At 68.5% G+C, this 56897-nt stretch carries 44 protein-coding genes, 1 tRNA gene, 2 pseudogenes and 2 riboswitches (1 of these 49 running past the window's edge); of the genes and pseudogenes, 24 read left to right on the forward strand and 23 right to left on the reverse strand.

Annotation, left to right across the window (positions count from 1 at the left end):
• The first annotated feature begins 423 nt into the window (after positions 1–423).
• Positions 424–4356 (forward strand): trifunctional transcriptional regulator/proline dehydrogenase/L-glutamate gamma-semialdehyde dehydrogenase, encoded by a 3933-nt coding sequence (gene putA / locus DIE16_RS25725; RefSeq protein ID WP_044849064.1) that lies wholly within the window; start codon positions 424–426, stop codon positions 4354–4356.
• 84 nt (positions 4357–4440) lie between these two features.
• Entirely contained in the window at positions 4441–5580 is a 1140-nt protein-coding gene (locus tag DIE16_RS25730) for a branched-chain amino acid ABC transporter substrate-binding protein (protein ID WP_124486827.1), read from the forward strand.
• A 105-nt stretch (positions 5581–5685) separates the two neighbouring features.
• Here DIE16_RS25730 and DIE16_RS25735 read toward each other — a convergent pair whose 3' ends face one another.
• On the reverse strand, positions 5686–7200 hold the full coding sequence (locus DIE16_RS25735; protein WP_124893684.1) for a class I adenylate-forming enzyme family protein: 1515 nt from the start codon (positions 7198–7200) through the stop codon (positions 5686–5688).
• Between the two features lie 33 nt (positions 7201–7233).
• Positions 7234–8886 (reverse strand): acyl-CoA dehydrogenase family protein, encoded by a 1653-nt coding sequence (locus DIE16_RS25740; protein WP_124893661.1) that lies wholly within the window; start codon positions 8884–8886, stop codon positions 7234–7236.
• A gap of 73 nt (positions 8887–8959) precedes the next feature.
• Here DIE16_RS25740 and DIE16_RS25745 point away from each other — a divergent pair, with 73 nt between their 5' ends.
• From DIE16_RS25745 to DIE16_RS25760, 4 genes are all read left to right on the forward strand, one after another.
• On the forward strand, positions 8960–9628 hold the full coding sequence (locus DIE16_RS25745) for a TetR/AcrR family transcriptional regulator (protein ID WP_124893662.1): 669 nt from the start codon (positions 8960–8962) through the stop codon (positions 9626–9628).
• 226 nt (positions 9629–9854) lie between these two features.
• A complete protein-coding gene (locus DIE16_RS25750) occupies positions 9855–11003 on the forward strand; it encodes a pyridoxal phosphate-dependent aminotransferase (protein WP_124893663.1) in 1149 nt (382 codons plus the stop codon).
• A gap of 119 nt (positions 11004–11122) precedes the next feature.
• Positions 11123–11911 (forward strand): ABC transporter substrate-binding protein, encoded by a 789-nt coding sequence (locus tag DIE16_RS25755; protein WP_124571364.1) that lies wholly within the window; start codon positions 11123–11125, stop codon positions 11909–11911.
• Between the two features lie 13 nt (positions 11912–11924).
• Positions 11925–13355, forward strand: coding sequence for an FAD-binding oxidoreductase (locus DIE16_RS25760; RefSeq protein WP_124893664.1), 1431 nt, complete (start codon positions 11925–11927; stop codon positions 13353–13355).
• A gap of 24 nt (positions 13356–13379) precedes the next feature.
• Here DIE16_RS25760 and DIE16_RS25765 read toward each other — a convergent pair whose 3' ends face one another.
• The 3 genes from DIE16_RS25765 to DIE16_RS37270 all read right to left on the reverse strand — a co-directional run bounded on the left by DIE16_RS25765 (position 13380) and on the right by DIE16_RS37270 (position 14920).
• Positions 13380–13952 (reverse strand): PadR family transcriptional regulator, encoded by a 573-nt coding sequence (locus DIE16_RS25765; protein WP_124520454.1) that lies wholly within the window; start codon positions 13950–13952, stop codon positions 13380–13382.
• Between the two features lie 68 nt (positions 13953–14020).
• Positions 14021–14452 carry a Cd(II)/Pb(II)-responsive transcriptional regulator gene (gene cadR / locus DIE16_RS25770; protein ID WP_014895515.1) on the reverse strand — a complete coding sequence of 144 codons (432 nt, stop codon included), beginning with the start codon at positions 14450–14452 and terminating at the stop codon, positions 14021–14023.
• 45 nt (positions 14453–14497) lie between these two features.
• Positions 14498–14920 (reverse strand): hypothetical protein, encoded by a 423-nt coding sequence (locus tag DIE16_RS37270; RefSeq protein ID WP_260434450.1) that lies wholly within the window; start codon positions 14918–14920, stop codon positions 14498–14500.
• A gap of 105 nt (positions 14921–15025) precedes the next feature.
• Here DIE16_RS37270 and DIE16_RS25775 point away from each other — a divergent pair, with 105 nt between their 5' ends.
• Positions 15026–17131 (forward strand): heavy metal translocating P-type ATPase, encoded by a 2106-nt coding sequence (locus DIE16_RS25775; protein ID WP_260434451.1) that lies wholly within the window; start codon positions 15026–15028, stop codon positions 17129–17131.
• A gap of 13 nt (positions 17132–17144) precedes the next feature.
• Positions 17145–17522: a zinc ribbon domain-containing protein gene (locus tag DIE16_RS25780; RefSeq protein ID WP_124893666.1), complete on the forward strand. Its 378-nt coding sequence runs from the start codon at positions 17145–17147 to the stop codon at positions 17520–17522.
• 154 nt (positions 17523–17676) lie between these two features.
• Here the strand turns inward: DIE16_RS25780 and DIE16_RS25785 are convergent, their stop codons facing one another.
• Complete coding sequence (locus DIE16_RS25785) at positions 17677–18555, reverse strand: GyrI-like domain-containing protein (protein WP_124893667.1); 879 nt, start codon at positions 18553–18555, stop codon at positions 17677–17679.
• Between the two features lie 278 nt (positions 18556–18833).
• On the opposite strand from DIE16_RS25785, the gene DIE16_RS25790 reads away from it, so the two are divergent.
• From DIE16_RS25790 to eutC, 4 genes are all read left to right on the forward strand, one after another.
• Positions 18834–20297, forward strand: coding sequence for a mechanosensitive ion channel (locus DIE16_RS25790; RefSeq protein WP_124893668.1), 1464 nt, complete (start codon positions 18834–18836; stop codon positions 20295–20297).
• Between the two features lie 259 nt (positions 20298–20556).
• A complete protein-coding gene (gene eat, locus DIE16_RS25795) occupies positions 20557–21969 on the forward strand; it encodes an ethanolamine permease (RefSeq protein ID WP_124893669.1) in 1413 nt (470 codons plus the stop codon).
• Between the two features lie 106 nt (positions 21970–22075).
• Positions 22076–23473 carry an ethanolamine ammonia-lyase subunit EutB gene (locus DIE16_RS25800; RefSeq protein WP_044848390.1) on the forward strand — a complete coding sequence of 466 codons (1398 nt, stop codon included), beginning with the start codon at positions 22076–22078 and terminating at the stop codon, positions 23471–23473.
• Positions 23470–24261, forward strand: coding sequence for an ethanolamine ammonia-lyase subunit EutC (eutC, locus tag DIE16_RS25805; RefSeq protein ID WP_124893670.1), 792 nt, complete (start codon positions 23470–23472; stop codon positions 24259–24261). Before DIE16_RS25800 ends, eutC begins: the two co-directional genes overlap by 4 nt.
• 31 nt (positions 24262–24292) lie before the next feature.
• Here the strand turns inward: eutC and DIE16_RS25810 are convergent, their stop codons facing one another.
• A complete protein-coding gene (locus tag DIE16_RS25810; protein WP_044848388.1) occupies positions 24293–25177 on the reverse strand; it encodes a LysR family transcriptional regulator in 885 nt (294 codons plus the stop codon).
• A 150-nt stretch (positions 25178–25327) separates the two neighbouring features.
• Between DIE16_RS25810 and DIE16_RS25815 the strand changes: the two genes are divergently transcribed.
• Positions 25328–26935 (forward strand): MFS transporter, encoded by a 1608-nt coding sequence (locus tag DIE16_RS25815; RefSeq protein WP_124893671.1) that lies wholly within the window; start codon positions 25328–25330, stop codon positions 26933–26935.
• A 359-nt stretch (positions 26936–27294) separates the two neighbouring features.
• Here DIE16_RS25815 and DIE16_RS25820 read toward each other — a convergent pair whose 3' ends face one another.
• Positions 27295–27723: a pyridoxamine 5'-phosphate oxidase family protein gene (locus DIE16_RS25820; protein WP_124486842.1), complete on the reverse strand. Its 429-nt coding sequence runs from the start codon at positions 27721–27723 to the stop codon at positions 27295–27297.
• Positions 27724–28040: 317 nt separating this feature from the next.
• Here DIE16_RS25820 and DIE16_RS25825 point away from each other — a divergent pair, with 317 nt between their 5' ends.
• The 3 genes from DIE16_RS25825 to DIE16_RS25835 all read left to right on the forward strand — a co-directional run bounded on the left by DIE16_RS25825 (position 28041) and on the right by DIE16_RS25835 (position 31657).
• Positions 28041–29567, forward strand: coding sequence for an aldehyde dehydrogenase family protein (locus DIE16_RS25825; RefSeq protein WP_124486843.1), 1527 nt, complete (start codon positions 28041–28043; stop codon positions 29565–29567).
• 323 nt (positions 29568–29890) lie between these two features.
• On the forward strand, positions 29891–30436 hold the full coding sequence (locus DIE16_RS25830; RefSeq protein ID WP_124893672.1) for a hypothetical protein: 546 nt from the start codon (positions 29891–29893) through the stop codon (positions 30434–30436).
• Positions 30437–30622: 186 nt separating this feature from the next.
• Positions 30623–31657 (forward strand): helix-turn-helix domain-containing protein, encoded by a 1035-nt coding sequence (locus DIE16_RS25835; protein ID WP_124571372.1) that lies wholly within the window; start codon positions 30623–30625, stop codon positions 31655–31657.
• 66 nt (positions 31658–31723) lie between these two features.
• Here the strand turns inward: DIE16_RS25835 and DIE16_RS25840 are convergent, their stop codons facing one another.
• Both DIE16_RS25840 and DIE16_RS25845 read right to left on the reverse strand, forming a co-directional pair.
• Positions 31724–32812, reverse strand: coding sequence for an ADP-heptose--LPS heptosyltransferase (locus DIE16_RS25840; RefSeq protein ID WP_124893673.1), 1089 nt, complete (start codon positions 32810–32812; stop codon positions 31724–31726).
• A gap of 2 nt (positions 32813–32814) precedes the next feature.
• Positions 32815–34518: a thiamine pyrophosphate-binding protein gene (locus DIE16_RS25845; RefSeq protein WP_124893674.1), complete on the reverse strand. Its 1704-nt coding sequence runs from the start codon at positions 34516–34518 to the stop codon at positions 32815–32817.
• A gap of 119 nt (positions 34519–34637) precedes the next feature.
• On the opposite strand from DIE16_RS25845, the pseudogene DIE16_RS25850 reads away from it, so the two are divergent.
• The 3 genes and pseudogenes from DIE16_RS25850 to DIE16_RS25860 all read left to right on the forward strand — a co-directional run.
• Positions 34638–34949: pseudogene (locus DIE16_RS25850) on the forward strand (hypothetical protein); the annotation flags it as partial.
• Positions 34946–35230, forward strand: a complete 285-nt coding sequence (locus tag DIE16_RS25855) for a type II toxin-antitoxin system RelE/ParE family toxin (RefSeq protein WP_124486847.1) — start codon at positions 34946–34948, stop codon at positions 35228–35230. The pseudogene DIE16_RS25850 and the gene DIE16_RS25855, both read left to right, overlap by 4 nt.
• Before the next feature lie 31 nt (positions 35231–35261).
• A pseudogene (locus DIE16_RS25860) lies at positions 35262–35393 on the forward strand (VapC toxin family PIN domain ribonuclease); the annotation flags it as partial.
• A 66-nt stretch (positions 35394–35459) separates the two neighbouring features.
• Here the strand turns inward: DIE16_RS25860 and DIE16_RS25865 are convergent.
• The 7 genes from DIE16_RS25865 to DIE16_RS25895 form a co-directional block, all read right to left on the reverse strand.
• Positions 35460–36848, reverse strand: a complete 1389-nt coding sequence (locus DIE16_RS25865; protein WP_124486848.1) for an L-serine ammonia-lyase — start codon at positions 36846–36848, stop codon at positions 35460–35462.
• 30 nt (positions 36849–36878) lie between these two features.
• Positions 36879–38012, reverse strand: a complete 1134-nt coding sequence (locus DIE16_RS25870) for an alginate lyase family protein (RefSeq protein WP_124571375.1) — start codon at positions 38010–38012, stop codon at positions 36879–36881.
• A 152-nt stretch (positions 38013–38164) separates the two neighbouring features.
• Positions 38165–41092: an aminomethyl-transferring glycine dehydrogenase gene (gene gcvP, locus DIE16_RS25875; RefSeq protein ID WP_124486850.1), complete on the reverse strand. Its 2928-nt coding sequence runs from the start codon at positions 41090–41092 to the stop codon at positions 38165–38167.
• A 59-nt stretch (positions 41093–41151) separates the two neighbouring features.
• The gene (gene gcvH, locus DIE16_RS25880) at positions 41152–41532 is read right to left on the reverse strand and encodes a glycine cleavage system protein GcvH (protein ID WP_044848374.1); all 381 of its coding nucleotides are present in this window, start codon (positions 41530–41532) and stop codon (positions 41152–41154) included.
• A 126-nt stretch (positions 41533–41658) separates the two neighbouring features.
• A complete protein-coding gene (gene gcvT / locus DIE16_RS25885) occupies positions 41659–42777 on the reverse strand; it encodes a glycine cleavage system aminomethyltransferase GcvT (protein WP_124520466.1) in 1119 nt (372 codons plus the stop codon).
• An 86-nt stretch (positions 42778–42863) separates the two neighbouring features.
• Positions 42864–42997: riboswitch (glycine riboswitch) on the reverse strand.
• 31 nt (positions 42998–43028) lie between these two features.
• Positions 43029–43132, reverse strand: a riboswitch (glycine riboswitch).
• A gap of 121 nt (positions 43133–43253) precedes the next feature.
• Positions 43254–43622 (reverse strand): hypothetical protein, encoded by a 369-nt coding sequence (locus DIE16_RS25890; protein WP_044848372.1) that lies wholly within the window; start codon positions 43620–43622, stop codon positions 43254–43256.
• A 201-nt stretch (positions 43623–43823) separates the two neighbouring features.
• Entirely contained in the window at positions 43824–44876 is a 1053-nt protein-coding gene (locus DIE16_RS25895) for an oxidoreductase (protein ID WP_044848371.1), read from the reverse strand.
• 494 nt (positions 44877–45370) lie between these two features.
• Here DIE16_RS25895 and DIE16_RS25900 point away from each other — a divergent pair, with 494 nt between their 5' ends.
• Positions 45371–47458 (forward strand): UvrD-helicase domain-containing protein, encoded by a 2088-nt coding sequence (locus DIE16_RS25900; RefSeq protein WP_124486852.1) that lies wholly within the window; start codon positions 45371–45373, stop codon positions 47456–47458.
• A gap of 96 nt (positions 47459–47554) precedes the next feature.
• Here DIE16_RS25900 and DIE16_RS25905 read toward each other — a convergent pair whose 3' ends face one another.
• A complete protein-coding gene (locus DIE16_RS25905) occupies positions 47555–48454 on the reverse strand; it encodes a cytochrome c5 family protein (RefSeq protein ID WP_124571376.1) in 900 nt (299 codons plus the stop codon).
• A gap of 265 nt (positions 48455–48719) precedes the next feature.
• Between DIE16_RS25905 and DIE16_RS25910 the strand changes: the two genes are divergently transcribed.
• Positions 48720–48795 (forward strand) — tRNA-Arg (locus tag DIE16_RS25910).
• 373 nt (positions 48796–49168) lie between these two features.
• Here the strand turns inward: DIE16_RS25910 and DIE16_RS25915 are convergent.
• The 3 genes from DIE16_RS25915 to DIE16_RS25925 all read right to left on the reverse strand — a co-directional run bounded on the left by DIE16_RS25915 (position 49169) and on the right by DIE16_RS25925 (position 52006).
• Positions 49169–49468, reverse strand: a complete 300-nt coding sequence (locus tag DIE16_RS25915; RefSeq protein WP_124520513.1) for a flagellar protein FliT — start codon at positions 49466–49468, stop codon at positions 49169–49171.
• A gap of 61 nt (positions 49469–49529) precedes the next feature.
• Positions 49530–50996 (reverse strand): flagellar filament capping protein FliD, encoded by a 1467-nt coding sequence (fliD, locus tag DIE16_RS25920; protein ID WP_124893675.1) that lies wholly within the window; start codon positions 50994–50996, stop codon positions 49530–49532.
• A gap of 185 nt (positions 50997–51181) precedes the next feature.
• Positions 51182–52006 carry a flagellin gene (locus DIE16_RS25925; protein WP_124893676.1) on the reverse strand — a complete coding sequence of 275 codons (825 nt, stop codon included), beginning with the start codon at positions 52004–52006 and terminating at the stop codon, positions 51182–51184.
• A 1054-nt stretch (positions 52007–53060) separates the two neighbouring features.
• Between DIE16_RS25925 and rpsU the strand changes: the two genes are divergently transcribed.
• Positions 53061–53273, forward strand: coding sequence for a 30S ribosomal protein S21 (rpsU, locus tag DIE16_RS25930; protein ID WP_006401410.1), 213 nt, complete (start codon positions 53061–53063; stop codon positions 53271–53273).
• A gap of 301 nt (positions 53274–53574) precedes the next feature.
• Here rpsU and DIE16_RS25935 read toward each other — a convergent pair whose 3' ends face one another.
• Entirely contained in the window at positions 53575–54180 is a 606-nt protein-coding gene (locus DIE16_RS25935; RefSeq protein ID WP_124893677.1) for a DNA-3-methyladenine glycosylase I, read from the reverse strand.
• A gap of 141 nt (positions 54181–54321) precedes the next feature.
• Here DIE16_RS25935 and DIE16_RS25940 point away from each other — a divergent pair, with 141 nt between their 5' ends.
• Together DIE16_RS25940 and DIE16_RS25945 are read left to right on the forward strand one after the other, a co-directional pair.
• On the forward strand, positions 54322–55203 hold the full coding sequence (locus DIE16_RS25940; protein ID WP_124893678.1) for a BadF/BadG/BcrA/BcrD ATPase family protein: 882 nt from the start codon (positions 54322–54324) through the stop codon (positions 55201–55203).
• A 348-nt stretch (positions 55204–55551) separates the two neighbouring features.
• Positions 55552–56385 (forward strand): Cof-type HAD-IIB family hydrolase, encoded by an 834-nt coding sequence (locus tag DIE16_RS25945; protein ID WP_124486858.1) that lies wholly within the window; start codon positions 55552–55554, stop codon positions 56383–56385.
• A gap of 105 nt (positions 56386–56490) precedes the next feature.
• On the opposite strand, the gene aqpZ is transcribed toward DIE16_RS25945, so the two are convergent.
• Positions 56491–56897, reverse strand: partial view of an aquaporin Z gene (gene aqpZ / locus DIE16_RS25950; protein WP_044849180.1) — the 3' portion only. Its footprint extends 334 nt past the window's final position; only the last 407 of its 741 coding nucleotides appear in the window; its start codon lies beyond the right edge, outside the window — the gene reads right to left on this strand; its stop codon occupies positions 56491–56493.

Consider the following 56897-nt stretch of genomic DNA (forward strand, 5'->3'; position numbering starts at 1 on the left):
ACACATCCGCCCATTCGTCTAGCCGTCGAGGCTCAACCCCTCAAACGCTCCAACCCGCCAACCCGCCAACCCGCCAACCCGCCAACCCCGCCGCCCGCACCGAGCGGCATGCGATCCCCGCCGGGCGCGTTCCATACCTGCCTGCGGTACCCGCCGACCCGGCCAGTGCAACCCGTCTTTCCCCTCCGCCGCGTACACCGAAGGTTGCCCACGCGCACCAACTCGCCCTCGATCAGGGAAAACACCGATCCGCCGACCACGGGCAACCCCTAGGTTGCGACCTTATAAGTGGCTGATTATATTGAGTAACTTGGAGGTGCAACCAATCTCTTAATTCGGTTGCACCTTTTTATTGCGTGCCGTAGGATTTCGCGCATCCTCTCACACCACATTGCCGGGCTCGCACCGGCGCACGAACCCACCATGGCAAGCACGACTCTTGGCGTCAAAGTCGACGACCTTCTCCGCTCGCGCCTGAAAGACGCGGCAGCGCGTCTCGAGCGCACTCCCCACTGGCTGATCAAGCAGGCGATCTTCGCGTACCTCGAGCGGATCGAGCACGGCCAGCTGCCGCCCGAACTGTCGGGCAGCAGCGGCGTGACGGAGCTCGCCGACGGCCAGACGCCGGACGGTGACGACGACAACTCGCCGCATCCGTTCCTCGAGTTCGCCCAGAACGTGCAGCCGCAATCGGTGCTGCGCGCGGCGATCACGGCCGCGTATCGCCGCCCCGAACCGGAATGCGTGCCGTTCCTGCTCGGCCAGGCGCGCCTGCCGGCGAACCTGCAGGCCGACGTGCAGACGCTCGCGACGCAGCTCGTCGAGGCGCTGCGCGAGAAGAGCTCGGGCGGCGGCGTCGAAGGGCTGATCCACGAGTTTTCGCTGTCGAGCCAGGAAGGCGTCGCGCTGATGTGTCTGGCCGAAGCGCTGTTGCGGATCCCCGATCGCGCGACCCGCGATGCGCTGATTCGCGACAAGATCAGCAAGGGCGACTGGCGTTCGCACGTCGGCCACGCGCCGTCGCTGTTCGTGAACGCGGCGACCTGGGGGCTGATGATCACCGGCAAGCTCGTGACGACCAACAGCGAGGCGGGCCTCTCGTCGGCGCTCACGCGCCTGATCGGCCGCGGCGGCGAGCCGCTGATCCGCAAGGGCGTGGACATGGCGATGCGCCTGATGGGCGAGCAGTTCGTCACCGGCGAGACGATTTCCGAGGCGCTGGCCAACAGCCGCAAGTACGAAGCGCGCGGCTTCCGCTACTCGTACGACATGCTCGGCGAAGCGGCGACGACGGAAGAGGACGCGCAGCGCTACTACGCGTCGTACGAACAGGCGATCCACGCGATCGGCAAGGCGGCCGGCGGCCGCGGCATCTACGAAGGCCCGGGCATCTCGATCAAGCTGTCGGCGCTGCACGCGCGTTACTCGCGCTCGCAGCAGGACCGCACGATGAGCGAGCTGCTGCCGCGCGTGCGTGCGCTCGCGCTGCTCGCGCGCCGCTACGACATCGGCCTGAACATCGACGCGGAAGAAGCCGACCGTCTCGAGCTGTCGCTCGACCTGCTGGAAGCGCTGTGCTTCGATCCGGAACTCGCGGGCTGGAACGGCATCGGCTTCGTCGTGCAGGGTTACCAGAAGCGTTGCCCGTTCGTGATCGACTACCTGATCGACCTCGCGCGCCGCAGCCGTCACCGCCTGATGATCCGCCTCGTCAAGGGTGCGTACTGGGACACCGAAATCAAGCGCGCGCAGGTCGACGGCCTCGAAGGCTATCCGGTCTACACGCGCAAGATCTATACGGACGTGTCGTATCTCGCGTGCGCGAAGAAACTGCTCGCGGCACCCGACGCCGTCTACCCGCAGTTCGCGACGCACAACGCATACACGCTGGCCGCGATCTATCACCTGGCCGGCCAGAACTACTACCCGGGCCAGTACGAATTCCAGTGCCTGCACGGGATGGGCGAACCGCTGTACGAGGAAGTCACGGGCCGCGACAAGCTGAACCGTCCGTGCCGCGTGTACGCGCCGGTCGGCACGCACGAAACGCTGCTCGCGTACCTGGTGCGCCGCCTGCTGGAAAACGGCGCGAACACGTCGTTCGTGAACCGCATCGCGGATAAAACCGTGTCGGTGAAGGAACTGGTCGCCGATCCGGTCGACGAGGCGTCGAAGGTCGTGCCGCTCGGCGCGCCGCACGCGAAGATTCCGCTGCCGCGCCACCTGTATGGCGACGAGCGTCCCAACTCGATGGGCCTCGACCTGTCGAACGAACACCGTCTCGCGTCGCTGTCGTCCGCGCTGCTCGCGAGCGCGCATCATCCGTGGCGCGCGGCGCCGATGCTCGCCGACGACGCGCTCGCCGACGCCCCGGCGCGCGACGTGCGCAACCCGGCCGACCAGCGCGACATCGTCGGCACGGTCAGCGAGGCGACGGCCGAACACGTGAGCGCGGCGCTCGCGCACGCAGTCGCCGCCGCACCGATCTGGCAGGCGACGCCGGTCGATGCGCGTGCCGACTGCCTGGTGCGCGCGGCCGACCTGCTCGAAGCGCAGATGCACACGCTGATGGGCCTGATCGTGCGCGAAGCCGGCAAGTCGCTGCCGAACGCGATCGCCGAAATCCGCGAAGCGGTCGACTTCCTGCGCTATTACGCGGCGCAGATCCGCGATGAATTCTCGAACGACACGCACCGTCCGCTCGGCCCCGTGGTCTGCATCAGCCCGTGGAATTTCCCGCTCGCGATCTTCATGGGGCAGGTCGCCGCCGCGCTCGCGGCCGGCAACACGGTGCTCGCGAAGCCGGCCGAGCAGACGCCGCTGATCGCGGCCCAGGCCGTGCGCCTGCTGCGCGAGGCCGGCGTGCCGGCCGGCGCGGTGCAGCTGCTGCCGGGCACCGGCGAGACCGTCGGTGCGGCGCTGGTCGCCGATCCGCGCACGCGCGCGGTGATGTTCACCGGCTCGACCGAAGTCGCGCGCCTGATCAACAAGACGCTGTCCGCGCGCCTCGACCCGGACGGCAAGCCGATTCCGCTGATCGCGGAAACGGGCGGCCAGAACGCGATGATCGTCGATTCGTCGGCGCTCGCGGAGCAGGTCGTCGCGGACGTGATGCAGTCGTCGTTCGACTCGGCCGGTCAACGGTGTTCGGCGCTGCGCGTTCTGTGTCTGCAGGACGATGTCGCGGACCGCACGCTGACGATGCTCAAGGGCGCGATGCACGAGCTGGCGCTCGGCAACCCGGACCGCTTGTCGACCGACGTCGGCCCGGTGATCGACGCCGAAGCGAAGCAGACGATCGACACGCACGTCGCGACGATGAAGGACAAGGGCCACACCGTCACGCAGCTGCCGTCGCCGGAAGCCTGCGCGCACGGCACGTTCGTGCCGCCGACGCTGATCGAGATCGGCAGCATCGACGAGCTGAAGCGCGAAGTGTTCGGCCCCGTGCTGCACGTCGTGCGCTATCGCCGCAGCCAGCTCGACAAGCTGCTCGAGCAGATCCGCGCGACGGGTTACGGCCTGACGCTCGGCATCCACACGCGGATCGACGAGACGATCGCGCACGTGATCTCGAACGCGCACGTCGGCAACATCTACGTGAACCGCAACGTGATCGGCGCGGTGGTCGGCGTGCAGCCGTTCGGCGGCGAAGGGCTGTCGGGCACGGGTCCGAAGGCCGGCGGCGCGCTGTACCTGCAGCGCCTGCTCGCGACGCGTCCGTCGGGCCTGCCGCGTTCGCTCGCGCAGACGCTGATCGCGGACGGCGCGGTCGATGGCGAACAGCGCAGCAACCCGGCGACGGCGCTGACCGCGCTGCGCGACTGGCTGATCGAGCAGCGCGAACCGGCGCTGGCCGCACGCTGCGACGGCTACCTGGCGCAGGTGCCGGCCGGTGCGACCGCGGTGCTGACCGGCCCGACCGGCGAGCGAAACACGTATACACTCGGCCCGCGCGGCACGGTGCTGTGTGTCGCGGCAACGCCGAGCGGTGCGCGCGCGCAGTTCGCGGCGGTGCTGGCGACCGGCAACCGCGCACTGTTCGCCGGTGCCGCGGGCGAGGCGCTGGTGGCCGCGTTGCCGGCTGCGCTGAAGGCGCATGCGGCCGTGCGCAAGCAGGCCGACGCGCCGTTCGACGCGGTGCTATTCGAAGGCGACAGCGACGAGCTGCAGACGCTCGTGAAGGACGTCGCGCAGCGGCCGGGCCCGATCGTGTCGGTGCAGGGCGTGTCGGCGGGCGCGTTCGAGAACGGCGACGCGGAAGACTACGCGCTCGAGCGCCTGCTGACCGAGCGCTCGGTGAGCGTGAATACGGCCGCGGCGGGCGGCAATGCGAATTTGATGACGATCGGCTGACCATCCTTGCCGTTCGGATCAATCAAAGGAAGCGGCAAGGCGATCCCGAAGCCGCTCCATTTACCCTGGTACCAAGGAGAAGCTATGCAACACACGATGAAAAAGCTGGCAGGCGCGACGTTCGTCGCCGTCATGTCGCTGGCGGGGACGGCCCATGCGGATGACGTGAAGATCGGTTACGCAGGGCCGATGACGGGCGCCCAGGCTCACTACGGCAAGGATATGCAGAACGGGATCGCGCTCGCGCTGGAAGACTTCAACGCGACCAGCCCGAAGATCGGCGGCAAGCCGGTGAAGTTCGTGCTCGAGACGCAGGACGACCAGGCTGACCCGCGCACCGGCACGACGGTCGCGCAGAAGCTCGTCGACGACGGCATCAAGGGCATGCTCGGCCACTTCAACTCGGGCACGACGATTCCCGCTTCGCGCATCTACGCGAACGCCGGCATTCCGCAAATCGCGATGGCGACGGCGCCGGAATACACGCAGCAGGGTTACAAGACGACCTTCCGCATGATGACGTCCGATACGCAGCAGGGCTCGGTGGCGGGCACCTTCGCGTCGAAGGATCTCGGCATGAAGAAGATCGCGATCGTCGACGACCGCACGGCCTACGGCCAGGGTCTCGCCGACCAGTTCGAGAAGGCCGCGAAGGCCGGCGGCGCGACGATCGTCGACCGCGAATTCACGAACGACAAGGCGGTCGACTTCAAGGCGATCCTGACCAAGCTGAAGGCCGCGAAGCCGGACCTCGTCTACTACGGCGGCGCGGATTCGCAGGCAGCGCCGATGGTCAAGCAGATGAAGACGCTCGGCATCACCGCACCGCTGATGAGCGGCGAAATGGTGAAGACGCCGACGTTCCTGAAGATCGCGGGCAACGCGGCCGACGGCACGATCGCATCGCTGGCAGGCCTGCCGCTGGAAGAAATGCCGGGCGGCAAGACCTACGCCGACAAGTACAAGAAGCGCTTCGGCGAAGAAGTGCAGACGTACTCGCCGTACGCGTACGACGGCGCGATGGCGATGCTCAACGCGATGAAGAAGGCCGATTCGACCGATCCGGCGAAGTACCTGCCGGTGCTCGCGAAGACCGACATGGCCGGCGTCACGTCGTCGCACGTCGCGTACGACGCGAAGGGCGACCTGAAGAACGGCGGCATCACGATGTACAAGGTCGAGAAGGGCGAGTGGAAGCCGCTGAAGAGCATCGGCGGCAAGTAAGCATGGCGTGAGCGCGGGCGGGGGCGTCGCAATGCCCCGTCCCGCATCGCGTGCGAAAAAGCCATCGGGCCGTCGGGTCCGGTGGCTTTTTCTTTGGCTTCGGCGTTACTCGCGCTCGCGCCGCGTGCGCAGCAGGAACTTCTGCAGCTTGCCGGTCGGCGTGCGCGGCAGCGTTTCCGCGAACACGAATTCGCGCGGGATCTTGTACGCGGCGAGCCGCTCGCCGCAGAACGCGCGCAGCGCATCCGCATCGGGCGCGGCGCTCGCGCGCAGCACGACGTGCGCGACGACCGTCTCGCCCCATTCCGGATGCGGGACGCCGACGACGGCCGCTTCCGCGATGTCCGGATGCGCGTCGAGCACGTCCTCCACTTCTTTCGAATAGACGTTCTCGCCACCCGTCACGATCATGTCCTTCAGCCGGTCGACGATGAACAGGTAGCCATCCTGATCGATCCGCGCGATGTCGCCGGTGCGATACCAGCCGTCCGGCGCGAACGCGGCGCGCGTCGCGGCCGGGTCGTCGAGATAGCCGAGCATCATGCTGTCGGCCTTCAGCCAGATCTCGCCGGTGTCGCCCGGCAGCGCGTCGGCGCCATTGCTCCGCACGACCCGCAGGTCGACGCCGGGGCCGCCCTGGCGACCGATCGAGCCGGCCTTCGCGATCTGTTCGTCCGGATACAGCGTGGTGCCGGCCGGGCCCGTTTCCGTCATTCCGTACACCTGGAAGAACGCGTTGCTGCGATACGCATGCGCGAGCCGTTCGGCCTGCGCGGCGCCGATCGGGCCGCCGCCGTACAGCCATGCGCGCACGCTCGACAGGTCGAACGCCGCGAAGCGCTCGATCGTGTCGAGCGGCAGCGTATACGACACCGGCGCGCCGAAATACAGCGTCACGCGTTCGCGCTCGACGGCCTGCAGGAAGCGCAGCGGATGGTATTCGCGCAGCAGCACGACGGTGCCGCCTGCGTACAGCGTGCCGCCGAACCAGTTGTTCAGCGGCGACGAATGCCAGATCGGCATCGCCATCAGCGTGCGTTCGTTACGGCCGATGCCGGTCGCGAGCGCCGCCTGCATCGCTGCGAGCGTCACGGCGCGATGGCTGTGCACGCAGCCTTTCGGGCGGCCGGTCGTGCCGGACGTGTAGAGGATCTGCGCGACGTCGCCGTCGGCCGGCTCGATGCCCGCGACGCCGTCCATCGCCGCGCGCATCGCGTCGAAGTTCGGCGTGCCGGCGGCGTCGCCTTCGGTGACGAGCCGCCGCACCGGATGGATCACGCGCGCCAGCACCGGCGCGAGCGCCGCGTCGAACAGGAGCACCTTGCTGCCGCTGTGCTCGAGCACGTAGTCGACTTCCGGCGCCTGCAGCTTGTGGTTGATCGGCACGAACGCGGCGCCGAGCCGCCACGCGCCGAACATCAGGTCGACGAACGCGGGCGTGTTCAGGCACATCGCGGCGACGCGGTCGCCGGCCGCGACGCCGAGTGCGCTCAGCACGGCCGCCGCGCGATGCGAACGCTCGCGCGCGGCGGCGTACGTGATCGCCGTGTCGTCGTGGATCAGGAACGGCTTGTCGGGCGTCGCACGGGCGGCGCGGTCGAGGGCGGCGACGAGGTTCATCATGGCTCCACGCGAGGAGGACGAGCGGGCGCGTCAGGCCGGGTACGCGCGCTGCAGCAGCGCGCCGACGTCGAGCGCGTGCGGGTCGAAGCCGCCCGCGATGCGGCCCCAGTCGGGCGCGGCGAGCCGGGTGGCGACGAATGCGTCGGCGACGAACGCGGGCGCGTCGCGCCGCAGCAGGCACGCCTGCGCGACCAGTGCGAGCCGTTGCGCGAACACTCGCGCCGACGCCTCGAGCGTGTCGGCCGGCGCCGCGAGCATCGCGCGCAGCGTATCGAGCGCCGCGCGGATGCGCGGTTCGCCGGCGCCGAGGTCGGCCAGTTCGGCGAGCAGCGCCGCGGCCGCGTCGGGCTCGCGCGACACCGCGCGCAGCACGTCGAGGCACATCACGTTGCCGGAGCCTTCCCAGATCGAGTTGACCGGCGCTTCGCGGAACAGGCGCGCGATCGGGCCGTCGTCGACGTAGCCGTTGCCGCCGAACACCTCCATCACCTCGCCGGTCAGCTCGACCGCGCGCTTGCAGACCCAGAATTTCGCGGCGGGCGTGACGATCCGCTTCCACGCACGTTCGCGCGGCGCGTCGTCGCGCTCGAACGCGTCGGCGAGGCGCATCGCGAGCACGAGCGCGGCCTCGCTTTCGAGCGCGAGGTCGGCGAGCACGGTGCGCATCAGCGGCTGCTCGGCGAGCGCGCGGCCGAACGCGTGGCGCCGGCGCGTGTACGCGATCGCCTGCACGACGCCCTGGCGCAGCATCGCCGCGCTGCCGAGCACGCAGTTCAGCCGCGTGTAGGTGGCCATCTCGATGATGGTCGGAATGCCGCGGCCTTCGTCGCCGAGCATGATCCCCCATGCGTCGTTCAGCTCGATTTCGCTGCTCGAATTGCTGCGGTTGCCGATCTTGTTCTTCAGCCGCTGGATCTCGACCGCGTTCTTCGTGCCGTCGGGCCGCCAGCGCGGCACGTAGAAGCATGACGGGCTGCCTGCTTCGGTGCGCGCGACGACCAGGTGCGCGTCGCACATCGGCGCGGAGAAGAACCACTTGTGGCCGCGCAGCCGGTATTCGCCGCCGCGCCCGCCCGCGCCGACCGGGGTCGCCAGCGTCGTGTTCGCGCGCACGTCGGAGCCGCCCTGTTTCTCCGTCATCCCCATGCCGAACCAGATCGAGCGCTTGTCGGCGACCGGCACGTCGCGCGGATCGTAGTCGTCGCCGTACAGCCTGTCGCGCAGCAGGCCCCAGAGCGCCGGCTCCTTCTGCAGCACCGGAATCGCGGCCTGCGTCATCGTCGCCGGGCACAGCGTGCCGGCCTCGATCTGGCCGTGCAGGTAGAAGCCGGCCGCGGTCGCGGCCCAGCGGCCGGGGCGCGTGTCGCGGAACGCGAGCGACACGAAGCCTTCGTTGCGGTACATGCCGAGCAGCGTGTGCCAGGCCGGATGGAAGTCGACTCGGTCGATGCGCCGGCCGCGCCGGTCGAACGCGTTCAGTTCCGGCGCGTGGCGGTTCGCTTCGTCGGCGAGCTGTGCGGTGTCGGCGCTGCCGAGCCGCGCGCCGTACGCGTCGAGCCGCGGCACGGCCCAGTCGGCGCCCGCGCGGGCGAGTGCGTCGCGCAGCGCGACGTCGGTGGCGAAGAGGTTATAGTCGACCAGTTCGTCGAACTGGTTCGTGACGTCTCGGGTCGATTCGGTCATCGGGCTGTCTCCGGTCGCGTGCGTCGCGGTCTGCCGGTCAAACGCGTTTCCGCTGAATTTCAGATTAGCAAATATGCCGCCGCGACATGTTCAGGTTCCGGCGCCGCCCGGCCAGCCGGCGGCGCAACCCGCGCCCGCGCTGCGTCGCCGGCCGCGCCAGTCGCGCGCGCAGGCCACGTCCGACGCGCTCCAGCAGGCCTTCGTTCAGCTTTTGCTCGAGCGCGGCTACGCGAAGGCGACGATTCGCGAGATCGCGGCCGTCGCGGGCGTGAGCGTCGGCACCTTCTACGAATACTTCGGCGACAAGCAGAGCCTCGCCGCGCTGTGCATCCACCGGCGCGTGCTGGCGCTGGCCGACCGGCTGCGCGATGCGGCGCACGGGTTGCGCGGCGCGCCGCGCGCCGAGCTCGCGGCCGCGCTCGCCGACCTGCAGGTCGACGCGATCGGCGCCGACGCCGCGCTGTGGAGCGCGTTCTTCGCGCTGGAGCGGCAGGTGTCGCCGCTCGCCGCGTATCGGCGCCATTACGACGCCTATGTCGCGCTGTGGCGCGACGCGCTCGCGCAGGCCGCCGATCCACCGCCGGCCGCGCGGCTCGACGGGATCGCCCGGATGGCGCATGCGGTCTGCTACGGCGGCGTCTCCCAGGCGCTGCTCACGCTCGGGCCGGCACTGGACCTCGAGGCGTTGCGCGGCGAGTTGCACGCCGTGCTGAGCGCCTACCTGGCGGCCGCGGGCGCGTGACGCGCGGCGTGGCCGCGCGCGTCCAGGGAAATGCCCGATTCGCATGCATTGCCGGTCACTCGGCCTTGGCGTCGAGCCAAGCGTATGGCCGCTCATGAGAAAAACGCATGGCCGCCATGACGAACTTTCGGTTGTCCGCCGATATTGGCTCGGGCTAAATCATCCCCGATGAGACCGGCCGCGCGCATCGCACGAGCCGGCCCGAAGGACATCAGAAGGAGAACTCATGCGAAGCGCCACCAGGCCCCGTTCGAAACTGCCGGACGTCGGGACGACGATCTTCACGGTGATCGGCCAGCTTGCCGCACAGCACGATGCGCTGAACCTGTCGCAGGGCGCGCCGAATTTCGCGCCGGATCCGGCGCTCGTCGACGGCGTCGCGCGCGCGATGCGCGACGGCCACAACCAGTACGCGCCGATGGCCGGCCTCGCGTCGTTGCGCGAACGGCTCGCGGAGAAGACCGAGGCGCTGTACGGCACGCGCTACGACCCGGGCACCGAGATCACGGTGATCGCGAGCGCGAGCGAGGGGCTCTACGCGGCGATCAGCGCGCTCGTGCATCCGGGCGACGAAGTGATCTATTTCGAGCCGTCGTTCGACAGCTATGCGCCGATCGTGCGGATGCAGGGCGCGACGCCGGTCGCGATCAAGCTGTCGCCCGAACATTTCCGCGTGAACTGGGACGAAGTGGCCGCCGCGATCACGCCGCGCACGCGGATGATCGTCGTCAATACGCCGCACAACCCGACCGCGACCGTGTTCTCCGCCGACGATCTCGAACGGCTCGCGCAGCTCACGCGCGATACCGGCATCGTGGTGCTGTCGGACGAGGTCTACGAGCATGTCGTGTTCGACGGTGCGCAGCACCAGAGCGTCGCGCGTCACCGCGAGCTGGCCGAGCGCAGCGTGATCGTGTCGTCGTTCGGCAAGTCGTTCAACGTGACGGGCTGGCGGGTCGGGCATTGCGTCGCGCCGGCCGAACTGATGGACGAGATCCGCAAGGTGCACCAGTTCATGGTGTTTTCGGCCGATACGCCGATGCAGGTCGCGTTCGCGGAGATCCTCGCGCGGCCGGAAAGCTATCTCGGCCTGTCGGCGTTCTACCAGGCCAAGCGCGACCTGCTGGCGCGCGAGCTGGCCGGGTCGCGCTTCGAGCTGCTGCCGAGCGAAGGCTCGTTCTTCATGCTCGCGCGGTTCCGCCACTTCTCGGACGAGCGCGACAGCGACTTCGTGCTGCGCCTGATCCGCGATGCGCGCGTCGCGACGATTCCGCTGTCGGCGTTCTACACCGACGGCACCGACGCGGGTGTGATCCGCCTCAGTTTCTCGAAGGACGACGCGACGCTGATCGAGGGCGCGCGGCGGTTGCGTTAGCTGTAATCGCGGGCGCGGCCCGCACCCAAGCAGGCGACGTGTACGTCGCACCGAAAGTCACGGACGGGACCGGCGCACGTGCCGAAGCGCGGCGCCGACCGGCCAGCCAGGAGATCACGATGAAGCATGCACACACCCTCAAACTCGCGCTCGCATTCGCGTGCGCGCTCGGCTCCGGCGCGGCATCGGCCGACGGGCAAACGCTGCGTTTCGGCCTCGAGGCGCAATATCCGCCGTTCGAGTCGAAGGCGCCGAACGGCGACCTGCAGGGCTTCGACATCGACGTCGGCAATGCCGTCTGCCAGACCGCGAAGCTGTCGTGCAAGTGGGTCGAGACGTCGTTCGACGGGCTCATTCCCGCGCTGCAGGGCCGCAAGTTCGACGCGATCAACTCGGCGATGAACGCGACCGAGCAGCGGCGCCAGGCGATCGACTTCACGACGATCATCTACCGCGTGCCGACGCAGCTGATCGCGCGCACCGGCAGCGGCCTGCTGCCGACGCCGGAAGCGCTGAAGGGCAAGCGCGTCGGCGTGCTCCAGGCGTCGATCCAGGAAACCTACGCGAAGGCGCACTGGGAGCCGGCCGGCGTGTCGATCGTCGCGTACCAGGACCAGAACCAGGTGTATGCCGACCTCGTGTCGGGCCGCCTCGACGCGACGCTGGTGCTCGCGCCGGCCGGCCAGCGCGGCTTCCTGTCGCGCCCGGACGGCAAGGGCTTCGCGTTCGTCGGCCAGCCGGTGCGCGACGACCGGATTCTCGGCAGCGGGATCGCGTTCGGCCTGCGCAAGGGCGACGACGCGCTGAAGGGGAAGCTCGATGCGGCGATCGACAAGCTGAAGGCGGACGGCACGGTGAAGTCGCTCGGCCAGAAGTACTTCGGCGACATCGACATCTCCACCAAGTAAGCGGACCCGCACGATGCAGAGCCTGGAAACGGCCGCCGCGCGTGGCGGCCACGATGTAGCCGCGCCGGCGGACGACGCGCTCGAGGCGGCGCTCGTCGCCGCGCTGGGTGACACGCTGGTCACGCGGGCGGCCGAGATCGATCCGCGCTACTTCACCGCGTACAACGAGCCGGCCGGCGTGCGGCCGCGTGCGCTGGTGCGGCCGCGCAGCGTCGACGACGTGTCGCGCACGCTCGCGCTGTGCACGCGGCTCGGGCAGCCGGTCGTGCCGCAGGGCGGCCTCACCGGGCTCGCGCGCGGCGCGGTCGCGCTGGGCGGCGAGATCGTGCTGTCGATGGAGCGTTTCGCGGGCGTCGAGTCGATCGACGCGGCGGCGGGCACGATGACGGTGCGCGCCGGGACGCCGCTGCAGACGGTGCAGGAGGCAGCGGACGCGGCGGGCTTCACGTTCGGCGTCGATCTCGGCGCACGCGGTTCGTGCCAGATCGGCGGCATGCTCGCGACCAACGCGGGCGGCACGCGCGCGATCCGCTACGGCATGATGCGCGAGCAGGTGCTCGGCCTGGAAGCCGTGCTCGCCGACGGCACCGTCGTGTCGTCGATGAACCGGATGCTGAAGAACAACGCGGGCTACGACCTGAAGCAGCTGTTCATCGGCAGCGAAGGCACGCTCGGCATCGTCACGCGTGCCGTGCTGCGGCTGCATCCGAAGCTGGCCGCGCCGGCCACCGCGCTCTGTCGCGTGCACGGCTACGATGCCGTGGTCGGGTTGTGGAACCGTCTGCGCGCACTGCCCGAGCTCGTCAGTTTCGAAGCGATGTGGCCGGCCTTCTACGACTACGTGGCGCGTCATACGCCCGGCGTCGTCGCGCCGTTCGCGGGCGACGGCGGCTTCGCGGTGCTGATCGAGTGCGCGACGAGCGCACCGGGCGGCGATGCGTGCGCGGCGCTGGAAAACGGCCTGGCGGATGCGATCGACGCGGGGCTCGTGGACGATGCGGCGCTGGCGACGTCGGAGCGGCAGGCGCGCGACTTGTGGACCCTGCGCGAAGGCCTCGCAATCGATGCGCTGCCGCATCTGGTGAACTTCGACGTGAGCCTGCCGACGGGCGAACTCGGCCTGTTCGCCGAGCGCTGCGAAGCGGCGTTGCGCGCGGCCTGGCCCGACATCGTGTGCCTGTGCTTCGGCCACGTCGGCGACGGCAACGTGCATGTCGGCGTATCGCTCGACGGCATGGGCGACGCCAACGCCGATGCGATCGATCGCTGCGTCTACACGGTCGTCCGGGACATGGGCGGCTCGGTGTCGGCGGAGCACGGCATCGGCATGCTCAAGCGCGCCTATCTCGCGCACACGCGCAGCGAAGCCGAAATCGGCCTGATGCGGCGCCTGAAGGCCGCGCTCGATCCCGTCGGCGTGCTCAACCCCGGCAAGGTGCTTTGAGCGGCGCGCGCCGATGGCTGCGCGTCAGCCGTCGACCCAGCGCAGCGCGCCGATCTTCACGTGTTCGACGACGCTGCGCGCCCAGTCGAGCTCCGCGTTCAGCAGCATGAGCGCATGCTCGTTGTGCAGCAGGAACAGGCGCGGAACCTGGTCGTTCTGCGCGGCGTTGCGCAGCGACTCGAGACGTTCGCGTTCGGCTTCGAGCGCTGCGATGCGGCGCTCGAGTTGCCGGCGTGCATCGTCGGCATCGAGCAGCGGCAGGAACGCGAGGCCGGCGCCGAATGCCGGAAACTCGCGCGCGGGCTCCGCGAGCAGCGCATGCAGCCATGCCTGTCCGGCCGTATGTCCGGCTTCGGTCAGCGTGTACAGCGTGCGCTCGGGAAACGCGCCGTCGCGCTCGGTGTCGTGCACGGCGATCAACCCGTCGCGCAGCAGCCGGTCGATCGTCTGGTACAGGCTCGTGCGCTGCCGCACGTTGACGACTTCGTCGTAGCCGCGCGCCTTCAACTGCTGCAGCATTCCGTATGGATGCATCGGCGTTTCAGTGAGCGTCGCGAGGACCGCGAGTGCGAGCGGAGACGGGCGGCTTGTTGACATGAATAGTTATGTTGTGTCTAGTAAGAATATAACTAGTATCAACTAGACCATCATATTCGACAAGGGTTTCAGCCGAGGTGCGAGCGCTTTGCGGCCGGCGCGACGGTTTCCATCGTCGCGAGACCGTGCACGATTCCACAGTCCTCGACCGAATGTTCGCCGACACACTGGCGGCGCAATTCGGTGAGCTGGTCGCGCAGATGCGTCAGTTCCGCGAGGCGCGCATCGACGTGGCCGATGTGTTCGTCGAGCAGCGCGTTGATCGAATCGCATGGGTCGGCGGGCGTGTCGGTGAGCTGCAGCAGCGCGCGGATTTCGTCGTGCGCCATGTCGAGCGCGCGGCAGTTGCGGATGAAGCGCAGCCGCTCGACGTGCACGTCGGTGTAGTTGCGGTAGTTCGAATCGGTGCGCTCCGCATCCGGCATCAACCCCTCCTTCTCGTAGAAGCGGATCGTCTCGGGCGTGCAGCGGGCCGCCTTGGCGAGTTCGCCGATCTTCATGGCTTTCTCCTTTGCAAGGGTTGACCTTGTAGTGGCTTCAGGGTGTTAACTGTACTCCGTCAAGCCATAGAGGAGGTTGTCATGACCGACGCGCAGCGTACCCACGACCCACGACACCGTCATGCCGGCGGCGCCGAGACCTGCTGCGCCGATGCGCGCGACCCGCAGGCGGCGACCGTTGGCGACGCGGCGTCGGCGGCCGGCGAGCACGCGCACGCGCACGGCGACGCGGCGGCGCGCGACGGGCAGTCGCGTGGATGCGGCCACGACCATGACCCCGATCAGGCATCGGCGCACCTCGCCGGGCACGACCACGGTGACCGTGCCGGCCACGCGCACGGCGACGGGCACGGCGCGGCGTGCTCGCACGACCATGCGGCACACGGCCATGCCACGCATGACCATGCTGATCACGATCACGATCACGACCACGACCACGACCACGACCACGACCACGACCACGACCACGCGGCCGGCGCCTGCTGCGCGCCGGCCGCGCTGACGCTCGCACCGCTGCCGGCCGCGCGCGCGACCGCGTCGGGTCATGTGCGCTCCGCGTTCCGGATCATGCAGATGGACTGCCCGACCGAGGAAACGCTGATCCGCAAGAAGCTCGGCGGGATGCAGCAGGTGTCGGCGCTCGAATTCAACCTGATGCAGCGGATGCTGACCGTCGACCACGTGGCCGGTGCGCAGCATGCGATCGAAAGCGCGATCCGTACGCTCGGGATGACCCCGGAGGCCGCGTCGGCCGACGCGCCGGCAACGCCGGTCGCGCCGCCGCCCGCGAAGCCGTGGTGGCCGCTCGCGGTCGCCGGCGTCGCCGCGATCGCGTCCGAGGCCGTGAGCTGGGCCGGCCTGCCGGTGTGGCTGTCGGCGGTGCTGGCGCTCGCGGCCGTGCTCACGTGCGGGCTGACCACCTACAAGAAAGGATGGATCGCGATTCGTAACGGCAACCTGAACATCAACGCGCTGATGAGCATCGCGGTGACGGGCGCGATGGCGATCGGCCAGTGGCCGGAAGCCGCGATGGTGATGGTGCTGTTCACGATCGCCGAGCTGATCGAGGCGAAGTCGCTCGATCGCGCGCGCAATGCGATCCAGGGCCTGATGCAGCTCGCACCGGACACCGCGACCGTGCAGGACATCGACGGCACGTGGCGCACGATCGAGGCCGCGCGGGTCGCGCTCGGCGCGATCGTGCGCGTGAAGCCGGGCGAGCGGATCGGGCTGGACGGCGAAGTGGTCGCGGGCCGCTCGACGGTAAACCAGGCGCCGATCACCGGCGAGAGCCTGCCGGTCGACAAGACGGCAGGCGATGCGGTGTACGCAGGCACGATCAACGAAGCGGGTTCGTTCGACTATCGCGTGACGGCGGTTGCCGCGAACTCGACGCTCGCGCGGATCATCCACGCGGTCGAGGAAGCGCAGGGCGCGAAGGCGCCGACGCAGCGCTTCGTCGACCGGTTCGCACGCGTCTATACGCCGATCGTGTTCGCGGTCGCGCTGCTGGTCGCGGTGGCGCCGCCGCTCGTCATGGGCGGCGCGTGGCACGACTGGATCTACCGCGCGCTGGTGCTGCTCGTCATCGCGTGCCCGTGCGCGCTGGTGATCTCGACGCCGGTGACGATCGTGTCGGGGCTCGCGGCCGCGGCGCGGCGCGGGATTCTCGTGAAGGGCGGCGTGTATCTGGAAGAAGGCCGCAAGCTCGCGTGGCTCGCGCTCGACAAGACCGGCACGATCACGCACGGCAAGCCGGTGCAGACCGATTTCGACCTGCATGCGACGGACGTCGACGCGGCGCGCGTGCGTCATCTCGGCGCGAGCCTCGCGGCGCGCTCCGATCATCCGGTGTCGCAGGCGATCGCCGCGGCGGCGCGCGACGCGCAGACGGCAGCGTTCTCAGATGTTGAGGAATTCGAAGCAATCGTCGGGCGTGGCGTGCGCGGCACGATCGACGGCGCGCGCTACTGGCTCGGCAACCACCGGCTCGTCGAGGAGCTCGAACGCTGCTCGCCGGCGCTGGAGGCGAAGCTCGACGCACTCGAGCGGCAGGGCAAGAGCGTCGTGATGCTGGTCGACGACACGCGCGTGCTCGGCATCTTCGCGGTGGCCGACACGATCAAGGACACCAGCCGCGCGGCGATCGCCGACCTGCACGCGCTCGGCATCCGCACCGCGATGCTGACCGGCGATAACCCGCACACCGCGCAGGCAATCGCGCAGCAGGCCGGCATCGACGATGCGCGCGGCAACCAGTTGCCCGAGGACAAGCTCGCGGCGGTCGAGGAATTGTCGGCGGGCGGCGCGGGCGCGGTCGGGATGGTCGGCGACGGGATCAACGACGCACCGGCGCTCGCGCGCGCCGACATCGGCTTCGCGATGGGCGCGATGGGCACCGACACGGCGATCGAGACGGCCGACGTCGCGCTGATGGACGACGACCTGCGAAAGATTCCCGCGTTCGTGCGGCTGTCGCGCGCGACGCACCGCGTGCTGGTGCAGAACATCGGCTTCGCGCTCGGCGTGAAGATCGTGTTCCTCGGCCTGACGGTCGCCGGGCTCGGCACGATGTGGATGGCCGTGTTCGCCGATGCGGGTGCGAGCCTGATCGTCGTCGGCAACGGCTTGCGGCTGCTGTCGAAGACGGGCGTGTTCGACAGCGCGCGGACGCAGTGACGAGGAGCGGGCGATGAGCTTTCTGAAACGGATCCTGGGCGGCCACGGTGGCGGCCACGGAGGCGGTCATGGCGGTGGGCATGGAAGCGGCCACGGTAGCGGCGGGCATCACGGCGGAGCGGGCAGGGAAGGTCATGGCGGCCACGATGCGCGCGGCCGCGATCGTCACGGCTGGGGCTGGCAGCCGTCGGCCGACGCGCAGGGCGGCCCGGGCAGCAACTTGCCGCTGCGTCAGCTCGCCTGTGCGGGCTGCGGCGCCATCAACGCGGCGGATGCGCGATTCTGCGCGCAGTGCGGTGTCGCGCAGCGGGGCAAGGCGTGCAGCCGCTGCCACGCGGCGCTGGCCGCTGACGCGCGCTTCTGTCCGGGCTGCGGCACGCAGGCCGGGTAAGGCTCGATCGTCGGCCTCGATGCCGGCGTGACGGCCGATCTCCAAGGGCGGCGTGGCGCCTGCAACGGGCGCCGCCGGGCCACGGCGTGCGGGCTCGCTCCGAGCCCCGAGCCCCGAGCCCCGAGCCCCGAGCCCCGAACCCGGGACCTGCCGCTCAACGCAGCGGCAAATGAATCTCGGTGCGCAGGTCTGCCGGCGCCGCATCCATCGGCGTATTCAGATACAGCTCGAACGGCGGCGCATCGGCGGCTTCGCGGCCCGAGTGACGCAGCCAGTCGCCATACAGCCACTGGTAAGCGGTCTTGAGGTCCGCATACGGCCCGGTATGCAGCAGCACCGCATACTCGCCGCCCGCGATCGTGATGCGCTCGACCGGCGGCGTCGGCTCGACGTCCGGCGCGCCGCCGGCCGGCACGAAGCACGCTTTCGCTCGCAATTGCGCTTCGGGCGTGGTGTCCGGATCGTCGTAGAAGATCCCGATCATCTTTGCGCCGGGGCCGATCAACCCGTGCTGCCCGACCCACGCGCCAATCTGCCCGAACGCGTCGCCGACCTTCAGGTAAGCGCCCGTATGCGCCACCGCGTAACCGCGCAGTTCCGGCTGCCGCCGGATCTCGACTTCATGCTTGAACATGTCTTCCTCTCCTCGCTGTAACGGATAGATCGGCCGATGAACCCCGGCGCGCCGGTGCTGCGCGGGCGGCACGCCGTAAGCATCCCGAAATGCGCGTGCGAACGCGTGCGTCGAACCGTAGCCGGCGCGCCGGGCGATCGCGTCGAGCGGCAGCGCCGTGCAGACGAGGTCCTCCGATGCGCGCACGATCCGCATCCGCCGCACCGTCAGCACGATCGACTCGCCGTACAGCGCGCGATAGACGCGCTGCCAGTGATATGGCGACAGGCACGCGATGTCGGCGAGCCGGTTCAGGTCGAGCGTGTCGTCGAGGTGCGTGCGGATGTGGTCGTGAACGCGCGCGATGCGTGCTGCATAGCGGACCCACGCGGGCGTTTCGGCTTTCGTGTCGACGGTCATGCGTGCGTCCCCCGGCAGGAATCGACGTCACGGTAGCACGCCGCCGATTGATAAATCTTGCGGAGATGCGTAGGCCAACAAAATCTGCCCCTTTTTAATTTCGCCGAAATGGGGTCTCGTCCCCGTCGAGATATGTCTAAAGTTAAAGACGGTGAAATCGGGTGATCGCGTCATTTTTCTCGGGTAAGTTGCTTGGGGCGGCAACGCACGGTTTTCGAAGTACGCAGGTAGTTCGTCGATGTTCAATCGCAACGCCACGTTTTTCGGGAGAAGAAGAAATGGATGCTTCCAGCTTCATCACGTCGCTGCAGACCACGCTAGGCGGATACCTGCCGAAGATTGCCGGCGCGATCGGCATCCTGGTGATCGGCTGGCTGATCGCCGTCGCGGTGCGGGCCGGCGCGCTCCGGCTGCTCAACGCGCTGAAGGTCGATCAGCGGATCAACGAAAGCACCGGCCAGGGCGCGCGCGTCGAGCGGATCATCGCCGGCGGGCTGTTCTGGCTCGTGCTGCTCGTCACCGCGGTGGGCATCTTCAACGTGCTCAACCTGTACGCGGTGTCCAATCCGTTCTCGCTGCTCGTCACCCACATCGTCAACTACCTGCCGAACCTGATCGGCGGCGCGGCGCTGACGCTGATCGCGTGGCTGATTGCGTCGCTCTTGCGCAGCCTCGCGAACCGTGCGCTGAAGGCGAGCAAGGTCGACGAGAAGCTGTCCGAAAGCGCGGGCATGCAGCCGATGAGCGGCTATCTCGGCGACGTGCTGTTCTGGCTCGTGATCCTGATGTTCCTGCCGGCGATTCTCGCGTCGTTCGCGCTGTCCGGCCTGCTGTCGCCGGTGCAGGGGATGGTCGACAGGCTGCTCGCGATCGTGCCGAACCTGTTCGCGGCCGCGGTGATCGGCTTCGTCGGCTGGGTCGTCGCGCGCGTGCTGCGCGGCCTCGTGACGAACCTGCTGGTTGCCGCAGGCGCCGATCGCCTCACGCAGGGCCTCGACAGCCCGACGCCGGTGCGCGTGTCGAGCCTGATCGGCACCATCGTCTACGTGTTCGTGTTCGTGCCGACGCTGATCTCCGCGCTCGACGCGCTGAAGATCGACGCGATCTCGATTCCCGCCACCAACATGCTGAACCAGTTCCTCGGCGCGGTGCCCGACATCGTCGCGGCGATCGTGATCGTGCTCGTCACGTTCTATTTCGCGCGCTTCGTCGCGTCGCTCGCGCAGAAGCTGCTGGAAGCCGCCGGCGCCGACGGGCTGCCGGCCGTGCTCGGCGTCGAGCGCGTGTTCTCGGGGATCCTGCAGCCGTCGGTGCTGGTCGCGCGACTGATCGTGTTCTTCGCGATGCTGTTCGCGTCGGTGGAGGCCGCGAACCGGCTCGGCTTCACGCAGGTGCGCGACGTCGTCACGCTGTTCATCGAATTCGGCGGCCATGTGCTGACGGGCGGCGTGATCCTCGTGATCGGCGTATGGCTCGCGGGCGTCGCGCGCCGCGTGATCGAGCAGGCCGACCGCGAGCACAGCGTGCTGTTCGCACGGATCGCGCAGTTCGCGATCCTCGGCCTGGTGTTCGCGATGGGGCTGCGCGCGATGGGCATCGCCAATGAGATCGTGCAGCTCGCGTTCGGCCTCGTGCTCGGCGCGATCGCGGTGGCGGTCGCGCTGTCGTTCGGCCTCGGCGGCCGCGAGGCGGCTGGCAAACTGCTCGACCGCTGGTTCAACCAGCGCGGCGGCGGTCAGTAACGCTGGTGACGCGTCGGCCGTCCGGCCGCTTCGCGCGGCCGGACGGCGTGTGCATGACGCTCGTGGAAAGCCGAGAGCCGAGAGCCGAGAGCCGAGAGCCGAGAGCCGAGAGCCGCCCACCGCCCACCGCCCACCGTTGCCGTCAGCGAAACGTCAGCCGTCATCTTTGCCGAATTTCGATAACACGTCGTTTAATGACTCTCTAGCATCGATTCTCAGTCGCGCGGGCCCGCAGGCCGGCGCCTTTCAGGAGAATCCGATGAAAGCAGAGTCGAATGGCCGGCCCGCCGCCGGCGCCAAGTCGTCCGGCCAGCCCGCGCTGCAGCAGACGCTCGGGACCTGGCAACTGTGGGGCATCGCGGTCGGCCTCGTGATTTCAGGCGAATACTTCGGCTGGAGCTACGGCTGGGCGAGCGCCGGCACGCTGGGTTTCGTCGTCACCGCGCTGTTCGTCGCGGCGATGTACACCACCTTCATCTTCAGCTTCACCGAGCTGACGACGTCGATCCCGCACGCGGGCGGCCCGTTCGCGTATGCGCGCCGCGCATTCGGCCCGGCGGGCGGCTATCTCGCCGGCGCCGCGACGCTCGTCGAGTTCGTGTTCGCGCCGCCCGCGATCGCGCTCGCGATCGGCGCGTACCTGCACGTGCAGTTTCCGGGGCTCGAACCGAAACACGCGGCGATGGGCGCGTATCTCGTGTTCATGGCGCTGAACGTCGTCGGCGTGCAGATCGCCGCGACGTTCGAGCTGGTCGTCACGCTGTTCGCGATCTTCGAGCTGCTGGTGTTCATGGGCGTCGTGTCGCCGGGCTTCGCGTGGAGCAACTTCATGAAGGGCGGCTGGTCGGGCGCCGATCATTTCAGCGTCGGCGCATTCCACGGCATGTTCGCCGCGATCCCGTTCGCGATCTGGTTCTTCCTCGCGATCGAAGGCGTCGCGATGGCCGCCGAGGAGGCGAAGAACCCGAAGCGCTCGATCCCGATCGCGTACGTGGCCGGCATCCTGACGCTCGTCACGCTCGCGATCGGCGTGATGGTGTTCGCCGGCGGCGCGGGCGACTGGACCAAGCTCGCGAACATCAACGACCCGCTGCCGCAGGCGATGAAGTACATCGTCGGCGCGAACAGCGGCTGGATGCACATGCTCGTGTGGCTCGGGCTGTTCGGGCTCGTCGCGTCGTTCCACGGGATCATCCTCGGCTATTCGCGCCAGATCTTCGCGCTGGCCCGCGAAGGCTATCTGCCGGAGTGGCTCGGCAAGGTGCATCCGCGCTTCAAGACACCGCATCGCGCGATTCTCGCGGGCGGCGTGGTCGGCATCGCCGCGATCTACAGCGACGAGCTGATCCAGTTCGGCGGCCAGACGCTCACCGCGAACATCGTGACGATGTCGGTGTTCGGCGCGATCGTGATGTATATCGTAAGCATGGCGGCGCTGTTCAAGCTGCGCCGCTCGCAGCCGAACCTGGAGCGACCGTTCCGCGCGCCGCTGTACCCGTTCTTCCCGGCGTTCGCGATCGTTGCAGCCCTGATTTGCCTTGCGACGATGGTGTACTTCAACGGGCTGGTGGCGATGGTGTTCATCGCGTTCCTCGCGCTCGGCTACGCGTACTTCCTCGCGACCCGTTCGCAGCGTGCGAGCGCACCGGGCGACGCGCTGCTCGAGGAATGAGGATGGCCGACCCGAACGGCCGTTCGTGACGGCATGCGGCGCGCCCCGTCGAACGGGCGCGCCGTCGGCGTCAGGCAAGGCAAGGACTGGCAAGGAGATTCGAACGATGTCCTACACGGAGACGATCGGTCCGCGCACGTACCGTTTCGCGGACCTGAAGACGCTGCTCGCGAAAGCGAGCCCGCTGCGCTCGGGCGACCAGCTCGCCGGCGTCGCGGCGGCGAGCGAGGAGGAGCGCGTGGCCGCGAAGATCGCGCTCGCGGGCGTGCCGCTGAAGGCGTTCCTGAACGAAGCGCTGATTCCGTACGAACACGACGAGGTCACGCGCCTGATCCTCGACGATCACGACGCGGCCGCGTTCGCGGAGATCTCGCACCTCACCGTCGGTGACTTCCGCAACTGGCTGCTGTCGCCGGCTGCCGACGGCGCCGCGCTCGAACGGATCGCGCCGGGCCTCACGCCCGAGATGGTCGCGGCCGTGTCGAAGCTGATGCGCAACCAGGACCTGATCGCGGCCGCGCGCAAGCGCCGCGTCGTCACGCGCTTTCGCAACACGGTCGGGCTGGCCGGCCGGATGTCGGTGCGGCTGCAGCCGAACCATCCGACCGACGACGTGAAGGGCATTGCCGCGTCGATGCTCGACGGGCTGATGTACGGCTGCGGCGACGCGATGATCGGCATCAACCCGGCGACCGACAGCCTCGCGGCGATCGTGAAGCTGCTCGCGATGATCGACGGATTCCGCGAACGCTACGGCGTGCCGACGCAGTCGTGCGTGCTCACGCACGTGACCAACACGATCGCGGCGATCGAGAAGGGCGCGCCGGTCGACCTGGTGTTCCAGTCGATCGCGGGCACCGAGAAGGCGAACGCGAGCTTCGGGATCTCGCTCGCGCTGCTCGGCGAGGCGCGCGAGGCCGCGTTGTCGCTCAAGCGCGGCACCGTCGGCAACAACCTGATGTACTTCGAGACGGGGCAAGGCAGCGCGCTGTCGGCGAACGCGCACTTCGGTGTCGACCAGCAGACCTGCGAGGTGCGCGCGTATGCGGTCGCGCGCAAGTTCGATCCGTTCCTCGTGAACACGGTGGTCGGCTTCATCGGGCCCGAATACCTGTACGACGGCAAGCAGATCATCCGCGCGGGGCTCGAGGATCATTTCTGCGGCAAGCTGCTCGGCGTGCCGATGGGCTGCGACATCTGCTACACGAATCACGCGGAAGCCGACCAGGACGACATGGACACGCTGCTGACGCTGCTGGGCGCGGCCGGCATCAACTTCATCATGGGCATCCCGGGCGCGGACGACGTGATGCTGAACTATCAAAGCACGTCGTTTCACGACCAGCTCTACGTGCGCGAGGTGCTCGGCCTGCGCCGCGCGCCCGAGTTCGAGGAATGGCTGGAGACGATGGAGATCGCCGACGCGCACGGCGCGCTGCGCGCCGCGAGCGCGCGCGTGCCGCTGCTCGCGGGCGCGAACGACTGGATGGGGATTTCGGCATGAGCGACGCCGTCGAAAAGAACCCGTGGGCGCAGCTGAAGTCGTTCACGAACGCGCGGATCGCGCTCGGCCGCACGGGCAGCAGCCTGCCGACCGCGCCGCTGCTCGCGTTCAACCTGTCGCACGCGCAGGCGCGCGACGCGGTGCACCAGCCGCTCGACGCGGACGCGCTGCGCCGCGAGATCGACGCGGCCGGCTTCGCGACGCTCGGCGTGCAGAGCGCGGCGCCCGACCGCCAGCACTACCTGCGCCGGCCCGATCTCGGCCGCAAGCTGTCCGATGACGGACGCGCGCTGCTGGCCGGCTACGGCGCGGCGCTCGACGACGCGCCGGAGGTGGTGTTCGTGGTCGGCGACGGGCTGTCGGCGTTCGCGGCCGCGAAGCAGGCGCTGCCGCTGCTGCAGGCCGTGTGCCCGCGGCTCGAAGCGGACGGCTGGCGGATCGGCCCGGTGGTGGTCGCGACGCAGGCGCGCGTCGCGCTCGGCGACGAGATCGGCGAACTGCTGCGCGCACAGGTCGTCGCGATGCTGATCGGCGAACGGCCGGGGCTCAGCTCGCCGGACAGCCTCGGCGTGTACCTGACCTGGGCGCCGAAGGTCGGCTGCCACGACGCACTGCGCAACTGCATCTCGAACGTGCGGCCCGAAGGGCTGCCGCATGCCGCGGCCGCGCACAAGCTGCATTACCTGATGACGCACGCGCGCCGGCTCGGCCTCACGGGCGTCGGGCTGAAGGACGACAGCGATGCGCTGTTGCCGCAGGCGGAAGCGGAGCGGATCGGCGCGGATTGATGAGGATCGATGGCGCGACCGCGCCGTCCGTCTACTTGAACAGCCGCTCGCACAGGAAGTCGACGAACACGCGCAGCTTCGGCGACAGCTGCCGGCTCGACGGCCACACGATCGAGAACTGCCCCGGCGCGATCCGGTAGTCGTCGAGCACCGTGACGAGCGCGCCCGTGTCCAGCGCGTCGCGCGCGAGGAAATCGGGCATGTAGCCGATGCCGAGCCCCGCCATCACCGCGCCGCGCAGCGCTTCCATGTTGTTGCAGGTCATCGCGGTGCGCAGCTTCAGCGGCGTGCCGTCGTCGGCGGCGAGCGCCCAGTCCTGCAGCTTGCCGGTGGTCGGGAAACAGTAGCGCACGCAATCGTGCGCTTCGAGATCGCGCGGCGCCCGCGGCGTGCCAGCCTGCGCGAGATACGCGGGCGTTGCGCACAGCACGAACGCGAACGGGCCGAGCCGCCGCGACATCAGGCTCGAATCCGACAGCGGGCCGCTGCGGATCACCGCGTCGAAGCCGCCTTCGACGACATCGACCATCCGGTCGTTGAAATCCAGGTCGAGCTCGACGTCCGGATAGCGCTGCCTGAATTCGGGTAGCACCGGCAGCAGGAACCGGTAGCCGATCACCGGCAGGCTCACGCGCAGCTTGCCGCGCGGGCGCTGCGCGGCGGCCGTCACGGTCGCCTCCGCATCGCGAAAATCCTCGAGGATCCGCTGGCAGCGTTCGTAGAAATGGCGCCCTTCGTCGGTCAGCGTGACGCGCCGCGTCGTGCGGTTGAACAGGCGCACGCCGAGCGACTGCTCGAGCCGCGCGATCGTCTTGCCGACGGCGGACGCCGAGATGCCGAGCGCGCGGCCGGCCGCGACGAAGCTGAGCGCTTCGGCGGTGCGGACGAAGGCGGCGATGCCGTTCAGGTTTTCCATCGACGTAGGCGGCCGAGCGGATGCGATGCGGTGAATTGAGGAATTTTAGTCCGTTATATACGGAGCAACGCATTGTTTTTCGGTGATTGAATCGAAATTATCCTTGATCGCGCTTGAGGCGCATCCGCGCCGGCTTTTCGAGGAGCAATGATGGATCACCCGTTTTCAGCCGATTCAGCCACATCGGCACGCCGGCGCGCGTGGGTGCTGGCCGCCGTCTGCATGGCCGCCGTCGCGCTGCCGCTGTCGTTTTCGGGCGGCGCGGTCGCGACGCCCGCGATCGGCCGCGACCTGCACGGCGGCCCGGTCGCGATGAACTGGATCACCAACGCGTTCATGCTCGCGTTCGGCAGTTTCCTGATGGCGGCGGGCGCGCTGGCCGACCAGTTCGGCCGCAAGCGCGTGTTCGCGATTGGCGTCGGCGGCTTCACGCTGATGTCGGTTGCGCTCGCGTTCGCGCCGTCGATGCTCGCGGTCGACCTGCTGCGCGGCGCGCAAGGGCTCGCGGCGGCCGCGGCGCTCGCGGGCGGCACGGCCGCGCTGGCGCAGGAGTTCGACGGCGCGGCGCGCACGCGTGCGTTCAGCCTGCTCGGCACGACCTTCGGCATCGGGCTCGCGTTCGGGCCGGTGCTCGCCGGCTCGCTGATCGCGCACGGTGGCTGGCGCGCGATCTTCGTCACGGGCGCGGCGGCCGGCACGCTGTCGCTCGGGTTCGGGCTGCCACGCATGCACGAGTCGCGCGATCCGCACGCGACGGGGCTCGACTGGCCCGGCACCGCAGCGTTCACCGCCGCGCTCACGCTGTTCACGTTCGGCGTGATCGAGGCACCCGCGCGCGGCTGGACGCATCCGCTCGTCGTTGTGCTGCTGGCGGGCGCGGCGCTCGGCGCGTGCGCATTCGTCGCGATCGAGACGCGCGTCGCGCGGCCGATGCTCGACCTCTCGCTGTTCCGGATTCCGCGCTTCGTCGGCGTGCAGGTGCTGCCGGTGTCGACCTGCTGCTGTTACATCGTGCTGCTCGTCGTGCTGCCGCTGCGCTTCATCGGCATCGACGGTTTCAGCGAAATCGACGCGGGCTGGCTGATGCTCGCGATCTCCGCGCCGATGCTCGTCGTGCCGCTCGTCGCGGCGACGCTCACGCGCTGGCTGTCGGCCGGCGTGATCTCGGGGCTCGGGCTCCTGCTCGCGGCGGCGGGCCTCGTATGGCTGGGCGTCGCGCTGCGCGGCGGCGCGGGGCCGGCGGCGATCGCGCCGATGCTCGCGATCGGCGTCGGGGCCGGCATGCCGTGGGGGCTGATGGACGGGCTGTCGGTCAGCGTCGTGCCGAAGGAGCGCGCGGGGATGGCGACCGGGATCTTCAGCACGACGCGCGTTGCGGGCGAAGGGATCGCGTTAGCGATCGCCGGCGCGGTGCTGGCGACCCTCGCGCACGCCGATTTGCGGCAGGCGGCGACGGGAACATCCGACGCGACGCTGCGGGCGGCCGCGCGCCTCGCGACCGGCGATCTCGCCGGTGCGGCGGCCGGGTTGCCGGGCGTCGGTCGTGCGGCGCTGCTCGCGAGCTATGTGCATGCATTCGATCGGCTGCTGATCGGGCTCGCGGTCGTCACGGTGCTGTGTGCGGTGGTGGTGTTCGCGTTTCTCGGTGCACGGCCGGCAGTGGCGGAAGCGCGCGGCGATGACGGCGAACCGGCGCATACCGACGCGCGGGCGCGTCGCCGGACCGAACCGGCTTGCGTGGAAGCAAGCGGGCGGTGAGTGTGCGGTGAGCGGGGCGTCGTCGGGGGCGTGCAGGTCGACAATCGCGGACCGCGCGCCCGGGCATTTTGCGATGGCGCGAATCCGCGTACCGACGATCGGCCCCGCGCGCGAATGACCGTAGAGCGTTGCGTCGCCGGGCACACGCTCATCGGGAACGGCGCCGGCGCGCTCCTGCACCGACGACTCACCCGGCGCGTCACGTTTGCGCAAGCGGCCGCAGCGCCTCATCGGCCCATGCGCGCCCGCCTTGCCGCGACGGCGGCATGGTGCGGCGACTCACGCCAGCACGAGCGGCCGCAGCGCCTCACCGGCCCAGGCACGCGCGCCTTGCCGCAACGACGGCATGGTGCGGCGCCTTACGCCAGCACGAGCGGCGGCAATTCCGCATCGGCCCGCGCGTGCGCGCTTTCCACGTCAACGACCACATAACGCAGCGCATCCGGCCACAGTTGCGCGCGGCTTCCCGCCTCTTCGTCGATCGTCGCGCGCCCCTGCACGAGCCACGTCGTCTGCCGGACGAAATCGACGAACAGCAGCGCGATCGCCGGATTCACGAGCAGGTTGCCGATCGTGTTGAACAGGTTGTTGCCCGCGAAGTCGGGCAGCACGAGCGTGCGGCGATCGGGCAGGTCGACGAGCGGGGCGAACGAACCGTCCGCGCGCGGCTGCCGGCCGCGATACGAGCAGTCGGCGTCGCCCGCCGCGTTCGCGGTCGCGACGATCAGGAATGCCTGTTCATGGATGAACGCGACGACATCGTCGCTCAAGGGGCCCGGTTGGTTCATGGTTCGGTCGGCGCGTGGCCGATGCGTGCGGATCCGCGTTCCGCACGCAAGCGACATGCCATGTGGCGAGCGTGGCGCGCAGCGGTGCGTGCGCAGCTGCGCTGTGAAAAATCCGAACACCCGTCGTACCCGCTGTGCCGTCCCGGTGTTCAGAATCGGGACACTCGTGTTCGGTGCGCCGGCATCGCCCCCGGCGGGCGCCCGGACGCACCGCTCCTGTTCCGTTCTCGCCCGGTTTGGCACGCATGTTGCGTAAACCGTGCAGCGCGATCCAACCGGCGCTGCATTCACACAAGCACGATGAACAGGAGACATGTATGAACCCGTTTGACCTGAAACAACTGGGCCTCGACGTCGAATACCCGTACCGTCAGCAGTACGACAACTACATCGGCGGCAAGTGGGTTCCGCCGGTGAAGGGCGAGTATTTCGAGAACGTGTCGCCGATCAACGGCAAACCGTTCTGCCGCGTGCCGCGTTCCAGCGCCGACGACATCGAGGTCGCACTCGATGCCGCGCACGCCGCGCGCCGCAAGTGGGGCAAGACGTCGGTCACCGAGCGCGCGAACCTGCTGCTCGCCGCCGCCGACCGGATGGAAAAGAACCTGAAGCTGCTCGCGGTGGCCGAGACGATCGACAACGGCAAGCCGCTGCGCGAGACGATGGCGGCCGACCTGCCGCTCGCGATCGACCACTTCCGCTATTTCGCGGGCTGCATCCGCGCGCAGGAAGGCGGCATCTCCGAGATCGACGACAACACCGTCGCGTATCACTTCCACGAGCCGCTCGGCGTCGTCGGCCAGATCATCCCGTGGAACTTCCCGCTGCTGATGGCCGCGTGGAAGCTCGCACCGGCGCTCGCGGCCGGCTGCTGCGTGGTGATGAAGCCGGCCGAGCAGACGCCCGCGTCGGTGCTGGTGCTGATGGAGTTGATCGGCGACCTGTTCCCGGCCGGCACGATCAACATCGTGAGCGGTTTCGGCAAGGAAGCGGGCGAGGCGCTCGCGACCAGCAAGCGGATCGCGAAGATCGCGTTCACCGGTTCCACGCCGGTCGGCAAGCACATCCTGCGCGCGGCGGCCGAGAGCCTGATCCCGTCGACGGTCGAACTGGGCGGCAAGAGCCCGAACATCTTCTTCGCCGACGTGCTCGACCAGGACGACGCGTTCCTCGACAAGGCGCTCGAAGGCCTCGCGATGTTCGCGCTCAACCAGGGCGAAGTGTGCACGTGCCCGTCGCGGATCCTGATCCAGGAATCGATCTACGAACGCTTCATCGAGAAGGCCGTCGCGCGCGTCGAGCGCATCAAGGGCGGCCACCCGCTCGACCTGCAGACGATGATCGGCGCGCAGGCGTCGCAGCAGCAGCTCGACAAGATCCTGTCGTACATCGACATCGGCCGCGACGAAGGCGCGCAATGCCTGACGGGCGGCGAGCGCACGGCACCGGCCGCCGACCTCGGCACGGGCTATTACGTGAAGCCGACGATGCTGTTCGGCAACAACAAGATGCGCGTGTTCCAGGAAGAGATCTTCGGGCCGGTCGCGTCGGTGATGACGTTCAAGGACGAGCAGGAGGCGATCGAACTCGCGAACGACACGTTCTACGGGCTCGGCGCGGGCGTGTGGACGCGCAACGGCACGCGTGCGTACCGGATGGGCCGCGAGGTCGAGGCCGGCCGCGTGTGGACCAACTGCTACCACCTGTACCCGGCGCACGCGGCGTTCGGCGGCTACAAGCAGTCCGGCATCGGCCGCGAGACGCACAAGATGGCGCTGTCGAACTATCAGCAGACGAAGTGCCTGCTGGTCAGCTACCAGGCCGAGGCGCTCGGGTTCTTCTGATCGCCGCAGCAGGGGGCGAAGTGCCGGGGCCGGCCGGGCGGCAGCGCAACGCTGCCCGGTACGGCGGCCGGTGCCGGACGGCGGCGACGCGTCCGGTGCCGGCTTGCCGTGGAAGGTGCGGCGGTCGGGCGCTGGCTGTCCAGCCTTCGGCCGTCGGGCGGCGTCCGCGGCGAGGCGGCAATGCGCTGGCGCCGGTTCGTCCGGCACTTCGCCGTTTTCGTGTTCCGACCTTCGATACGGGCGTCGGCATTCGCACCGGCCGGTGCGCGTTCGCGCCCGTATCGTGCCCGTATCGCACCCCGATGGCCCCGACGGAAACCAGCATGTCAGAACTGCCCCGATCCTATCCGCGTCACCCGGTGTTTCACGCGGGCGAGCTCGACGCGCATCACCGCTTCGGCGTCGCCGACGAAGCCGAGCGGATGAGCGACGTCGTGACGACGCGGCTGAGCATCGGTGTGCGCCAGTTCGTCGAATCGCAGCCGTTCATGTTCGTCGGCACGACGAGCGGCGGCCCGGCCCCGTCGCGCATGACCTGCGACATCGTGCAGGGCATGCGCGACGCGAACGGCGATCTATGGCCGGTCGTGCGCGTGATCGACACGAAGACGCTGCGCTTCGCGCTGCCGGCGCACGGCGGCCACCGGCTCGATGCGCTGGCGTGCGACGGCTGCGGCGTCGGGCTGCTGTTCATCGATTTCGTGCGCGGCATCCGCTACCGGATCAACGGCCGCGCGACGTTGCGCACCGATCTGCCGGAAGCGGACGCGGCGCCCTGGCCGGCGGGCAGTCCGATCGTCGAACTGGCGGTCGCGCAGGCGTACGGCAACTGCGGCACGCGGGTCGTGCGGTTGCGGCCGGGAGCGTAGCGCGTCGCCGAAGCTGCCGGCGGCACGCATGCCGCACCCGCGCGGTGCGCGGCATGCCGCCTCCGGGTGCGCCCGCATGGCGCGCATCGGCCGCACGGCGTTGAATGACGGGCTTGTCGCCGGACAACGCGGATCGGCACGGGACTTGCGTGTTGGACGTGGTCCCGGGCGGGTGAGGAGAACATGATGGGTCAACGAGTGGAGTGCATGGCCGAGCCGACGGCCGAGGACACGCGGTGCAGCGCACAGGGCGACGACGCGTTGGCCGGCCAGGCCGTGGTCAGCGTCGCGCACGACGCCGACGAGCAGGCGCGCAACCTGATCGGCTGGCGGCAGACCTACGACCAGCTCGCGGCCGGCCGCTTCGTCGGCACGCTGACCGAGCTGCCGCTCGACACGATGAAGCTGTTTCGCGAATCGACCAGCCACCTGCTGCGGCAGGCGTGCGAGGTGCGCGGCGACGCGTACTGGTTCGGCATCCCGCTGACGAGCGACGGCACCGCGCGGGTCGATGCGTGCCGCATCGGCCCCGGCGCGCTCGCGTTCCGGCCCGGCAACGTCGAATTCGAATTGCTGACACCCGCGCAGTTCTCGATCTACGGCGTGGTCGTGCGCGGCGACGTGCTGCGCCGCTACGCGGAGGAAGTCGAACACCGTGCGCTCGACGAGCGGCTGTTCGCGCAGCGCGTGATCCAGATCGGCGATATGCGGCTCGCGCGCCTGTGTGCGCTGCTCGGCGGCCGCCTCGACGGCGCGACGGCCGCGGGCGGGCCGCTGCCCGACGCACAGCGCGACGACCTGCAGGCCGAGGTGCTGGCCGCGCTGTTCGACGCGTGCGCGCAACCGGCTGATGACGGCGCGGGCGGCGCCCCGTCGACACGGCGCTGGATCGTCGAGCAGGCGCGCGAGTACGTGCTCGCACACCGCACGCGCCCGGTCGGCGTGCCCGAGCTGTGCGAGCAGTTGCACGTGAGCCGGCGCACGCTGCAGTACTGTTTCCAGGACGTGCTCGGCATGGCGCCCGCGACCTATCTGCGCACGCTGCGGCTGAACGGCGCGCGGCGCGACCTGTGCGGGCGGGCGGCCGGTTCGGTGCAGGACGTCGCGGAGGCGTGGGGCTTCTGGCACCTGAGCCAGTTCGCGACCGACTATCGGCGGCTGTTCGGCAAGCGGCCGTCGGAGACGCTGCGCGAGCGGGCGGTGACGGTGGCGGCCGGGTGAGGCGGGCGGCGGCGCGCGGATGCCGCGGTGCGTCCGGTCATCCGGGCGACTCCCTTTTCTCCATCCCTATCCGGCGGTAGCCGCCGCTTCGCGCGGCGCAGGCCACGGCAAGGCATCCCAGTCGATCGCCCGGTAAGCGGCTTCGACCGCCGCGAGGTCGTCCGGCCGCTCGCTGCGATGCAGCCCGTACAATGCGTCCGGCACATCGAGCGCGACCGGTACGCAGTGCGGATAGTCGCGCACGCGCAGCGCCGGGCCGATCGTCGTGAAACAGCCGAGCGTCGGCACGTCGAAACCGTCGGCGAGATGCAGCGCGGCCGTGTCGGGCGCGAACAGCACGCTCGCCCCCCTGACCCAGGCAATGAAGCGCGCGGTATCGGCCGCGTCGCGGCTCACGTCGACATAGGCCGGATGCGCGACGGGGCCGAAGCCGACCACCGGCAGCCCGTAACGCCGCGCGAGCCGCTCCACGAAAGCCGCGCGCAGCGCCGGCGGCACGCTGCGCACCGCGGTGCTCGCGCTCGGGCAGAACAGCACGTACGGCCGCCGCCATTCGGCCGGCAGGGCGGGCAGGGGCAGCCGCGCGAGCCAGCGATTGCGCTTCGCGGTGGCCGGCACCGTGGCCGGGTCCGTGCCGAGCGCGTCGAGGAAGAAGTCGATCATCGGTTGTCGCGCGAAAGCGGGCCAGTACAGGTGATTGCCGAGATCGATGCGCGGCGCGTGCTCGGGCAGTGCGTCGGCGGCGCACGGCAGCGCACGCGACGGCGCGACGACGTCGGCGGCGAGCGCATACAGCGCGTCGACGTAGCGCGGCGCGCGGGCCGGCCGGTAGAGCGTGAAGCGCAGGCCGGGATGCATCGCGCGCAGCGCGGCGAGCGCGGTCAGCCCGATCACCGAGTCGCCGAGCGCGACGCCCATTCCGTTGATCACGTACACGTCCGCCGTGCGGCCGTAGTCGAGCCGGAACGGCCGGTGGGCGGCGTGCAGCAGGCCGAGCGCCGGTGCGGCCGGCACGTGATCCTCCGCGGGGCCGCCGCCGTGCTCGAGGTCGTAGGGGGCGACGAGCGTGCCGTCGGGCGCGAGCAGCGTGCCCGGATGCGTCAGCGCGTCGTCGCGCGACAGCGCGAGGCCGGCCGGCGCGGCGCGCATTTCCATGATCACGCGCCGCGCGCGCGGCGGCCCTGCTCGCGGATCTGCTCGAGCGTCGCGGCCGGCGTGCTGGCGTCCTGCGGGATGCGGATCTCGATCAGCGCCGGCAGCCCGCAGGTCAGTGCGCGCTCCAGTGCCGGCGCGAAGTCGGCGGTGCGCTCGACCGTCTCGCCATGCGCGCCGAACGCGCGCGCATACGCGGCGAAATCGGGGTTCGTGAGCCCGGTGCCGTGCACGCGCCCCGGATAGTTGCGCTCCTGATGCATGCGGATCGTGCCGAAATGCCCGTTGTTGACGACGATGGCGACGATGTTCAGCCCGTACTGCATCGCGGTCGCGAGTTCGTTGCCGGCCATCATGAAGCAGCCGTCGCCGGCGAGCGCGACGACGGCCCGCGACGGATACAGCGACTTCGCGGCGAGCGCGGCGGGCAGCCCGTAGCCCATCGCGCCGCTGGTCGGCGCGAGCTGCGAGCGAAAGTGCCGGTACGCGAAGTGGCGATGCAGCCAGATCGCGTAGTTGCCGGCGCCGTTGGTCAGGATCGCGTCGTGCGGCAGGCGCTCGCGCAGCTGCACCATCACGTCGCCGAGCTGGACATCGCCGGGCATCGGCAGCGGCGCGTGCCATTCGCGGTACGCGCGGTGCGCGTCGGCGGCCGTGCCGGCCCACGCGGGGTGCACCGGCGGTTCGAGCGCGGCGAGCGGCGCCGCGATTTCCGGCATCCCGGACACGATCGGCAGGTCGGCCGCATACACGCGGCCGAGCTCGTCCGCGCCCTGGTGCACGTGGATCAGGGTCTGGCGCGTCTTCGGGATGTCGAGCAACGTGTAGCCGCCCGTCGTCGCTTCGCCGAGACGCGGGCCGAGCACCAGCAGCAGGTCGGCGTCGCGGATCCGCTTGCCGAGCGCGGGATTGATCCCGAGGCCGACGTCGCCCGCGTAGTTGGGGTGCGCGTTGTCGAAGGTGTCCTGGAAGCGGAACGCGCACGCGACCGGCAGTTGCCAGCGCTCGACGAAGGTGCGCAGGTTCGCGCATGCGTCGGGCGTCCAGCCGCTGCCGCCGACGATCGCGAACGGCCGCTCGGCGCGCGCGAGCCGTTCGCGCAGCTCGTCGACCTGCGCGGCCGACGGCGACGCCGCGACGCGTTTCGCGGCCGGCACGACGGGCTGCGGCGCGCACGCGTCGGACAGCACGTCTTCGGGCAGCGCGAGCACGACCGGGCCGGGCCGGCCGGACGTCGCGACGTGGAAGGCATGGCTCAGGTATTCGGGAATGCGGCGCGGGTCGTCGATCTGCGCGACCCATTTCGCCATCTGGCCGAACATCCGGCGGTAGTCGATTTCCTGGAAGGCTTCGCGGTCGAGGTGCTCGCGCGCGCACTGGCCGACGAACAGGATCATCGGCGTCGAATCCTGGAATGCGGTGTGCACGCCGATCGACGCGTGGGTCGCGCCGGGCCCGCGCGTGACGAACGCGATGCCGGGGCGGCCGGTCAGCTTGCCGACCGCTTCCGCCATGTTCGCGGCCGCCGCCTCGTGGCGGCAGACGACCGTCTGGATCCGCGCGGTGTCGTCCGCCAGCGCATCGAGTACGGCGAGAAAGCTCTCGCCCGGCACGCAGAACACGCGTTCGACGTGATTGGCGAGCAACGCATCGACGAGCAGTCGCGCGCCGGTGGTGGCGCGCGGCTCGAGATCCTTGGAATGCGACATGGGCTGCCGTCTCCCTGGGTAGCGGGATGTACAGATTACGCCTGTTGTCGGGGCGCCGGCACGCTGGCCGGTGAAAAGTGTCGGAACGTGGGGAGCTCGGGGGCGTGGATGTTGCACGCGACGTGCGGGTGTTTCGCCGCTTTGAAACGCTGGTCGGCTTTCTGCGCGACATCGGCATCAGCCGTTTCGATGTGGATGCGTCGGAGTTCGACCCGGATGCGGCCGGCCGGGCGACCCGGCCCGATCGGGCGGCCGCGATGAGGGCGGCACACGAGGCGGCGGCCCACGATCGCTGGTTTCGCGAGCAGGTGCAGCAGGCGCTGCACGACCCGCGCGCGTCGATTCCCGACGAGGAGGTGAGCGCCGACTTCGCGTCGCGCCGTGCGGAGCTGCGTGAACGGCTCGCGGGCAGGCGAGGGGATGCTTCTTGACCTTCGCGCTGCACTGGAATCCGAAGGCGTACGAGGATCGCGCCGCGATCATGGACTACATCGGCGAGGACGACCCGCAGGCCGCAATCGAACTCGACGAACCGCTGGAACAAAGGGCCGCCACGTTGCCGGCCCGTGCAGAGCTGTATCGGCAAGGGCGAGTGGCCGGCACGCGCGAACTGGTGGTCGCGCCGAACCACGTGCTCGTGTATCGCATCAGACCGGCCGAAGGGATCGTCGAGATCCTCCGCGTGCTGCATGCGCGACGGCAGTGGCCGTGATGCCCGATATCCGCAAGTCGGCGTCGAGCGGCGGAAGAAGGATCATCTCGACAAGCTGATCGCCGCGCATGCGGTGTCGCTCGACGTCGCGCTCGTGACCAACAACGAGCGGGATTTCGTCAGCTATCCGGGATTGCGGCTGGAGAACTGGCTGAACGATTGATGGCGGTGATGGGGTCCGACGGTCATGCGGGATATCGATCCACCCGCATGACCGCCGGACCCTGCATCAGCACTCGACGATATTCACCGCCAGGCCGCCGCGCGACGTTTCCTTGTATTTCGTCTTCATGTCGGCGCCCGTCTCGCGCATCGTCTTGATCACCGAGTCGAGCGACACGTAGTGCGAGCCGTCGCCGCGCAGCGCCATGCGCGCCGCGTTGACCGCCTTCACCGACGCCATCGCGTTGCGCTCGATGCACGGGATCTGCACCATCCCGCCGACCGGGTCGCAGGTGAGGCCGAGGTTGTGCTCCATCCCGATCTCGGCCGCGTTCTCGACCTGGCGCGGCGTGCCGCCGAGCACGGCCGCGAGCGCGCCGGCCGCCATCGAGCACGCGACGCCCACTTCGCCCTGGCAGCCCACTTCCGCACCCGAAATCGACGCGTTGAGCTTGTACAGGATGCCGATCGCGGCGGCGGTCAGCAGGAAGTCGATCACGCCCTGTTCGTTCGCGCCCGGCGTGAAGCGCGTGTAGTAGTGCAGCACGGCCGGGATGATGCCGGCCGCGCCGTTGGTCGGCGCGGTGACGACGCGGCCGCCGGCCGCGTTTTCCTCGTTGACCGCGATCGCATACAGGTTGATCCAGTCGACCATCGACAGCGGATCCTGCAGCGCGCGCTCCGGATGGCCGGTCAGCGCACGATACAGCTGCGGCGCACGGCGCTTGACCTGGAACGGGCCGGGCAGGTTGCCGTCGGCTTCCGGGTTGCCGATCCCGCAGCCGCGCGACACGCACGACTGCATCACGGCCCAGATCTTCAGCAGCCCGTCGCGCGTCTCTTCCTCGGTGTGCCACGCGCGCTCGTTTTCCCACATCAGCTGCGCGATCGACTTGCCGGTCGACTCGGTCAGCGCGAGCAGCTCGGCGCCGGTGCGGAACGGATGCGTCATCTGCTCGGCCGCGCTCAGCACCTTCGTGTTCGGCGCACCGGCCGTCACGACGAAGCCGCCGCCGACGGACAGGTAGGTGCGCTCGACCAGCACGTCGCCGTTCGCGTCGGACGCGCGCAGCTTCATGCCGTTCGGGTGCTCGGGCAGCGCCTGCCGGTAGAACGCGATGTTCTCCTTCAGCACGAACGGCACCGGATGCGTGCCGAGCAGCGCGAGCTTCTTCGACTTGCGGACATCTTCCAGACGCGCGTCGATCGTCTCGGGATCGACGGTGTCGGGCGCATCGCCGAGCAGGCCGAGCATCACGCCGCGGTCGGTGCCGTGGCCCTTGCCGGTCGCGCCGAGCGAGCCGTACAGCTCGACCTTCACACTGGCCGTCGCGTCGAGCATCCCGTCGCGCTCGAGGCCCTGCACGAACATCAGCGCCGCGCGCATCGGTCCGACCGTATGCGAACTGGACGGGCCGATGCCGATCTTGAAGAGGTCAAACACGCTGACTGCCATCTTGATACCTGCCTTGCTTTAAGAATAATGCTAGCGCGCCTGCAATGGCAGGCACGCGGCGAGCCATGCGGGCGGCATGGGGGAGAGTTGCCGCGCGACGCGCGCATAGCGCCCGTCGAGACGCGCGGCCAGATGAAAGAGTTCGGTGGCGTTTTTCGGGTCCCACTGCCCCGTATAACCCGGCAAGCCGGCCTCGCGGCGCTTCGCGTCGAACGGCACCGGCGAATTCACGAATTCCTCGTGCGTTTTCTCGCCGAGCGCGTACGGCACGAGCCAGTCGAGCGCGGCCGCGAGCGTCGCGCCGTTCGCGCCGCGCTCGCGCAGCCAGTTGCGGTTGAAGCGGCGCGCGGCGAGCGCGGCCGTCACCAGCGGTTGCAAGTCGTACACCGCGTAATGCAGCGCATCGCGTTCCTCGAAATCCCAGGTCTTGCCGTCCGGGCCGATGTTGTCGGCGAGATGCTCGACGAACAGCCGCTGCGCGGCGTTCATCATCTTGCGGTCGCCGAGCGTGAACGCGGACAGCGCGATCAGCTTGATCCGGTGGCTCTGCCAGTTGTTGCGCCAGGTGCCGGCGAGCGGGCGCTTCTGCGCGTCGATCTGCGCGACGTAACCGGCGCCGAGCTTCGCGATGAACGCCGCCGTCGCGTTACGCGTCTTGACCGGCAGCGCGCTCGCCGTCATGTCGTACGCGATGATCAGGCTGTCGAAGCGCGTCTCGTCGATCGGGTTGAAGCCCGGCTGATAGGTCGACACCCACGCGGACAGGAAGCGGTCGACGAGCTGCAGGTAGCGCGGCGCATTGGTCACGCGCCACGCGAGCGCGGCATCGCGCATCAGCTCCATGTCCTTCAGCGCGTCGACGCTCTGGTCGTAGATGCCTTCGTGCGGCAGCGTGCCCTCGGTGTGCACGCGCGCCATTGCCTTCGGCTGCTCGCCGATGCGCGCGTCGACGCTGCGGATCAGTGCCTGCACGCCCGGCTCGGCCTGCGTCGTCTCGCTCGCCTGCAACGCGGGCGCCGCGCAGAAATTCATCGCCGCGCGCGCGCTGCCGGCCGTTCCGAGGCCGGCGGCCAACGACAGCGACGCGACGAGCAGCGGCACGACGCGGCGCGTGCGCGGCCGCTCCTGCGTGGCACCCTGGCCCGGAAACATCGGACGCACCATGCGGAACTCCTTGATTGGCTGGATCGCGTGTGATGTTAGCCGGATTGGCGGGCAAACGTGAATCGATCGGGCAGGCAGCGGACGCAAAAACCGCACGCAACCGAGGGTTGCGTGCGGTGTGGTCACGGCCGGACTCCGGAGCGCGGCGAGCGTTATGCGTAGTCCGACACCGGCACGCACGAGCAGAACAGGTTGCGGTCGCCGTAGGCGTTGTCCGCACGGCCGACCGGCGGCCAGTACTTGTTCGTGCCGAGCGACGCGACCGGGTACGCCGCCTGCTCGCGCGAGTACGCGTGCGGCCATTCGTTCGCGGTGACGACGGCTGCCGTGTGCGGCGCGTGACGCAGCGGGTTGTCCTCGCGGTCGGCGCGGCCTTCCTCGACGGCACGGATTTCCTCGCGGATCGCGATCATCGCGGCGATGAAGCGGTCGAGTTCTTCCTGCGATTCCGATTCCGTCGGCTCGACCATCAGCGTGCCCGGCACCGGGAAGCTCATCGTCGGCGCATGGAAGCCGTAGTCCATCAGGCGCTTCGCGACGTCGTCGACGCTGATGCCGCTCGTTTCCTTGAGCGGGCGCAGGTCGAGAATGCACTCGTGGGCGACCAGCCCGCCCGGGCCCGAATACAGCACCGGATAGTGCGGCGCGAGGCGCTTCGCGATGTAGTTCGCGTTGAGGATCGCGGTTTCCGTCGCGGCGGTCAGGTTCTTCGCGCCCATCATCGCGATGTACATCCACGAGATCGGCAGGATCGACGCCGAGCCGTACGGCGCGGCCGACACCGCGCCGATGCCGTCTTCCGCACGCGCGTAGCCGGTCGAACGCTGGTTCGGCAGGAACTTCGCGAGGTGCGCGCCGACCGCGACCGGGCCGACGCCCGGGCCGCCGCCGCCGTGCGGGATGCAGAAGGTCTTGTGCAGGTTCAGGTGCGACACGTCGCCGCCGAACTGGCCCGGCGCGGTCAGGCCGACCATCGCGTTCATGTTCGCGCCGTCGACGTACACCTGGCCGCCGTGCGCATGCACGATCTCGCAGATCTCGCGGACGTTCTGCTCGAACACGCCGTGCGTCGACGGATACGTGATCATGATCGCCGCGAGGTCGTTCGCGTGCTGCTCGGCCTTCGCCTTCAGGTCGGCGATGTCGACGTTGCCCTGCGCGTCGCACGCGACGACCACGACCTTCATGCCGGCCATGTGCGCCGACGCCGGGTTCGTGCCGTGCGCGGAGGCCGGGATCAGGCATACGTCGCGATGCGCTTCGCCGCGCGATGCGTGGTATGCGTGGATGATCAAGAGGCCCGCGTATTCGCCCTGCGAGCCGGCGTTCGGCTGCAGCGACACGGCCGCATAGCCGGTCGCGGCGACGAGCATCTGCTCGAGCTGGTCGATCATCTCGCGGTAGCCGACGGTCTGCTCGGCCGGCGCGAACGGATGGATCCGGCCGAATTCGGGCCACGTGACCGGCAGCATTTCCGACGTCGCGTTCAGCTTCATCGTGCACGAACCGAGCGGGATCATCGAGCGGTCGAGCGCGAGATCCTTGTCCGACAGGCTGCGCAGGTAGCGCAGCATTTCGGTTTCGGAATGGTGGCGGTTGAACACGTGGTGCGTCAGGTACGCGCTCGTGCGCTCGAGGCCGGCCGGCAGCACGGCGACGCCGCCGAGGCCCGCGTCCAGCGCGTCCACGGCCGGCGCGGTGCCGCCAGCGGCCTGCGCGAACACGGCGAGGAGATCGGCGAGGTCGTCGCGGGTCGTCGTTTCGTCGACCGACACGCCGACTTGCGTGTCGCTCACGCGACGCAGGTTGATGCGCTTGGCCTTCGCGAATTCGTGGACCTGCGCGGTGCGTGCGCCGGTATCGATCGTCAGCGTGTCGAAGAACGTGTCGTTGACGGTCGCGAAGCCGAGCTGCTTCACGCCGGCGGCGAACAGCGCCGCGATGCGGTTCACGCGCAGCGCGATCGTCTTCAGGCCGTGCGGGCCATGGTAGACCGCGTACATGCTCGCCATGATCGCGAGCAGCGCCTGCGCGGTACACACGTTCGACGTCGCCTTCTCGCGGCGGATGTGCTGTTCGCGCGTCTGCAGCGCGAGGCGCAGCGCGGGCTTGCCCTGCGCGTCGACGGTCACGCCGACCAGGCGGCCCGGCATCTGGCGCTTGAATTCGTCACGCACGGCCATGTAAGCGGCGTGCGGGCCGCCGAAGCCCATCGGCACGCCGAAGCGCTGCGTGTTGCCGACCGCGACGTCCGCGCCCCATTCGCCGGGCGGCGTCAGCACGGTCAGTGCGAGCAGGTCGGCCGCGACGACCACATGGCCGCCGGCCGCGTGGATCGCTTCGGTGAGCGCGCGGTAGTCGCGCACGTCGCCGTACACGCCCGGGTACTGGAGCAGCACGCCGAACGCGTTCGCCTGCGCGGCGTCGGCCGCCGGGCCCGTCTTGACCTCGATGCCGATCGGCAGCGCGCGCGTGCGGATCACTTCGAGCGTCTGCGGCAGCACGTCGTCGGCGACGTAGAACACGTTCGACGCCGGCTTGCCGGTGCGCTGCAGCAGCGTCATCGCTTCGGCCGCGGCGGTTGCTTCGTCCAGCAGCGATGCGTTCGAGATCGCGAGGCCCGTGAGGTCGGCGACCATCTGCTGGAAGTTCAGGAGCGCCTCGAGGCGACCTTGGGAAATTTCGGGCTGGTACGGCGTGTAGGCCGTGTACCACGCCGGGTTTTCGAGCACGTTGCGCAGGATCACGGCCGGCGTGTGCGAGTCGTAATAGCCCTGGCCGATATACGAGCGGAACACCTGGTTCTTGTCCGCGAGGGCGCGCAGCGCGGCGAGGGCTTCGGCCTCGCTCTTCGGTTGCGCGAACGGGCCGAGCGGCAGCGTTTCGGCGCGGCGGATCGAGGCCGGGATCACGGCGTCGATCAGGGCGGCGCGCGACGCGAAGCCGAGCGTGTCGAGCATGGCCTGCTGGCTGGCGGCATCGGGGCCGATGTGGCGTTCTGCGAACGCGTCGTGCGTTTCGAGCGCGGCGAGCGAGAGGGGCGTGCGGTTCATCAGGCGGTCCGGGTGTTCGAGCTTCATGGCGTGACTCTGGTCCCGCGCGGGCCGAGGCCGGCCCCGCGCGGTTCGGGTAAGGAAAATTAGTCGATCAGCTTGCTGTAGGCGTCAGCGTCGATCAGCTTGTCGGTCGAGGCGCCGGCCGCGAGCTTGATCTTGAAGAGCCACACGCCGTATGCGTCGCTGTTCACTTCTTCCGGCGAGTCGGCGGCTTCTTCGTTGATGGCGACGACTTCGCCGGACACCGGCGAGTAGATGTCGGATGCCGCCTTCACCGATTCGACGACGCCGACGGCGTCGCCCGCGTTCACCGACTTGCCGACTTGCGGCAGTTCGAGGAAGACGATGTCGCCGAGCGTGCTCTGCGCGTGATCGGTGATGCCGACCGTCAGCGTGCCGTCGGCTTCGGTGCGGACCCACTCGTGTTCGTCGGTGTACTTCAGATCGGCCGGGACGTTGCTCATCGGATGCTCCTGGATAAAAGGGTGTGTTCGTTATGCTGGCGCGCCGCCGGGGCGCGCCGGGTGTGGTTGCGCCGGGCGCCATTTCCCGGCTTCACGGCAGGCGGCCTCCCGGTCGCCTTCCGGTCGTTACGCAGCGAGGACCTTGCCGTTGCGCACGAACGGCAGTTTTACCACGCGCGCGGGAAGTTGCTTGTCTCGAATCTGCACGTGGACCGTGTCGCCGACCTGGACGGCCGCCGGCACGCGCGCGAATGCGATCGACTCCTGCATCGACGGCGAGAACGTGCCGCTCGTGATCTCGCCTTCGCCGTGCGGCGTGACGACCTTCTGGTGCGCGCGCAGCACGCCGCCCGCCTTGCCGTTTTCCTTCTGCAGGATCAGGCCGACGAACGCGGCGCGCGTGCCGTTTGCCTCGAGCGCGGCGCGGCCGACGAACTCGCGCGGCGCCGACAGGTCGACCGTCCATGCGAGGCCCGCGTCGAGCGGCGACACGGTGTCGTCCATGTCCTGGCCGTACAGGTTCATGCCGGCCTCGAGGCGCAGCGTGTCGCGCGCGCCGAGCCCGCACGGACGCACGCCGTTTTGCTGCAGCGCGTTCCACAGCGCTACGACGTGCACGGCCGGGACGATCACCTCGAAGCCGTCTTCGCCGGTGTAGCCGGTGCGCGCGACGGTGAGGTCGCCGAACGGCGTGCCGGCGACCTGCGCGGCGTTGAACGGCTTCAGCTCGCTGGTCGCGGCGCGCGCGGCGGGCACCGTCGTCCAGACCTTTTCACGGGCGTTCGGGCCCTGAACGGCGACGATCGCGAAATCGCGGCGCGGCGCGATGGTCAGGCCGTAGCCGCCTTGTTCGTTGAGCTGGTTGAACCACGCGATGTCCTTCTCGGCCGTGCCGGCGTTGACGACGACGCGGAAGAAGTCTTCGGTGAAGTAATAGACGATCAGGTCGTCGATGACGCCGCCCTGCGGATTGAGCAGGCACGAGTAGAGCGCCTTGCCGGGGATCTTGAGCTTGCCGACGTTGTTCGCGATCGCGTGCTCGAAGAACGCGCGCACGCGGCTGCCGGTGAAATCGACGACGCACATGTGCGACACGTCGAACATGCCGGCGTCGGTGCGCACGGCTTCGTGTTCTTCGATCTGCGAGCCGTAGTTGACGGGCATGTCCCAGCCGCCGAAGTCGACCATGCGGGCATTGAGCGCGCGGTGCGCGGCGTTGAGCGGGGTTTGATTCAGTGCAGTCATCGAGGCCTCAGGCAAGGCGCTTGCGCGCGGGTCAGAACGGCCATGTGCCGACCGTCGCGGCCTTGGGGCCTGCGAAACGATCCGGTACATGCCCCTCTGTCCTCGATACCTGAGAGATTGCGCCGCGGCCACGAGCCGGCGAACGCGCGCCCCTTCGGTGGGCAGCCTGCCCGCGCAGCCAATGTGCTGCGGGCTACTGCCGCTCTCCAGAGTGCGGGGAGTGCGGCCCGCGCAATGCGCGGACGGGATTCCCCGACGCGGTCGGTCCTTTTGCCTGAGAGTTTGCGGGTGTGCCCCTTCGGCGGCGCGACCGGCGTTGCTGCTACGCGGTCACACGCTCTCCCGACGCGTGCGGGCGACTGTACGCGAGCGGGTGGGCATTGTCAATTTGAGCAAAAGAATGTCGCTTCGCGACAAGCGGTGGCGTGCGGCGCCGCCGCTTCTGCCGGCACCGGCGGGCGCCGGCATGGCCGCGATTACTCGCCGATCGCGCGCGCGGCCGTGTCGAGTTCCTGGTTCAGCACGCGCTGCTCGTCGCCGGACAGGCCGCCGTTGTGCTGGCCCGACATGTCGTTCGCTTCCTGGCGGATCACGTCGAGGCGGTGGTGCAGCTGCGCGCCGTACGGCGGCGGGTAGTAGCCGCCGTTCACGCGCGCGTCGATGCGCCGGTGCAGGTTGTCGATCCGGCCCTGGACCTCCTGCAGGCGATCGTTCGCGACGACCTGCGGATTCGGCCGCGGCGGGGGCGGGGGCGCCTGTCGGGCCGGCCGCTGCGGCTGCACGACGCAGGCCGCGAGCGAGGAAACCAGGACGCAGCATGCCGCTGCGCGAATCAACCGTTGCATCACATTCTCCTGACGGTTTGGTGTCGGATCGACTTTTTGAGAAACGCGTCAGACCGGACGACCGCTGACTTTCGTTCCCGCACCATTTGTAACGGAATGTTCGGGATCGTGGCGCCGTGGCGGCTGACGGGGGCGCGCAGCCGGGCGCGGCGCGGCGCGAGGTGGCGGCTGCGGCCGGGGCGACGACCCGGCCGGCGGCCGTCAGACGGTGCGACGCACGAACGGTACCCGGCGGCCTTCGTGCTCGCTCTGCGCGGCGAGCTCGATGATCGTCATCACGTCGACGGCGTCCTGCGGCGTGACCGGGAACGGCGCGCCGTCGTGGACCGACGCGGCGAGCGCGCGATAGAACTCCGCGTACTGCCCGTCGAGCGTCGGCACCGGCCGCTCGACCTCGACCTCGCCGTCGAGCACGCGCAGCACGCCGGGCGGGTTGCCGCCGCCGAACTCGACGTGATCCGGCGTGAGGCCGGCCTTCAACTGGTCTTCCTGCGTGTCGAGCCCGAACTTCTGGTAGCTGCCGCGCGTGCCGTGCAGCGTGAAGCGCGCGGGCTCGATCGCCGACAGCGCGCTCGCATGCAGCGCGACGTCCTTGTCCGGATAACCGAGCAGCAGGTGCACGAAATCGGGCGCCGTGCCGTTGTCGCGGCGTGTCTTGACCGTGGCGCTGACCGTTTCCGGCAGCCCGAACAACGCGAGCGCCTGATCGATCAGGTGCGGGCCGAGATCGAGCAGCAGGCCGCCGCCGCGCGCGGGCTCCTCGCGCCAGCGCGTGCGCGGCGTCGGCCGGAAGCGGTCGAAGTGCGACGCGAAATAGGTGAGCCGGCCGAGTTCGCCGGATTCGACGATGCGGCGCACGGTGAGGAAGTCGCCGTCCCAGCGGCGGTTGTGGAACGGTGCGAACAGGCGGCTGCGCGCGTTCGCGAGCCGCGCAAGCGCGAGCGCTTCGTCGGCCGTGAGCGTGACGGGCTTGTCGACGACGACGTGGCGGCCGGCCTGGAGCACCTGGCGCGCGAGCGCGAAGTGCGTGTCGTTCGGCGTGGCGATCACCACGCAGTCGATATCGTCGAGGCCGAGCAGCGTGTCGAGATCGGGGACGATGCGGGCGCCCGGAAAGGCGGCGCGCGCGCGATCGGGTTGCCCCGTCGCGATCGCGGCGACCTCGGTGCGGCCGCTCGTGGCGATCACCGGCGCGTGGAACGTCGCGCCGGCGAAACCGAAACCCATCAAACCAATCCTGAGCAATGACGACATGGCAATCCCTGGCTGCGTACGAAACGAAAAGAGGGCGCGCCGCTGGGGCGCGAGGACGACCGGCTATTTTGGCATGGCGCGGCGGCGCACACCGGCGCGTTCGGCAAAACGCGCGGCACGATGCGGCGCATGCGCGGCCGCAGCCGGCATTTGGCGCGGGACGGGCAGGCGCTGCACTCGGCAGGCCGGGCGGCCGACGCTGCGGCGTGCGGGCCGGGCACTTCCCATCGCGACGGTCGCCCATTGTGACCGATCGGGCCGTGGATGGGGCCGGATTGGCCGTCCGGACAAGGAAGCGAGGGCCGGATCAAGCGCCGAACCGGGAGACGAAAACGACGGCCTGCCCGCCCGGCCCCGTCCGGCGGCGCTCCCGAAAAGCGCGTCGCCGACGTGTTAACATGCGCGTCCTGCCCCGTGTGTCCGCCTGCATTCCAGGCCCGTCGCGCGCGGCATCCTCCCGGCGTTCGCCGTCAACCGCAACATCATCCGCCATCATGTCCGCAGGCCTCAACTCCGCTCAGAACGAAGCGGTGCGCTACCTCGACGGTCCCTGCCTCGTGCTCGCCGGCGCGGGCAGCGGCAAGACCCGCGTGATCACGCAGAAGATCGCGCACCTGATCGAAGCGAAAGGCTTCGAGCCGCGCCACATCGCGGCCGTCACGTTCACGAACAAGGCCGCCGCCGAAATGCGCGAGCGCGTGTCGAAGCTGCTCGAGGGCAAGACGCTCACCACGCCCGGCAAGGAAGGCCGCAAGGTGCCCGTCAACCAGCTCACCGTATGTACGTTCCACTCGCTCGGCGTGCAGATCCTGCGCCAGGAGGCCGAGCACGTCGGGCTGAAGCCGCAGTTCTCGATCATGGATTCGGACGACTGCTTCGGGATGATCCAGGAGCAGATCGGCACCACCGACAAGGGCCTGATCCGCAAGATCCAGAGCACCATCTCGCTGTGGAAGAACGGCCTGATCATGCCCGAGGAGGCGATGACGATCGCGGCCAACGAGGACGAGCACCAGGCGGCGCTGGTCTACCGCAACTACGTCGCGACGCTGCATGCATACCAGGCGGTCGACTTCGACGACCTGATCCGCCTGCCGGCCGAGCTGTTCGCGAAGAACGAGCAGGTGCGCGACCGCTGGCAGAACAAGCTGCGCTACCTGCTGATCGACGAATACCAGGACACCAACGCGTGCCAGTACGAGCTGCTGAAGTTGCTCGCCGGCCCGCGCGCCGCGTTCACGGCGGTGGGCGACGACGACCAGGCGATCTACGGCTGGCGCGGCGCTACGCTCGAGAACCTCGCGCAGCTCGGCAAGGACTTCCCGAAGCTGCACGTGATCAAGCTCGAGCAGAACTACCGGTCGACGGTGCGGATCCTGACCGCTGCCAACAACGTGATCGCGAACAACCCGAAGCTGTTCGAGAAGAAGCTGTGGTCCGAGCACGGGATGGGCGACTCGATCACCGTCACGCCGTGCAACGACGAGGAGCATGAGGCCGAATCGGTCGTGTTCCGGCTGTCCGCGCACAAGTTCGAGCGGCGCGCGCAGTTCCGCGACTACGCGATCCTGTATCGCGGCAACTTCCAGGCGCGAATCTTCGAGCAGGTGCTGCGGCGCGAGCGGATTCCATACGTGCTGTCGGGCGGCCAGTCGTTCTTCGACAAGGCCGAGATCAAGGACCTGTGCGCGTACCTGCGGCTGATCGCGAACGCCGACGACGATCCCGCGTTCATCCGCGCGGTCACGACGCCGCGCCGCGGCATCGGCAACACGACGCTCGAGGCGCTCGGCTCGTTCGCGGGCCAGGCGAAGGTGTCGCTGTTCGAGGCCGTGTACATGGGCGGGATCGAGGCGCGGCTGTCCGCGCGGCAGGTCGAGCCGCTCAGGATGTTCTGCGACTTCATCCAGCGCCTGACCGATCGCGCGGACAAGGAGCCCGCGACCGTCGTGCTCGACGACATGATGGAGGCCATTCACTACGAGGCCTACCTGTACGACGCGTTCGACGAGCGGCAGGCGCAGTCGAAGTGGCAGAACGTGCTCGAATTCCTCGAATGGCTGAAGCGCAAGGGCACCAAGCCCGAGACGGAAGCCGTCGACGGCGAGGCCGACGGCTTCCACAACGCGGACGGGCTTGCGGATACCGGCAAGAACCTGCTCGGCCTGATCCAGACCGTCGCGCTGATGTCGATGCTGGAAGGCAAGGACGAGGATCCGGATGCCGTGCGGCTGTCGACCGTCCATGCGTCGAAGGGGCTCGAGTATCCGCACGTGTTCCTGGTCGGCGTCGAGGAGGGCATCATGCCGCACCGCGGCGGCAGCGAGGACGACGGCCCGATCGACAACGAGCGGATCGAGGAGGAGCGCCGGCTGATGTACGTCGCGATCACGCGCGCGCAGCGCAGCCTCCACCTGAACTGGTGCAAGAAGCGCAAGCGGGCGCGCGAGACGGTCGTGTGCGAGCCGTCGCGCTTCATTCCCGAGATGGGGCTCGACGAAGCGCCGCCGCCGACGCCGGAGGAAGCGCCGATGACGCCGAAGGACCGGCTCGCGAGCCTGAAGGCGCTGTTGCAGAAGTGAGGCGGCGCGCTCGGCGCACGGACGCCCCGGCGATCCGGATAAACGAAACCCCCGCGATGCGTGTGCGCCGCGGGGGTTTTTTCTGGCCGGCAGGCGTTACTTCGACGCGTTGACCATGTAGTCGACGGCCGCCTTCACGTCGGCGTCGGACGCGCTCGACCCGCCCTTCGGCGGCATCGCGCCCTTGCCGTGCAGCGCGTAGTTGTAGACGGTATCCATCGAGTCCTTCAGGCGCGGCGCCCAGTCTTCCTTGCTGCCGAACTTCGGCGCGCCGAGCACGCCGGCCGCGTGGCACGCCTGGCAGACCTGCGTGTACAGCGCCTTGCCGGCGGAGGCGGCGTCGGCGCTGGCCGGCGCGGCCGCGGGCTTTTCGCCGGCCTTCGGAATCGCGGCGATCGCGGCCATTGCAGCGGCGGCCTGCGCGTTCGATGCATCGGCGCCCGAAGCGCCTGCCGCACCCGCCGCGCCGCTCGCCGCCGGTGCCGCATTGGCGGCCGGGGCAGCCGGTTCGGGGAAGTTCGCGCCGTCGTTGTTCGCCATGTAGACGATCGCACGCGCGATTTCATAGTCGCTGACGTCGTCGGGGCTCGTGCCGCCGCGCGGCGGCATCGCGCCCTTGCCCGACAGCGCCGTTTTCAGCAGCGTGTCGAAGCCCTGCGAGATGCGCGGTGCCCAGTCGTCCTTGTTGCCGAACTTCGGCGCGCCGGCGGCGCCCGTGCCGTGACAGGTCACGCACACGGCCTTGTAGACTTCCTCGCCGGTCTTGTACGTGCGGGGCGCATTGGCGTCCTTCACGTCGACTTTCGCGAGCGGTGCGATCCGCGCGGCGACCTGTTCGTCGGATAGCGCATCCGTGCCCGCGCCCGAACGGAACGCATGGTTGGCATAAGTGGCAAACAGGACGATCAGGGCGATCGGAATCGCGAATGAGGCGATGACGACGGCAATCAGCTGCCCGGGGGTTTTGACGGGAGATTCGTGGGGTGCTTCGCTCATGCTTGCCTCGTCTCCGTGATTAGGAATTGTGAGCGCGGTGCAACGGCAAAATGGCTGGCGATCCAATGAGTCCGGACGATTATAGACGGAACGTTTACATCACGGCGAGCGGCGCGAAGGCGCGTGTTTACCCGCACGAATTGCGGGCCTGACGGGGTTTCGGCAGGCAAGGTGGACGCGTTTTGGGAAACCGGGTATCCTTGCGGTCTTGTCAATGGTGGGCGGCCGGTTTATTGGGGTCGTTTCACTGTCGTCACTGTCATATGCGCCCGTAGCTCAATGGATAGAGTACTGCCCTCCGAAGGCAGGGGTTGCTGGTTCGATCCCAGCCGGGCGCGCCAAGAAAGTCTATATAAATCAAGGGCTTGCGCTGGGTGCGAGCTTGTCAGGCAGTACTTTTTCCACGGTTTTTCTGATTTTTTGCTGCAATTTCGCTGCAGTCATGTCCCTCGCTCGCGCCTATACCTTGGCGTTTCGTACGAGCTGCGCGACCGTCTGCTCGCTTCGTCGCTATGTGACCCCACGGCTTTGCCCGTAATCTGGAAGAAACGTTCATCACGATGTGTGCCAAACATGCGCGGGATGAGGTGTCGGTGAGCTAGTGCGGAGCACGCCGTTCATCGCAACGAAGCGATGAATGGCCGGGCCGGAGGTAAATGTCCGGCGCGAAGTGCCGCTCGCGACGTACCTGGCGGCAATGCAGTGGCAATGCAGTTACAGTTGCGCGATCTGCTGATATCGGCCGGCAGCTTCGGTCCGTCCGAGTGCGGCCTGAAACTCCGCATGCAACTCCCGCTGCGTCGTTTCCGCGTCGGCCGCGATGGCTGTGTCGATCGCCTGTATGCGGCGGATGATCGCCAGCGCATCGGGCGTTTGCGGTGCGCTCAGCGACATCAGCAGGGGCGAGCGCGCTTCCGCGAGACGCGCCGCGCCGCACCAGTCCGCCATCGTCGCGGCATGTTCGATTGCCTGCGTCAGTTGCCACACGCGTGCGAGTAATGTGGGTTGATCCATCGTGACGATCACTCCAGTGCCATTTCAAAAGTACCGCGCGGCTCGATACATCCGGTGGGCCTTATGACTTGTTGGTGGCGAGTGCGCCGGCGCTATTGGTGCCGCCGAACAACTGCGTCAGATACTGCGAGTTGTTCTGCATCCGCGCCATGAGCGTATTGAGGGCGGTGAATTGCGCATTGTACTGATCGGTCAACTGATTCGCATACGCTTGCAGGGTCTTCGCTTGCGTCTTCGCGTCGGCGAGGTCGCTGTTCAGCGCGTTGACGCGCGTATCGATGATCCCACCCGTCTGCAGATACGACGTGATGTTGTTGTTCAGCACTGCGCCGATGCCATTCGTCGCGTTGAAGGCGGTCGCTACCGAGGCCGAATTGTGCGTCAGGGCGTTCGACAAAGCCGCACTATCGACGCTGAGCGTGCCGCTCGGCGTCAGGTTGATGCCGAGCGCGCTCAGGCTCACGGTGCTGCTGCCGCTTGTTACGCCCTTGGAAAGGGCCGTGGCAAGCGAGCCGACGATCGAATTCAGCATCGAATCGCCGATGAGTGGCCCGCCCTGGCTGCCGGCAGCGGCGGTCGAGTCGAAACTCGACAGCGACGATGCGGTGCTCACGAATGAGTTGTATGCCGAGACGAAGCCGTTGATCGCGTTGGTCGCTGACGTGTTGTCCGCCGCGACCGTGAGGGTTTGGGTCGTGTTTGCCGCCGACGTGGCGAGGTTGAGCGTCACGCCTGTAATGGCGCCGGTGATCGTGTTGCTGGCGCTCTGGATATTGGTGATGCCGTCGATGCTGAGCATCGCGTCTTGTGCGTTGTTTTTCTCGACGTAGTTGTTTGTTGCGACGCCCGAGCTGTCGACGGTCGCGAGGCTGGCCAGCCCGTCTGTCGAATTGGTCGATACCTGGATCGTGTTCGCCGCCCCTGTCACGTTCGAGGTCAGCACGAGGTGCGACCCATCCGTGCCGGTAACGACGGTGGCGGTCACGCCGGGATTGCCACTCGCCGAATTGATTGCGCTGGCGATGCCCGCGAGCGTGTTGTTGCCGGTGTTGATTCCGACGGTCATCGGCGCGCCGCTGCCGAGCGTGATGGTGAGGCTGCCCGTCCCGAGCTGTTTGGTGGACGGCTGCACGCCCGCTGTCAGTGCAAGCTTCTGCGCGGTGGCGACTTGCGTTACCGCAATCGAATAGCTGCCGGCGACCGAGCCCGTCGACGTGGTGGCGCTCAGGCCGCTGCCGCTCGCGGTGGCGGTGGTTTTCGCCAGAGCCGATCCGTCGGTGAGCCCGGACAGCGCCGATTGCAGGGAGGACAGTGCCGACTTGAGCGAGCCGATGGCCGACAGCGTGGTGTTGTCGAGATTTTGCCGGTTGACGTTCTGCGTGGTCTGTGCGGCCATCTTGGCCGTAACCATCGCGGAAACGAGTGCGGACGTGTCCGTGTTCGAGTTCGTCACTCCGCTGATGATGGACTGCGCCGCCTGTGTCAGCGCGCTGTTGGCCGTGGTGCTGGAAATGTTCGTCGTCGACATCGAGGACTCCGTCTGGTAAAAAGTGCGCCGCCGGGCGCATTGGCGTGGCGGCGCCGATGTGCCGCACGATGCGCAAAATGCTTATCTGAAGGCGAGCCCTCGGATAAGCATTCTTTCTTTGGCATCCGTATTGACCGCCACGTCACGCATTTCTTGAATGCGTGACGTGGCGCGTTATCTAGCCCTTATTGCAGGAGCTTCAGAACCTGCTGCGGCATCGAGTTCGCTTGCGCGAGCACCGAGATGCCAGCTTGCTGCAGCACTTGAGCCTTCGACAGGTTGGCGGTTTCCTGTGCGAAGTTCGCGTCGGTGATCTGTGCGCTGGCTGCGTTCAGGTTGGTCGATTGCGCAGTCGTTTGCGAGATCGCTGCCTGGTAGATGTTGATGTCCGAACCGAGCTGAGCTTGTGCGGTGTTGATCGTCGTCAGCGCCGTGTCGACCGTGTCCATCATCGTCTGCGCGGCGGCGTAGGTCTTGACGTTGCCGGTCAGGCCGAGCGTCGCCGTATCGTACTTGCCAGTCAGATCCAGCGACAGTTGTTGGCCAGATTTTTCACCGATCTGGAAATTCAGCACCGCGCTGCCGTTCGCGGTACCGTCGAGCAAGTTGATGCCGTTGAACGTCGTTTGGCTGGTAATCCGGCCGATTTCGGTAATACGCGCTTGCACTTCGGTGTCGAGATTGTTGGCTGCAGCCGAGCCGATCGAATCGTCCGAAGCCTGAACTGCCAGTTGGCGGATACGTTGCAGGTTGGCGGTAATTGCCGAGAGGCCGCTCGAAGCAGTTTGAGCCATCGACACCGCGTTGTTCGCGTTCGCGACGCCTTGGTTGTACGCGTTGATCGACGCCGTCATCGTCGTCGAGATCGCGAGGCCGGCTGCGTCATCTGCTGCCGAGTTGATGCGCTTGCCCGACGACAGGCGGTTGATTGCCTGCGACAGCGCGTTCTGCGTATTCGACAGGTTGGTTTGCGCCGTTTGCGAATAAAGGTTGGTGTTGATATTCAGCATTTCTATCCTCGTTTTTGGAAAACGCCCGGTTTAAATTTGGCTGTTTCGTGTTCGGCGTCGCGCTTTTTGGCATCCTGCATCGCCCGCCTTTCCTGGTTGTCGGCGACCATGCGACGAAACTTTAGGGGCAGATGCGAAGTTGCTTTGGCGTACCGGCTGGCCGAACTGGCTCTGTGGTTTGCCAAGCATGGCCTCGACGCCTGCGTATGCGCTTTCGTTCGTTCGGTGTGAGGACCTGCGGCGCTCCCACGCGGCAGCCGGTTGACGTACCGACGATGCCGCATCGGACGTGCGGCTGGCCTGTTGAATTCCGCGCGTGGTCCAGCGAGACCCGTGGCAGATTCGGTTTTGACAAGGAATACTGTTGAAGCTGAAGCAATGACTGGACGCGGATCGCGTTCCGGCGAGGTGCGGACATCAACCACATTTTTAGGTTGGGGGCGGTACGGATCGGTTGGGAGATGGCAGGCGGCGCGGTAGTCGCTCGGTTTGCAGCCGGCAGCCGATTTTTTTTGTTGTTAGTAGGTAAGCACGCAAAGCCCTGCTGGTACCAATGGATACGTGCATGCAGTGCCGGCCGCCTCAGAACCAGACCTCGGTGGTTCGAAACCAAATTGGAGGGGGCGCCGAAGATTCGGCTCTATTTTTTATAGTGGGGAAGCACCAGGGGCATTGGGTGCGTTTGGGTAGAGTCTGGCGCGCATTTAAAGGGCCCGAACGGCGCGCGGCAAGGCTGGACGGGCGTTCGAACGCCTGCGATGCGTGATTGCGACGGAAAAGTGGTAAACCGGTAGGCGAAGCTATGTTTACCTGATATCATGGCGGGCTGAATTGAGATTTTCTGTCACGCCTATGCCGTCTCGGCATTCCTGCTGGCAGTCAAACGCGGCGCTGCACGCGGCTTGTGAAGCGTACCCGCGGTGCTTTGTGCCTCTCTTTTCCGGCCTCCGAGGCCGTATTTCCGCTCGTTTCGCCTGTTGTGGGGACGCCCGGATGGCCGGTGCGTGGCGCTTGGCCGCTACGTTTTTGACCGTTTAAGCAATTTAGGAACGACATGACGACGATTCTTCTGAAGGAAAACGAGCCGTTCGAAGTGGCGATTCGCCGCTTTCGCCGTGCTATCGAAAAAAATGGCCTGATCGCTGAACTGCGCGAACGCCAGTCCTACGAAAAGCCGACCGCAGTCCGCAAGCGCAAGAAGGCAGCAGCCGTCAAGCGCCTGCACAAGCGCCTGCGCAGCCAGATGCTGCCGAAGAAGCTCCACTAAGAGCGTCTACGGTTCGCCGCGAAACGGCGGAGCGTGCTTCGAAAGAAGCCGCTCCGCCGTTTTGCTTTTCGGGGCCGGAAAAGATTGCAGATCGTGGCGGAAAAGTGGCCGATCGACTGCCAGACGGTCGAATGGCCGCACGGCCGCACGGCGGTTCCGCCGGCAGCCAACGGGCAAGGCTGCCGACGTGCTCACCGGGAAATCGGCGCCGCGTTCGGGCTCGCCTTGCGCGGATCACCTGGCGGCGCGTGCTGACGTGCCGGTGCGCGCCAAGCCGACCGGCCCGTGAGCTTCGTCGCCGTCAGCCCGCCTTGCGGCGCCGTGCCGGCTGCTGCTTGCCGCCGAGCGCCGCGCATTGGGCGTGACACGGGCAACTGGTCTCATGATCGTTGACCATCCCCGTTGCCTGCATCAGCGCATAGCAGATCGTCGAGCCGACGAACTTGCAGCCGTACTCCTTCAGCGCCTTGCTGAGCGCATCCGACTGGGCAGTCGATGCGGGCGCGTCGCGATACGACTGCCACGCGTTCTGGACCGGCGTGTGGTCGACGAACGACCACAGGAATTGCGCGAGCGATCCGTGATCCTCGCGAATGCGCTGCACGGCCCGTGCATTGGTCACCGCGGATTCGACCTTCGCGCGATTGCGGACGATGCCGGGGTTCTCGAGCAGCTTCTCGATGCGCTTCGGCGTGAAGCGCGCGACAGCGTCGACATCGAAGTCGGCGAACGCCTCGCGATAGCCGGCGCGCTTGTTCAGGATCGTCGACCACGACAGCCCCGCCTGCGCGCCTTCCAGAATCAGCATTTCGAACAGGTGGCGATCGTCATGCGACGGCACGCCCCATTCGGTATCGTGATAGTGAGCGTCCGCTTCCGTCTTTACCCAGTTGCACCGCTGCGACATCGCCGGCCTCGTTCCAGTGTCGATTCGATCGTGCCAGCATAGCGGAAGGCCCATTCACGGTATAGCTGGCCGAACGGCAGATGGGCGCGCGGCACCGATCCGGTTAAGCTTGGCGCCTGTTCGAATCAGCAGGATCAACGCATGACGGCATTCCTTTTTGCGATCGGCATCGACGGCGGCGGCACGGGCACCCGCGCGGTACTCGCCGACCGGCACGGGCGCGAACTCGCGCAGGGGCGCGGCGGCCCGTCGGGGCTCGGCCTCGGCATCGAGCGCGCGTGGGCATCGATCGGCGCGGCCTGTGCCGACGCATTCACGCGGGCGGGGCTCGCGTTCGACTGGTCGCAGTGCGCGCTCGGCTGCGGGCTCGCGGGTGTCAACAATGCCGCGTGGCTCGCCGCGTTCCGCGCGCAGGCGCCGCTCGACGCGCTGGCGATCGAGAGCGACGCCTATACGACCGTCGTCGGCGCGCACGGCGGTGCGCCGGGGCTCATCGTCGCGCTCGGTACGGGCAGCATCGCGGCGGCGCTCGACGCGGCGGGCGACTGCCGCATCGCGGGCGGCTTCGGCTTTCCGTCCGGCGATGAGGCGAGCGGCGCGTGGCTCGGCATGCGCGCGCTCGCGTACGCGCAGCAGGCGCTCGACGGCCGCGTGCCGCGTGACGCGTTTGCCGGCGCGCTGCTCGCGGAAACGGGCGCGCACGATCGCGACGCGCTCGTCCAGTGGTCGTGCGATGCGAACCAGACGATCTACGCGCGCCTCGCGCCGATCGTGTTCGCGCACCGCGACCATCCTTATGCGGCGGCGCTGATCGCGCAGGCCGGCGACGAGATCGGCAAGATGATCGACGCGCTCGATCCGCAGCAGGCGCTGCCGGTCGCGCTGTGCGGCGGGCTGGCCGACGCGCTGGCACCGGCCGTGCCGGCACGCCATGCGGCGCGGCTGCGCGCGCCGCTCGACGATTCCGCGCACGGCGCGTTGCGGCTCGCGCTGCAGGCGTTGAGGGCGGCTGAAGCTGGGTGAGAGGGGCGCGTGGGCGGCGTGCGATGAGTGGGTTGAGCCGGCCGGGCGGACCGATCGGGTAAAGCGACGGACGGGCACGTTGAGCGGGCAAACTGGACCGAGCGACCGAGCGGACCGAGCGGACCGAGCGGACCGAGCGGACCGAGCGGACCGAGCGGACCGAGCGGACCGAGCGGACCGAGCGGACCGAGCGAACCGAGCGAACAGCCTGCCCCAGCCGAACCAGCGACGCACCGAAACCCGAACGGCCTGAAACCCGCCCCCATTTCCCAGCCACCCGGCGCGCCCCCGGGCACGACGTTAAAATGGCGGCTCCGCAGCGTCCTGCGCGCCACTCCCCCAACCCCCATGTACAAAGTCATCGCCACCGATCTCGACGGCACCCTGCTGAACAGCGACCACCAGCTCGATCCGTACACGATCGAGACCGTCCGCCGGCTCGACCGCGACGGCCTGCAGTTCGTGATCGCGACGGGGCGTCACTACGCGGACGTCGCCGGCATCCGCGACGTGCTGGGCATCCGGCCGTACCTGATCACGTCGAACGGCGCGCGTGTGCATGCGCCGGACGACACGGCGATCCATGCGCAGGACATCGATCCCGCGATCGTCCGCGGCCTTGTGCAGCCGGACGTGACCGGCGCGCACGGGCGCGTGATCGTCAACCTGTTCACCGACCGCGGCTGGCTGATCGACCGCGACGCGCCGCACCTGCTCGAATTCCACCAGGATTCGGGCTTCCGGTACGACGTGATCGACATGGCCGCGCACGACGGCGCCGACATCGCGAAGGTGCTGTACATCGGCGAGCCGGCCGATCTGGCGGTGGTTGCAGAGCAGATGCGCGTGCGGTTCGGCGATGCGCTGTACGTCACGTACTCGCTGCCCGACTGTCTCGAAGTGATGACCGCCAACGTGTCGAAGGGCCGCGCGCTGCGTACGGTGCTCGCGCGACTCGGCGTCGACGCCGGCCACTGCATCGCGTTCGGCGACAACATGAACGACATCGACCTGCTCGAAACGGCCGGCCACGCGTTCATGATGAACAACGCGAACCCCGACCTGATCGCGCACCTGCCGCACATCCCGCGGATCGGCAACAACTTCGATGCGGGCGTCGCCCGCCACCTGCGCACGCTGTTCGCGCTGGAAGGCACGCTCGACGGCGTCACCGCTTCCTGAGCGGCCATGAAAAACGGGCGCCAGCGGCGCCCGTTCAAATTACCTGCCTCGATGTTGTTCGACAGCGTGAGGCTCGCTGCTCTGCTCGCGTGACCCCGTAGTGTTTTATTCGCTGGTGCGAGCGGATGCGGGCACGAGGCCGACGGCATCGTCGCGCCCCGCGATCAGCGGGTAGACGATCCCCGCGATTGCCGCGCCGATGATCGGCGCGACCCAGAACAGCCACAGCTGGCCGATCGCCTCGCCGCCCACGAACAGCGCGGGGCCGGTCGAGCGGGCCGGGTTCACCGACGTGTTGGTGACCGGGATCGAGATCAGGTGGATCAACGTCAGGCACAGGCCGATCGCGATCGGCGCGAAGCCGGCCGGCGCGCGCTTGTCGGTGGCGCCGAGAATCACGAACAGGAAGAAGCCCGTCATCACGACTTCGCAGATGAACGCCGCGCCGAGCGAGTAGTGGCCGGGCGAGCGCTCGCCGAAGCCGTTCGTCGCAAAGCCGCTGCCGACGACGT

The sequence above is a fragment of the Burkholderia sp. Bp9090 genome (assembly GCF_003857985.1).
Classification (GTDB): Bacteria; Pseudomonadota; Gammaproteobacteria; order Burkholderiales; family Burkholderiaceae; genus Burkholderia.

Bases quoted from the DNA above. Each gene is read 5' to 3' on its own strand.
- putA (WP_044849064.1), top strand. From the start codon at position 424: ATGGCAAGCACGACTCTTGGCGTCAAAGTCGACGACCTTCTCCGCTCG.
- DIE16_RS25730 (WP_124486827.1), top strand. From the start codon at position 4,441: ATGCAACACACGATGAAAAAGCTGGCAGGCGCGACGTTCGTCGCCGTC.
- DIE16_RS25735 (WP_124893684.1), bottom strand. From the start codon at position 7,200: ATGAACCTCGTCGCCGCCCTCGACCGCGCCGCCCGTGCGACGCCCGAC.
- DIE16_RS25740 (WP_124893661.1), bottom strand. From the start codon at position 8,886: ATGACCGAATCGACCCGAGACGTCACGAACCAGTTCGACGAACTGGTC.
- DIE16_RS25745 (WP_124893662.1), top strand. From the start codon at position 8,960: ATGCCGCCGCGACATGTTCAGGTTCCGGCGCCGCCCGGCCAGCCGGCG.
- DIE16_RS25750 (WP_124893663.1), top strand. From the start codon at position 9,855: ATGCGAAGCGCCACCAGGCCCCGTTCGAAACTGCCGGACGTCGGGACG.
- DIE16_RS25755 (WP_124571364.1), top strand. From the start codon at position 11,123: ATGAAGCATGCACACACCCTCAAACTCGCGCTCGCATTCGCGTGCGCG.
- DIE16_RS25760 (WP_124893664.1), top strand. From the start codon at position 11,925: ATGCAGAGCCTGGAAACGGCCGCCGCGCGTGGCGGCCACGATGTAGCC.
- DIE16_RS25765 (WP_124520454.1), bottom strand. From the start codon at position 13,952: ATGTCAACAAGCCGCCCGTCTCCGCTCGCACTCGCGGTCCTCGCGACG.
- cadR (WP_014895515.1), bottom strand. From the start codon at position 14,452: ATGAAGATCGGCGAACTCGCCAAGGCGGCCCGCTGCACGCCCGAGACG.
- DIE16_RS25775 (WP_260434451.1), top strand. From the start codon at position 15,026: ATGGACTGCCCGACCGAGGAAACGCTGATCCGCAAGAAGCTCGGCGGG.
- DIE16_RS25780 (WP_124893666.1), top strand. From the start codon at position 17,145: ATGAGCTTTCTGAAACGGATCCTGGGCGGCCACGGTGGCGGCCACGGA.
- DIE16_RS25785 (WP_124893667.1), bottom strand. From the start codon at position 18,555: ATGACCGTCGACACGAAAGCCGAAACGCCCGCGTGGGTCCGCTATGCA.
- DIE16_RS25790 (WP_124893668.1), top strand. From the start codon at position 18,834: ATGGATGCTTCCAGCTTCATCACGTCGCTGCAGACCACGCTAGGCGGA.
- eat (WP_124893669.1), top strand. From the start codon at position 20,557: ATGAAAGCAGAGTCGAATGGCCGGCCCGCCGCCGGCGCCAAGTCGTCC.
- DIE16_RS25800 (WP_044848390.1), top strand. From the start codon at position 22,076: ATGTCCTACACGGAGACGATCGGTCCGCGCACGTACCGTTTCGCGGAC.
- eutC (WP_124893670.1), top strand. From the start codon at position 23,470: ATGAGCGACGCCGTCGAAAAGAACCCGTGGGCGCAGCTGAAGTCGTTC.
- DIE16_RS25810 (WP_044848388.1), bottom strand. From the start codon at position 25,177: ATGGAAAACCTGAACGGCATCGCCGCCTTCGTCCGCACCGCCGAAGCG.
- DIE16_RS25815 (WP_124893671.1), top strand. From the start codon at position 25,328: ATGGATCACCCGTTTTCAGCCGATTCAGCCACATCGGCACGCCGGCGC.
- DIE16_RS25820 (WP_124486842.1), bottom strand. From the start codon at position 27,723: ATGAACCAACCGGGCCCCTTGAGCGACGATGTCGTCGCGTTCATCCAT.
- DIE16_RS25825 (WP_124486843.1), top strand. From the start codon at position 28,041: ATGAACCCGTTTGACCTGAAACAACTGGGCCTCGACGTCGAATACCCG.
- DIE16_RS25830 (WP_124893672.1), top strand. From the start codon at position 29,891: ATGTCAGAACTGCCCCGATCCTATCCGCGTCACCCGGTGTTTCACGCG.
- DIE16_RS25835 (WP_124571372.1), top strand. From the start codon at position 30,623: ATGGGTCAACGAGTGGAGTGCATGGCCGAGCCGACGGCCGAGGACACG.
- DIE16_RS25840 (WP_124893673.1), bottom strand. From the start codon at position 32,812: ATGGAAATGCGCGCCGCGCCGGCCGGCCTCGCGCTGTCGCGCGACGAC.
- DIE16_RS25845 (WP_124893674.1), bottom strand. From the start codon at position 34,518: ATGTCGCATTCCAAGGATCTCGAGCCGCGCGCCACCACCGGCGCGCGA.
- DIE16_RS25865 (WP_124486848.1), bottom strand. From the start codon at position 36,848: ATGGCAGTCAGCGTGTTTGACCTCTTCAAGATCGGCATCGGCCCGTCC.
- DIE16_RS25870 (WP_124571375.1), bottom strand. From the start codon at position 38,012: ATGGTGCGTCCGATGTTTCCGGGCCAGGGTGCCACGCAGGAGCGGCCG.
- gcvP (WP_124486850.1), bottom strand. From the start codon at position 41,092: ATGAAGCTCGAACACCCGGACCGCCTGATGAACCGCACGCCCCTCTCG.
- gcvH (WP_044848374.1), bottom strand. From the start codon at position 41,532: ATGAGCAACGTCCCGGCCGATCTGAAGTACACCGACGAACACGAGTGG.
- gcvT (WP_124520466.1), bottom strand. From the start codon at position 42,777: ATGACTGCACTGAATCAAACCCCGCTCAACGCCGCGCACCGCGCGCTC.
- DIE16_RS25890 (WP_044848372.1), bottom strand. From the start codon at position 43,622: ATGCAACGGTTGATTCGCGCAGCGGCATGCTGCGTCCTGGTTTCCTCG.
- DIE16_RS25895 (WP_044848371.1), bottom strand. From the start codon at position 44,876: ATGTCGTCATTGCTCAGGATTGGTTTGATGGGTTTCGGTTTCGCCGGC.
- DIE16_RS25900 (WP_124486852.1), top strand. From the start codon at position 45,371: ATGTCCGCAGGCCTCAACTCCGCTCAGAACGAAGCGGTGCGCTACCTC.
- DIE16_RS25905 (WP_124571376.1), bottom strand. From the start codon at position 48,454: ATGAGCGAAGCACCCCACGAATCTCCCGTCAAAACCCCCGGGCAGCTG.
- DIE16_RS25915 (WP_124520513.1), bottom strand. From the start codon at position 49,468: ATGGATCAACCCACATTACTCGCACGCGTGTGGCAACTGACGCAGGCA.
- fliD (WP_124893675.1), bottom strand. From the start codon at position 50,996: ATGTCGACGACGAACATTTCCAGCACCACGGCCAACAGCGCGCTGACA.
- DIE16_RS25925 (WP_124893676.1), bottom strand. From the start codon at position 52,006: ATGCTGAATATCAACACCAACCTTTATTCGCAAACGGCGCAAACCAAC.
- rpsU (WP_006401410.1), top strand. From the start codon at position 53,061: ATGACGACGATTCTTCTGAAGGAAAACGAGCCGTTCGAAGTGGCGATT.
- DIE16_RS25935 (WP_124893677.1), bottom strand. From the start codon at position 54,180: ATGTCGCAGCGGTGCAACTGGGTAAAGACGGAAGCGGACGCTCACTAT.
- DIE16_RS25940 (WP_124893678.1), top strand. From the start codon at position 54,322: ATGACGGCATTCCTTTTTGCGATCGGCATCGACGGCGGCGGCACGGGC.
- DIE16_RS25945 (WP_124486858.1), top strand. From the start codon at position 55,552: ATGTACAAAGTCATCGCCACCGATCTCGACGGCACCCTGCTGAACAGC.